The sequence below is a fragment of the Scrofimicrobium canadense genome (genome assembly GCF_009696615.1).
Classification (GTDB): Bacteria; Actinomycetota; Actinomycetes; order Actinomycetales; family Actinomycetaceae; genus Scrofimicrobium; species Scrofimicrobium canadense.
The window spans coordinates 57,672-114,637 of sequence record NZ_VULO01000007.1; the positions used below are offsets into that span (position 1 = coordinate 57,672).

General features: G+C 53.2%; 56 protein-coding genes, 1 tRNA gene and 1 riboswitch (2 of these 58 cut by a window edge). Of the genes, 28 read left to right on the forward strand and 29 right to left on the reverse strand.

Going from position 1 to position 56,966, the window contains the following annotated elements; genetic code table 11:
- Nucleotides 1–289 carry the 3' portion of a low molecular weight protein-tyrosine-phosphatase gene (locus FYJ24_RS06555; protein WP_318656571.1) on the forward strand. Its footprint begins 176 nt before the window's first position, so 289 of the gene's 465 nt are visible here — the last part of the coding sequence; its start codon lies beyond the left edge, outside the window; it ends in the stop codon at nt 287–289.
- Nucleotides 286–1,086 (forward strand): hemagglutinin, encoded by an 801-nt coding sequence (locus tag FYJ24_RS06560; protein WP_154544772.1) that lies wholly within the window; start codon nt 286–288, stop codon nt 1,084–1,086. The genes FYJ24_RS06555 and FYJ24_RS06560 overlap by 4 nt, the downstream gene beginning before the upstream one ends.
- A gap of 109 nt (nt 1,087–1,195) precedes the next feature.
- On the opposite strand, the gene FYJ24_RS06565 is transcribed toward FYJ24_RS06560, so the two are convergent.
- The 10 genes from FYJ24_RS06565 to FYJ24_RS06610 all read right to left on the reverse strand — a co-directional run bounded on the left by FYJ24_RS06565 (nt 1,196) and on the right by FYJ24_RS06610 (nt 12,463).
- Entirely contained in the window at nt 1,196–1,615 is a 420-nt protein-coding gene (locus FYJ24_RS06565) for an aspartate carbamoyltransferase regulatory subunit (RefSeq protein ID WP_154544774.1), read from the reverse strand.
- Nucleotides 1,612–2,547 (reverse strand): aspartate carbamoyltransferase, encoded by a 936-nt coding sequence (gene pyrB, locus FYJ24_RS06570; protein WP_154544776.1) that lies wholly within the window; start codon nt 2,545–2,547, stop codon nt 1,612–1,614. Before pyrB ends, FYJ24_RS06565 begins: the two co-directional genes overlap by 4 nt.
- Nucleotides 2,544–3,164 (reverse strand): orotate phosphoribosyltransferase, encoded by a 621-nt coding sequence (gene pyrE, locus FYJ24_RS06575; RefSeq protein WP_154544778.1) that lies wholly within the window; start codon nt 3,162–3,164, stop codon nt 2,544–2,546. The genes pyrB and pyrE overlap by 4 nt, the downstream gene beginning before the upstream one ends.
- On the reverse strand, nt 3,165–3,866 hold the full coding sequence (gene pyrF / locus FYJ24_RS06580) for an orotidine-5'-phosphate decarboxylase (protein ID WP_154544780.1): 702 nt from the start codon (nt 3,864–3,866) through the stop codon (nt 3,165–3,167).
- Nucleotides 3,856–4,773: a dihydroorotate dehydrogenase gene (locus FYJ24_RS06585; protein ID WP_154544782.1), complete on the reverse strand. Its 918-nt coding sequence runs from the start codon at nt 4,771–4,773 to the stop codon at nt 3,856–3,858. The genes pyrF and FYJ24_RS06585 overlap by 11 nt, the downstream gene beginning before the upstream one ends.
- Nucleotides 4,767–5,495, reverse strand: coding sequence for a dihydroorotate dehydrogenase electron transfer subunit (locus FYJ24_RS06590; RefSeq protein ID WP_154544784.1), 729 nt, complete (start codon nt 5,493–5,495; stop codon nt 4,767–4,769). The genes FYJ24_RS06585 and FYJ24_RS06590 overlap by 7 nt, the downstream gene beginning before the upstream one ends.
- A gap of 167 nt (nt 5,496–5,662) precedes the next feature.
- On the reverse strand, nt 5,663–6,931 hold the full coding sequence (locus tag FYJ24_RS06595; protein ID WP_154544786.1) for a dihydroorotase: 1,269 nt from the start codon (nt 6,929–6,931) through the stop codon (nt 5,663–5,665).
- Between the two features lie 162 nt (nt 6,932–7,093).
- Nucleotides 7,094–7,600: a SprT-like domain-containing protein gene (locus FYJ24_RS06600; protein ID WP_318656572.1), complete on the reverse strand. Its 507-nt coding sequence runs from the start codon at nt 7,598–7,600 to the stop codon at nt 7,094–7,096.
- Nucleotides 7,587–11,696, reverse strand: coding sequence for an ATP-dependent RNA helicase HrpA (gene hrpA / locus FYJ24_RS06605; RefSeq protein WP_154544790.1), 4,110 nt, complete (start codon nt 11,694–11,696; stop codon nt 7,587–7,589). The genes FYJ24_RS06600 and hrpA overlap by 14 nt, the downstream gene beginning before the upstream one ends.
- On the reverse strand, nt 11,696–12,463 hold the full coding sequence (locus FYJ24_RS06610; RefSeq protein WP_318656573.1) for an alpha/beta hydrolase family protein: 768 nt from the start codon (nt 12,461–12,463) through the stop codon (nt 11,696–11,698). Before FYJ24_RS06610 ends, hrpA begins: the two co-directional genes overlap by 1 nt.
- A 42-nt stretch (nt 12,464–12,505) precedes the next feature.
- Between FYJ24_RS06610 and FYJ24_RS06615 the strand changes: the two genes are divergently transcribed.
- From FYJ24_RS06615 to FYJ24_RS06645, 7 genes are all read left to right on the forward strand, one after another.
- A complete protein-coding gene (locus FYJ24_RS06615) occupies nt 12,506–12,937 on the forward strand; it encodes an ASCH domain-containing protein (RefSeq protein ID WP_154544792.1) in 432 nt (143 codons plus the stop codon).
- A gap of 9 nt (nt 12,938–12,946) precedes the next feature.
- Nucleotides 12,947–13,234, forward strand: coding sequence for a YtxH domain-containing protein (locus tag FYJ24_RS06620; RefSeq protein WP_318656574.1), 288 nt, complete (start codon nt 12,947–12,949; stop codon nt 13,232–13,234).
- Entirely contained in the window at nt 13,231–14,325 is a 1,095-nt protein-coding gene (locus FYJ24_RS06625) for a VIT1/CCC1 transporter family protein (protein WP_154544794.1), read from the forward strand. Before FYJ24_RS06620 ends, FYJ24_RS06625 begins: the two co-directional genes overlap by 4 nt.
- Before the next feature lie 9 nt (nt 14,326–14,334).
- Complete coding sequence (locus FYJ24_RS06630) at nt 14,335–15,084, forward strand: trimeric intracellular cation channel family protein (protein ID WP_154544796.1); 750 nt, start codon at nt 14,335–14,337, stop codon at nt 15,082–15,084.
- A 143-nt stretch (nt 15,085–15,227) separates the two neighbouring features.
- Nucleotides 15,228–15,956 carry an HNH endonuclease family protein gene (locus tag FYJ24_RS06635; RefSeq protein ID WP_154544798.1) on the forward strand — a complete coding sequence of 243 codons (729 nt, stop codon included), beginning with the start codon at nt 15,228–15,230 and terminating at the stop codon, nt 15,954–15,956.
- 10 nt (nt 15,957–15,966) lie between these two features.
- Complete coding sequence (locus FYJ24_RS06640; RefSeq protein ID WP_154544800.1) at nt 15,967–16,755, forward strand: sulfite exporter TauE/SafE family protein; 789 nt, start codon at nt 15,967–15,969, stop codon at nt 16,753–16,755.
- 69 nt (nt 16,756–16,824) lie between these two features.
- Nucleotides 16,825–17,712 carry a hypothetical protein gene (locus tag FYJ24_RS06645; RefSeq protein WP_154544802.1) on the forward strand — a complete coding sequence of 296 codons (888 nt, stop codon included), beginning with the start codon at nt 16,825–16,827 and terminating at the stop codon, nt 17,710–17,712.
- Here FYJ24_RS06645 and FYJ24_RS06650 read toward each other — a convergent pair.
- Genes FYJ24_RS06650 through FYJ24_RS06665 form a run of 4 tightly spaced genes read right to left on the reverse strand, consistent with a single transcriptional unit; the run spans nt 17,662 to nt 21,617 of the window.
- On the reverse strand, nt 17,662–18,375 hold the full coding sequence (locus tag FYJ24_RS06650) for a CDP-alcohol phosphatidyltransferase family protein (RefSeq protein WP_154544804.1): 714 nt from the start codon (nt 18,373–18,375) through the stop codon (nt 17,662–17,664). The two genes, FYJ24_RS06645 and FYJ24_RS06650, sit on opposite strands and share 51 nt — an antisense overlap.
- A 7-nt stretch (nt 18,376–18,382) precedes the next feature.
- Entirely contained in the window at nt 18,383–18,847 is a 465-nt protein-coding gene (locus tag FYJ24_RS06655) for an AAA family ATPase (protein WP_154544806.1), read from the reverse strand.
- Between the two features lie 2 nt (nt 18,848–18,849).
- On the reverse strand, nt 18,850–21,018 hold the full coding sequence (locus FYJ24_RS06660; protein ID WP_154544808.1) for an ATP-binding cassette domain-containing protein: 2,169 nt from the start codon (nt 21,016–21,018) through the stop codon (nt 18,850–18,852).
- Complete coding sequence (locus FYJ24_RS06665) at nt 21,015–21,617, reverse strand: ECF transporter S component (RefSeq protein ID WP_154544810.1); 603 nt, start codon at nt 21,615–21,617, stop codon at nt 21,015–21,017. The genes FYJ24_RS06660 and FYJ24_RS06665 overlap by 4 nt, the downstream gene beginning before the upstream one ends.
- Nucleotides 21,618–21,644: 27 nt before the next feature.
- Nucleotides 21,645–21,748, reverse strand: a riboswitch (TPP riboswitch).
- Between the two features lie 225 nt (nt 21,749–21,973).
- Here FYJ24_RS06665 and FYJ24_RS06670 point away from each other — a divergent pair.
- The gene (locus tag FYJ24_RS06670; protein WP_154544812.1) at nt 21,974–23,494 is read left to right on the forward strand and encodes a Re/Si-specific NAD(P)(+) transhydrogenase subunit alpha; all 1,521 of its coding nucleotides are present in this window, start codon (nt 21,974–21,976) and stop codon (nt 23,492–23,494) included.
- A 5-nt stretch (nt 23,495–23,499) separates the two neighbouring features.
- The gene (pntB, locus tag FYJ24_RS06675) at nt 23,500–24,927 is read left to right on the forward strand and encodes a Re/Si-specific NAD(P)(+) transhydrogenase subunit beta (RefSeq protein WP_154545017.1); all 1,428 of its coding nucleotides are present in this window, start codon (nt 23,500–23,502) and stop codon (nt 24,925–24,927) included.
- Nucleotides 24,928–25,257: 330 nt separating this feature from the next.
- Here pntB and FYJ24_RS06680 read toward each other — a convergent pair whose 3' ends face one another.
- The gene (locus FYJ24_RS06680) at nt 25,258–25,680 is read right to left on the reverse strand and encodes a RidA family protein (protein WP_154544814.1); all 423 of its coding nucleotides are present in this window, start codon (nt 25,678–25,680) and stop codon (nt 25,258–25,260) included.
- Nucleotides 25,681–25,795: 115 nt separating this feature from the next.
- Nucleotides 25,796–26,323, reverse strand: coding sequence for a YceI family protein (locus FYJ24_RS06685; protein ID WP_154544816.1), 528 nt, complete (start codon nt 26,321–26,323; stop codon nt 25,796–25,798).
- Nucleotides 26,324–26,434: 111 nt separating this feature from the next.
- Here FYJ24_RS06685 and FYJ24_RS06690 point away from each other — a divergent pair, with 111 nt between their 5' ends.
- The 3 genes from FYJ24_RS06690 (at nt 26,435) to FYJ24_RS06700 (ending at nt 27,944) form a co-directional block, all read left to right on the forward strand.
- Nucleotides 26,435–26,887, forward strand: coding sequence for a MarR family winged helix-turn-helix transcriptional regulator (locus FYJ24_RS06690; RefSeq protein ID WP_154544818.1), 453 nt, complete (start codon nt 26,435–26,437; stop codon nt 26,885–26,887).
- A gap of 119 nt (nt 26,888–27,006) precedes the next feature.
- Entirely contained in the window at nt 27,007–27,213 is a 207-nt protein-coding gene (locus FYJ24_RS06695) for a cold-shock protein (protein WP_154544820.1), read from the forward strand.
- On the forward strand, nt 27,210–27,944 hold the full coding sequence (locus FYJ24_RS06700) for a class I SAM-dependent methyltransferase (protein ID WP_154544822.1): 735 nt from the start codon (nt 27,210–27,212) through the stop codon (nt 27,942–27,944). Before FYJ24_RS06695 ends, FYJ24_RS06700 begins: the two co-directional genes overlap by 4 nt.
- On the opposite strand, the gene FYJ24_RS06705 is transcribed toward FYJ24_RS06700, so the two are convergent.
- Both FYJ24_RS06705 and FYJ24_RS13400 read right to left on the reverse strand, forming a co-directional pair.
- The gene (locus tag FYJ24_RS06705) at nt 27,907–28,944 is read right to left on the reverse strand and encodes a Gfo/Idh/MocA family protein (protein ID WP_154544824.1); all 1,038 of its coding nucleotides are present in this window, start codon (nt 28,942–28,944) and stop codon (nt 27,907–27,909) included. The two genes, FYJ24_RS06700 and FYJ24_RS06705, sit on opposite strands and share 38 nt — an antisense overlap.
- A gap of 12 nt (nt 28,945–28,956) precedes the next feature.
- Nucleotides 28,957–31,533 (reverse strand): lysylphosphatidylglycerol synthase transmembrane domain-containing protein, encoded by a 2,577-nt coding sequence (locus tag FYJ24_RS13400; RefSeq protein ID WP_154544826.1) that lies wholly within the window; start codon nt 31,531–31,533, stop codon nt 28,957–28,959.
- A 73-nt stretch (nt 31,534–31,606) separates the two neighbouring features.
- On the opposite strand from FYJ24_RS13400, the gene FYJ24_RS06715 reads away from it, so the two are divergent.
- From FYJ24_RS06715 to pheA, 3 genes are read left to right on the forward strand one after another with little or no spacing between them, the layout of a single operon-like run.
- Nucleotides 31,607–32,299 (forward strand): DedA family protein, encoded by a 693-nt coding sequence (locus tag FYJ24_RS06715; RefSeq protein ID WP_154544827.1) that lies wholly within the window; start codon nt 31,607–31,609, stop codon nt 32,297–32,299.
- Nucleotides 32,300–34,258: a DUF6541 family protein gene (locus tag FYJ24_RS06720; RefSeq protein ID WP_154544828.1), complete on the forward strand. Its 1,959-nt coding sequence runs from the start codon at nt 32,300–32,302 to the stop codon at nt 34,256–34,258.
- A gap of 52 nt (nt 34,259–34,310) precedes the next feature.
- Nucleotides 34,311–35,282 (forward strand): prephenate dehydratase, encoded by a 972-nt coding sequence (gene pheA / locus FYJ24_RS06725; RefSeq protein ID WP_154544829.1) that lies wholly within the window; start codon nt 34,311–34,313, stop codon nt 35,280–35,282.
- On the opposite strand, the gene FYJ24_RS06730 is transcribed toward pheA, so the two are convergent.
- Together FYJ24_RS06730 and FYJ24_RS06735 are read right to left on the reverse strand one after the other, a co-directional pair.
- Nucleotides 35,279–36,079 carry an ABC transporter permease subunit gene (locus FYJ24_RS06730; protein WP_154544830.1) on the reverse strand — a complete coding sequence of 267 codons (801 nt, stop codon included), beginning with the start codon at nt 36,077–36,079 and terminating at the stop codon, nt 35,279–35,281. The two genes, pheA and FYJ24_RS06730, sit on opposite strands and share 4 nt — an antisense overlap.
- Complete coding sequence (locus FYJ24_RS06735) at nt 36,076–36,972, reverse strand: ABC transporter ATP-binding protein (RefSeq protein WP_154544831.1); 897 nt, start codon at nt 36,970–36,972, stop codon at nt 36,076–36,078. The genes FYJ24_RS06730 and FYJ24_RS06735 overlap by 4 nt, the downstream gene beginning before the upstream one ends.
- 61 nt (nt 36,973–37,033) lie before the next feature.
- On the opposite strand from FYJ24_RS06735, the gene FYJ24_RS06740 reads away from it, so the two are divergent.
- A complete protein-coding gene (locus FYJ24_RS06740; RefSeq protein WP_206192562.1) occupies nt 37,034–37,612 on the forward strand; it encodes a CDP-alcohol phosphatidyltransferase family protein in 579 nt (192 codons plus the stop codon).
- Here FYJ24_RS06740 and FYJ24_RS06745 read toward each other — a convergent pair.
- The gene (locus FYJ24_RS06745) at nt 37,603–38,232 is read right to left on the reverse strand and encodes a LytR C-terminal domain-containing protein (RefSeq protein ID WP_206192563.1); all 630 of its coding nucleotides are present in this window, start codon (nt 38,230–38,232) and stop codon (nt 37,603–37,605) included. The genes FYJ24_RS06740 and FYJ24_RS06745 overlap by 10 nt on opposite strands.
- Nucleotides 38,233–38,439: 207 nt before the next feature.
- Between FYJ24_RS06745 and FYJ24_RS06750 the strand changes: the two genes are divergently transcribed.
- Nucleotides 38,440–38,529: transfer RNA gene (locus FYJ24_RS06750), tRNA-Ser, on the forward strand.
- Nucleotides 38,530–38,670: 141 nt separating this feature from the next.
- On the opposite strand, the gene FYJ24_RS06755 is transcribed toward FYJ24_RS06750, so the two are convergent.
- Nucleotides 38,671–39,885 (reverse strand): hypothetical protein, encoded by a 1,215-nt coding sequence (locus tag FYJ24_RS06755; protein WP_154544834.1) that lies wholly within the window; start codon nt 39,883–39,885, stop codon nt 38,671–38,673.
- Between the two features lie 457 nt (nt 39,886–40,342).
- Between FYJ24_RS06755 and FYJ24_RS06760 the strand changes: the two genes are divergently transcribed.
- On the forward strand, nt 40,343–40,489 hold the full coding sequence (locus FYJ24_RS06760) for an antitoxin (RefSeq protein ID WP_225872050.1): 147 nt from the start codon (nt 40,343–40,345) through the stop codon (nt 40,487–40,489).
- A gap of 88 nt (nt 40,490–40,577) precedes the next feature.
- Here FYJ24_RS06760 and FYJ24_RS06765 read toward each other — a convergent pair whose 3' ends face one another.
- The 3 genes from FYJ24_RS06765 to FYJ24_RS06775 all read right to left on the reverse strand — a co-directional run bounded on the left by FYJ24_RS06765 (nt 40,578) and on the right by FYJ24_RS06775 (nt 42,995).
- Nucleotides 40,578–41,198 carry a superoxide dismutase gene (locus tag FYJ24_RS06765; protein WP_154544837.1) on the reverse strand — a complete coding sequence of 207 codons (621 nt, stop codon included), beginning with the start codon at nt 41,196–41,198 and terminating at the stop codon, nt 40,578–40,580.
- Between the two features lie 102 nt (nt 41,199–41,300).
- The gene (locus tag FYJ24_RS06770; protein ID WP_318656575.1) at nt 41,301–42,086 is read right to left on the reverse strand and encodes a glycosyltransferase family 2 protein; all 786 of its coding nucleotides are present in this window, start codon (nt 42,084–42,086) and stop codon (nt 41,301–41,303) included.
- Nucleotides 42,087–42,113: 27 nt separating this feature from the next.
- Nucleotides 42,114–42,995, reverse strand: a complete 882-nt coding sequence (locus FYJ24_RS06775; protein WP_154544839.1) for a DUF5926 family protein — start codon at nt 42,993–42,995, stop codon at nt 42,114–42,116.
- 90 nt (nt 42,996–43,085) lie between these two features.
- Here FYJ24_RS06775 and pgm point away from each other — a divergent pair, with 90 nt between their 5' ends.
- Nucleotides 43,086–44,747 carry a phosphoglucomutase (alpha-D-glucose-1,6-bisphosphate-dependent) gene (pgm, locus tag FYJ24_RS06780; protein WP_154544841.1) on the forward strand — a complete coding sequence of 554 codons (1,662 nt, stop codon included), beginning with the start codon at nt 43,086–43,088 and terminating at the stop codon, nt 44,745–44,747.
- Between the two features lie 28 nt (nt 44,748–44,775).
- On the opposite strand, the gene FYJ24_RS06785 is transcribed toward pgm, so the two are convergent.
- On the reverse strand, nt 44,776–47,766 hold the full coding sequence (locus tag FYJ24_RS06785; protein WP_154544843.1) for a glycoside hydrolase family 2 TIM barrel-domain containing protein: 2,991 nt from the start codon (nt 47,764–47,766) through the stop codon (nt 44,776–44,778).
- Between the two features lie 197 nt (nt 47,767–47,963).
- Here FYJ24_RS06785 and FYJ24_RS06790 point away from each other — a divergent pair, with 197 nt between their 5' ends.
- The 4 genes from FYJ24_RS06790 to FYJ24_RS06805 all read left to right on the forward strand — a co-directional run bounded on the left by FYJ24_RS06790 (nt 47,964) and on the right by FYJ24_RS06805 (nt 52,632).
- The gene (locus tag FYJ24_RS06790; protein WP_318656576.1) at nt 47,964–49,004 is read left to right on the forward strand and encodes a LacI family DNA-binding transcriptional regulator; all 1,041 of its coding nucleotides are present in this window, start codon (nt 47,964–47,966) and stop codon (nt 49,002–49,004) included.
- A gap of 77 nt (nt 49,005–49,081) precedes the next feature.
- Nucleotides 49,082–50,275 carry an MFS transporter gene (locus FYJ24_RS06795; protein WP_318656577.1) on the forward strand — a complete coding sequence of 398 codons (1,194 nt, stop codon included), beginning with the start codon at nt 49,082–49,084 and terminating at the stop codon, nt 50,273–50,275.
- Nucleotides 50,276–50,313: 38 nt separating this feature from the next.
- Nucleotides 50,314–51,522 carry an App1 family protein gene (locus FYJ24_RS13405; protein ID WP_154544845.1) on the forward strand — a complete coding sequence of 403 codons (1,209 nt, stop codon included), beginning with the start codon at nt 50,314–50,316 and terminating at the stop codon, nt 51,520–51,522.
- A 453-nt stretch (nt 51,523–51,975) separates the two neighbouring features.
- Nucleotides 51,976–52,632 (forward strand): DUF5701 family protein, encoded by a 657-nt coding sequence (locus tag FYJ24_RS06805; RefSeq protein WP_206192564.1) that lies wholly within the window; start codon nt 51,976–51,978, stop codon nt 52,630–52,632.
- A gap of 541 nt (nt 52,633–53,173) precedes the next feature.
- On the opposite strand, the gene FYJ24_RS06810 is transcribed toward FYJ24_RS06805, so the two are convergent.
- Nucleotides 53,174–53,458: a hypothetical protein gene (locus FYJ24_RS06810; protein WP_206192565.1), complete on the reverse strand. Its 285-nt coding sequence runs from the start codon at nt 53,456–53,458 to the stop codon at nt 53,174–53,176.
- 331 nt (nt 53,459–53,789) lie between these two features.
- Between FYJ24_RS06810 and FYJ24_RS06815 the strand changes: the two genes are divergently transcribed.
- From FYJ24_RS06815 to FYJ24_RS06825, 3 genes are all read left to right on the forward strand, one after another.
- On the forward strand, nt 53,790–55,094 hold the full coding sequence (locus FYJ24_RS06815; RefSeq protein ID WP_154544851.1) for a tyrosine-type recombinase/integrase: 1,305 nt from the start codon (nt 53,790–53,792) through the stop codon (nt 55,092–55,094).
- Nucleotides 55,095–55,354: 260 nt separating this feature from the next.
- A complete protein-coding gene (locus FYJ24_RS06820; RefSeq protein ID WP_154544853.1) occupies nt 55,355–55,669 on the forward strand; it encodes a hypothetical protein in 315 nt (104 codons plus the stop codon).
- Entirely contained in the window at nt 55,666–56,172 is a 507-nt protein-coding gene (locus tag FYJ24_RS06825) for a helix-turn-helix domain-containing protein (RefSeq protein ID WP_154544855.1), read from the forward strand. The genes FYJ24_RS06820 and FYJ24_RS06825 overlap by 4 nt, the downstream gene beginning before the upstream one ends.
- Before the next feature lie 334 nt (nt 56,173–56,506).
- Here FYJ24_RS06825 and FYJ24_RS06830 read toward each other — a convergent pair whose 3' ends face one another.
- Both FYJ24_RS06830 and FYJ24_RS06835 read right to left on the reverse strand, forming a co-directional pair.
- A complete protein-coding gene (locus tag FYJ24_RS06830) occupies nt 56,507–56,863 on the reverse strand; it encodes a hypothetical protein (protein ID WP_154544857.1) in 357 nt (118 codons plus the stop codon).
- Nucleotides 56,864–56,872: 9 nt separating this feature from the next.
- On the reverse strand, nt 56,873–56,966 hold the final stretch of the coding sequence (locus FYJ24_RS06835; RefSeq protein ID WP_154544859.1) for a hypothetical protein. 245 nt of this gene lie beyond the right edge of the window; 94 of the gene's 339 nt are visible here — the last part of the coding sequence; its start codon lies beyond the right edge, outside the window; its stop codon occupies nt 56,873–56,875.

Genomic DNA, 56,966 nt, shown 5'->3' on the forward strand with positions numbered 1-56,966 from the left:
AGAAGCTGGTTATGATGTTCCTCCTCACACGGCGCGGAAGATTCGGCAATCAGATCTGCAGAACTTTGACCTGATCTTGGCAATGACAGATGGACACTATCGTGGAGTGCGGCGTCTTGGGGAACCTGCAGGAGAACTGCTGATGTACCGCAGCTTTGAGCCCGGTGCAACCAGTCTCGATGTGCCCGATCCCTGGTACGGAGATATGAGTGACTTTAGAGAAACTCTCAAAACGGTAGAAGCAGCTACTCCCGAGATTCTTCGCTACATCGAGGATTCTGATCGGTGAAGCGGCTTGCGTTGTGCTTGCCGCTGGCACTGGTTTTGGTGGGTTGTAGTCAGTTCCAAGACCCGAATCCTGTAGCTGAAACGGACTCTATGCCAGTGGAGGAATTACCGCCAGAACCTATTACGCCCGCTCTGGACTACTCAGGTTTCAACGCGGGTCGCATCATTGAGGATGAGATTTTCTACGACTCTGCAGCAATGTCTGCTGAGGAAATTACGGCTTTTCTTGCGCAGGTGAATGAAGGCTGCCGGTCTGGAGAAGCCCCTTGTATCACTGAGTATGTTGAAGACACCCAGTCATATTCTGGCGGGGACTATTGTTACGATTTTGAAGGGGCTGAAGGGGACACTCCTGGAACAATCATCGAGAAAGCCAGTAGAGCTTGCGGTATCAACCCTCAGGTTTTGTTGGTGATGTTGCAGAAGGAGCAGGGGCTTTTGACGGCTTCAAGCACCCGGCTAGAACAGAGCCGCTACGACATTGCTATGGGATACGGATGCCCCGACACTTCCAACTGTGATCCCCAGTTCTTCGGATTTGCTAATCAGGTATTCCACGCCGCCAAACAGCTACGACGCTATGCGGCTGAGCCCAGCATGTTCTCAATAGTTCCTGAAGCCGACAACCAGATTCGCTTTCACCCTAATGGTCACTGCGGGGAGTCAACTGTCTATGTCGAGAACTATGCAACCGCAGGCCTCTATAACTACACGCCTTACCAACCCGGGGGGGAAGGCGCCTGCGAGAGCGTGGGAAACCTTAACTTTTATGCATACTTCAAGGCGTGGTTCGGTTAAGGCTCCCTCCCTCTCGCCGCATTACAGAGTAATAAAACAGAACCAAGGTCGATATTTGCCCAGGGGTTGACTTTTATAACTCTGTAATGCGGCGGTGGGGTGGTGGGGGCTAAGACTCTGGGGCAGTCTCGCAGTACACGCACCTATAGAGCTGACGTTCAGGATCGGAGAGCCTGAAGACCTGGTCCACATCGTTCTCAGTGCTGGTAATGCACCTAGGATTCTTGCACACCACAATGTTCACTAGTTCCTGAGGCAAAGAGAGATGTTTCTTCTGAAAAAGCTTGCCATCGCGGACAAGATTCACGGTGATACGTGAATCGATGTACCCCAATGCATCGAGGTCTAGGTCAAGGGGTGCATCAATCTTGATGATGTCCTTACGTCCCATTTTTTGGGAGTACGCGTTCTTGATAATTGCGACCGAACAATCCAACTCATCCAGACCTAGCAGGTAGTACAGTTTCATGCAGTCCCCAGCACGAATATGGTCCAGCACTATCCCATTTTCAACGCCATCGATATTCATTGAGCATCCTCCAAGCTTCCTGCCTCACGCAATAGTTTCAGAATCAGAGCCATGCGCACCAGCATTCCGTTTTTTACTTGCTTCCAATATGCGGCGCGGGGGTCATCGTCAACCTTGATGTGAATCTCGTTGACTCGGGGCAATGGATGCATGATTGTGAGATCGTCGCGACCATAACGTAGCTTGTCCAGGTCCAAAATGAACCGATCCTTCAAACGGACGTAATCTGCCTCATTGAAGAATCGTTCCTTTTGTACTCGAGTCATGTAGAGAACATCCAAGCTGCCCAAGTGGCTCTCTAAGTTGTCGGTTTCTATGTACGGGACGCCACTTCGATCCAAAACATCTTCGCGAACATAGTCAGGAATGCGAAGTTCGTCTGGTGATATGAGCACAAAAGAAATACCAGGATATGGCACAAGAGCACTGATAAGCGAGTGGACTGTCCGCCCAAACTTGAGGTCTCCACATAGTCCAATCACCAGATTGTCGAGGCGTCCCTTTTCTCGATGAATTGTCAGTAAGTCGGTGAGTGTCTGGGTTGGATGTGCGTGGCCGCCATCGCCAGCATTGATGACGGGAACCTGCGAGCGGCGCGCAGCCAAAAGTGGTGCGCCTTCCTTTGGATGGCGCATGGCGATGATGTCCGTATAGCAGGAAACCGTGAGAACCGTATCAGTGACACTCTCCCCCTTGGTGGAAGAAGATGAATCGGCAGAAGAAAAGCCAATGACATTGCCACCTAGAGCCTGCATCGCTGCTTCGAAACTCAAACGTGTACGTGTGGAAGGTTCAAAAAAGAGAGTACCTAGACGTTTATGCGCTGCGGCATCTTGATATTTGACGGGATTGGCAGCAATGTCTTCAGCCACTTCCAGAAGTTCTGCGATTTCCTCTTGGGAAAGGTCGGTAATGTCGATCAGATGTTTCATTTGCTCCACCACTGGCTAGGATTGTCGCGGAAAGAAAGAATGGAATCTGCCTGCTCTTGGGTGACATAACCAGTCTGAGCTGCTTCTTGAACTAGCTCATCAAGATTCGACAGTGCCGAATAGCGAATGTTTGCTTCAGTCATTCTTTCAGCTGCTTTTGCCATGTTGTAGGTGAATAGTGCCGCGATGCCCAACACTTCGGCTCCCGCAACACGTAAAGCTGACACAGCCTCAAGAACAGATCCCCCGGTAGAGACGAGGTCTTCGACGACAACCACCTTGGTTCCTGGCTCTAGGCGTCCTTCGATTTGGTTGCCGCGACCATGAGACTTGTTTCCACCTCGTACATAGCCCATTGGCAGGTCGAGGCGTTCGGCAGCCAAGGCCGCGTGGGCAATACCGGCGGTTGCGGTGCCCATCAGAGACTCAACGCCAGGAAACTCAGTGGTGATCATCTGCGCTAAGGCATCCTCAACCCTTCTGCGCACGACGGGGGCGGAGAGAATCAGACGATTGTCACAGTAAATGGGACTCTTGATTCCAGAAGCCCAGGTGAAAGGGTCATCTGGGCGCAGGAAGACCGCCTCGATTTCTAGTAGGTCAGCGCTGATGGACATTTACTCTCCTAAAAATTCCGTGCGGGCACGAAGATACGCAGCTAGAGGGTCGGGCGAGGCAGTGATGGGACGGCCCACCACGATGAAATCGCTGCCTGAAGCGCGGGCGTTCTCTGGCGTGGCGATGCGCACCTGATCGTCAGCGGCCGAATCTGCGAAGCGAATGCCTGGGGTGACAGTGAGGAACTCTGGCCCACATGCCTCCTTGACAATCTCAACTTCGCGAGGCGAACACACCACCCCGTCGAGGCCCGCATGCTTCGAGAAACTTGCATAGTGTGCGACCACCTCGTCCACAGGTTGATTGATGAGAAGCTCATCTTCTAGCATCTGCTGACTGGTAGAGGTAAGTTGGGTGACAGCAATCAACAAAGGTCGGGTTCCATCGGGCCTGGTGAGGCCTTCAATCGCGTATTTCATCATGTCGGAACCGCCCGCCGCATGCAGGTTGACCATGTCGACCTGCAGGTCGGAAAGCACCGCCATTGCGCGGCCGACGGTATTGGGAATGTCATGTAGTTTCAGATCGAGAAAAACACTGTACCCCTCATCCTTGAGTTCGCGAACCAGACTGGGACCCGCGCCATAGAACAGTTCCATTCCAACTTTGAGGTAGGGACGTTGGCCCGGCAGCTTTTCTAAGAAATCACGCAAAGCATCCGCGTGGGGGAAATCGGCGGCAACGATCACATCATGAGGCAAGAGCTTCTCCAATCACATCAGCTATCTGGTCTATTTCAAGTTCGTCTAGAAGGGCTGGGAGTTCGTCGATGATGCGAGGAATCACCATGGGGTCTCGCAAAGACTCCGCTCCCACCTGTACTGCGGTTGCTCCGGCCATCATCATTTCCAGGGCGTCGCTCGCGCTTGCTACGCCTCCAGAACCCATGATGGGAACATCAATGGCACTTTTTACGGCATGAATCATACGTACGGCGATAGGGAAGATTGCTGGGCCCGAAAATCCTCCGGCTCCCGCAGCAATCACGGGGTGGCGGCGTTTGAGATCAATGCGCATTCCCAACAGCGTATTGATAAGGGTGAGACCGTCAGCGCCGGCATCAACAGCTCCGCGGGCCATTTCCACAATGTCGGTGACATTAGGGGAGAGCTTGATGAAGAGCTGTGACTGTGTCACAACTTCGCGCACAGCACGCACTACTTCTACCAAAAGCGGGCACGAAGAACCGAAGCTAATACCGCCGCCGTGCACGTTGGGGCACGACACATTGAGCTCGATGATCTCGGCTTTGCCGTCAGCCGCCGCGCAAGAGGCAACATAGTCATCAATAGAAAAGCCGGAGATATTGAGAATCACCGGCTGAGAATAGAACGTTGCCAAATGTGGCAACTTCTTAGATAAAACAACATCAATACCTGGGTTTTGTAGGCCAATCGAGTTGATCATTCCCGCGGGAGTCTCTGCTATACGAGGCGTGGCGTTGCCGTCACGGGCATCGCGGGTGGTGCCTTTGAGGGCCACAGCCCCAAGGATATTCGGGTCATAAAAGTCGAGGAATTCGTCTCCGAAACCGAAACATCCCGATGCGGGGATCAGTGGGTTCTGCAAGGTAGTGGTGCCCAACTGAACAGCCAAAGGGTTTACCATGCTAACTCCTCTCGGGAAAATACTGGTCCTTCTTTACAGACACGCTGATTTCCGTCCACAGTATTAGTCACGCAGCCCATACACGCACCAAAACCACATGCCATTCGTTCTTCTAAGGAGAACTGTCCGGGTTGTTCTGTGGCAGAAGCCAGGGCTTTTAGCATAGGTGTGGGCCCGCATGCATAAAAGTAGTCGAATCGTGATGGCAGGGCATCGGTGACAAAACCTGCAGTCCCTTCAGAGCCATCGACCGTTGCGATTGCGACAGAAGCACCAAGTTCGCGGATGCTCTCCGCGGAGAACACCTCATCAGCCGAATTGAAACCTAAAACAACCTGCGGCGACTGTCCCCTCGACAGCAATTCCCGCGCCAGGGCAAAAAGCGGAGCAACACCAACACCGCCTCCGACAATGAGCGGAGCTTCCGCTTCAGTAATCTCGAACCCATTGCCCAGCCCAGAGATGATACGCGTTTGATCACCCGGTGACATTCGAGTCATTGCGGCTGTTCCCTGTCCCAGGACTTTGTAGATTAATTGCAACTCTCCGGCAGACCAGTCGGCAACAGAAAGAGGACGCCGAAGGTAGAAACCAGGTACTTCCACATTGACAAATTGGCCCGGTGTTGTGAGATCCGAGGTGTCGCCGTTGAGAGTGAGCACATAGGTATCCCGAGCAATTGGGTCATTGTGGGCAACTTCAAAAATGCGATCAGCAGACATGGGGACCCATCCAATAGAAAAGCGAGGTGACCGGCAGGTAAAAATCCATAGCTCACGTCCCTCACGCTCGACGCCGCAGATTATTCTAGCTTAGTGTCGCCCTCCATTGGTCAAGAAAGTCCTTTGTGGACCACATGTTAGGTAACCAACAGCGTCACGGTGGAAATCTAGGCTAACCACGAATGCGGATCCCAGGCTGCATGCCCCTTGCACAAAGTCAGCGCTACTTGGCCATGAAGGTCTATCCCATCGAACGGCGTAGCTCGCCCCTTGGATTGGAACTTCGAGGTGTCGAGGGGCTCGTGGAAATTGGGGTCAAAGACGATGAGATCGGCTGGGGACCCCATAGTGATTCGTCCACCACCGGTCTTGAACCGTGTTCTTGGAGCCACGCACATGACCCGAACGAGGTCTTCCATGGTCATGCGGCCTGAGTGGACAAACTCGGTATAGATAACGCTAAGAGAGTTTTCCAGGCCGACGACTCCGTTGGCTGATTTTTCAAGTCCACCAGCTTTTTCCTCAGCTGAGTGAGGTGCGTGATCGGTGGCGATCATGTCGATAGTTCCATCCAGGAGCGCCTCGCACAGAGCCTCACGGTCTTCGCGGCTACGAATCGGAGGATTCATACGGAAGCGCCCATCCTCTTGTAACATATCGTCGGACAGTGCTAGGTAGTGAGGAGCCGTTTCTGCGGTGACTGGGAGGCCCTTAGCTTTGGCTTCTCGGATGAGTTCGACCGATCTGACTGTCGACACATGGCACCCGTGGTAGTTGCATCCGGTTTCTTCAACCAGATGTAAGTCCCTTTCCAGCTGACGCCATTCTGACTCCGCTGACTTGCCCTTGTGTCCGTGTGTCGCAGCGTATTCACCATCATTGATGTAGCCGTCACCAGCGAGCTCAAGGTCCTCAATATGTTGGGCCACAATACTGCCAGCGTCGGCAACACCCCGCATCACCTGGCGCATTGTCTCTTCACTTTGAACTCCGAACCCATCGTCTGAAAATCCGATGACGTGGGGTGCTAATGATGGGTAGTCCACGGGAGCGCCACGGCCATTGCCGCCGGTGGTGAGGCACGAATAGGGAAGGACCTCTACCACGGCGTCGCGTCTATAGGCTTCTATCTGTTTTTCAAGTTCGGCGAGGTTATCTGGGGGAGGCGCAACGTTGGGCATTGCTCCAACTGTCGTGAATCCACCGCGAGCGGCCGCTCTGGTACCGGTGGCGATAGTTTCCTTATATGAGAATCCGGGTTCACGCAGATGCACATGGATGTCAGCTAGGCCGGGAAGAACATAGTGCCCGCGTATGTCGATATCGCGAGATGCATCTGCGTCATCGCGAACTACGCCCTGGTCATCAATCACGATATCAACGTTGCGAAAAATCCCATCCAAGAATACTCTTCCGCCGCGTAGTCGAATGCTCATGATTTCCTCTCTAAGGCACCAGATTTGCTCTACCAGCCTACATCGTGAAGTATCTCAAATATTCCGAGTACTGTGGGGCCTTGGCTGCGGATGCCGGTGACTAAAATAGTGTCCCGGCGACAAATATCTAGCTGCCATGGGATTTATGACACCGTGATGTGCCTAAGGGAGGCGGCTTAGCTCGCGGGCGTACGGACCTTTGGGTGTAGTGGGGGTGCCGTGGAATGTCCACTGCAAGATGAGTTCGGGGCGAAAAGAACGTGAGCAAGTTCCACAGGCGGTTACGCGTCGGGGTTGGCGAAAGAGACGACGCTGTGTGCCGCATCGCGGGCATGTACCAACCCAAGGCGCCTCAGGCGTGGGTAGCGCCGAGTCCAACCGTGCCTTGGGGGGAGTGCCCAGGCGGCGTGCCATTGCTTTCCATGTGGCATCGTGCCCGTGGCCGGGACCGACTAGTGCATGGGCAATTTCGTGCAATATTACGTGGTCAACACCGGTTGCTGGATATTGCGAGAGGAGAACCTTCGACAAAGAGATAGTGCGCTCGTGGCTGCTACACCTGCCAGCTCTGCGGCGAGCATGATCTAACTGGACGGTCCAATCGTCTAGGCCGTGCTTGTCCAGCAGTTCTCTGGCGCGAGAAAGCAACTCGGCGTCAGTCCAGGTCACGAAACACTCCATCAATGTAGCGCAAAAGACGTTCTCTCGACACTTTCTCAGATGTCCCCAGATGTTCCGCAAAGAGGGAGACGCGCAGTTCTTCGATGAGCCATTGGAGACGTTGGAGTCGGTCAGCTACCTTGAGAGAATAGGGACGCCCCTCAGCAGTGCGCCGGACATGTTCCAGTGAGTCTTCGACTTCTTGGACAATCGCCACACGCTTGGGGTCGTTAGCACGAGGACTTTCAGCGGCTTTTAAGTAGCGCGGTACGTGTGGCAACCACATAGCGGGAGTGCGAGAAAGAAAACCTGGGTAGAGCAGCCGCGGTACCGACACGCCAGCTTCTAATGCGCGTATGCAATGGCGCAAGTTCTGATATACCTGTTCTTCAAAGTTGTCGCGGGCCTCGGCGACGAGGTTGTCAAAGTCCTGTGCGGTCCGTACTGGGCGTGCAAGAGCTAGCGCGGCTGCCCATTGAGCGTCTTCAACCAGGTCTTCTGTTGTGGGATAGGGGGAAGCCGCCAGCATGAGAGCTTCTTTGCCAGTCCAACGCGTGGTAATACGGGCCGGTGAGAGCCGTAAGCGACGCAGCAACAGCCGAGCTACCCCACGAAGATGATCGGCCTGTGCCTGATCGGCATTACTTTTGAGAAGGAGGTCAACTTGATCCCCCTGATCAACCAAGGCCGGATAGGCGCGCACGCTCATGCCAGTATTCGTGGCCGATTCCACCGACTGGGGTATTTGTGGAGGAAAGTCAGTAATATTCTTCTTTTCCCACTGCTGGGAAGTCTCTTGTGCAACGGCAGTTTTTACCGCGTGTTTCACAGCACTAGAAACTGCCGAATCCGTCTGCTTAGAAAGCTGCCGCTGCAAAAGACTCAGAGATGGCCCTTGGCCAACGACTTTTCCTGAGGGATCAACTACCTGAAATCTGATGCGCAGGTTTTCAGGAATGGGGGCCTGTTCAACGTGCTGCGCAGATACTTCCACGCCTCGTAGCTGTGTAACGGCTGCAGCGAACGCCTCTGCGAAGCTACGTTCTTTCTTCTCGGGCACAAGTGCGGGTTTTTTGCGACTTCTTTCCTTAGAATCCCGCAAATTTCCAGCACTTGACGAGGTAGGGGGTGTGGAACTACCAGATACACGCCCAGTCTTTTGTCCCCACTGGGCGAGACGCTCCAAAGAAGCAGCCAGCGATGTGGGGGCGTCCTCTTCCGGCTCTTCTTCGGGCACCCAGGAAGAATCGGAACTGCGCAGATAATCGGCGATCTGGGAACCAACCTCTGGGGCAGGAGCCAACTGGCGACGAATTGGCTTGGGAAGTGCGCGGATAGTGGCAGTGCACAATTCGTTGAGTAGTCCGGGGACCTGCCAGTCAAAGCCGTAATCTCTTATTTGCGGCAATAGAGACAGAGGAACTCTCACGGTCACCGGTTCACCAGCAGGGTAGCTCACCTTGAGTGACAGATTTCCTTGCTCCCATGTGGTGGGGAAGTCCGCCTCGTCCATATCAGGATTTTCATGGAATACGTCGGTCCATGAGTATTCGAGAATTTTCTTGTCGGGCTGTTTCTTCCACCAGGCCTCAAAGGATTTGGCCGAGGTGATGAATGGGGGGATCCGGGACCGGAAGAATTCTTCACGCTCCTCTTGAGATGCTGCCAAAGAGGGATCCCGCAGGCGCGCCGCCATTTCCTCGGCCCGTTTGACCAGGGAACGATTGTGCCGAACAAAAGGAAGATAGTCTGCGCGCCATTTTCCTTCCACCAACGCGTGGCGGATGAACATTTCCCATGCCAACTCACGTGCGGTGAGTAAAGACTCGTCCTCAGACAGCAGCTGGGATGCCCACCTACCACCAGACCCTTCAGCAAGGAGCCCTTGCGCTATTGCCGCAATCGTGCCAGGTGCGGCGACACTGGTGCGGCGGGTCCCCTGATTTCCAAGTCGCATGTCTCCCAGCTGGCCGAGAAGAATAGACCGATCTGCGGCCAGAGTCATACCGTAGAGCAATACGCGCTCTTTTATCATGGCAGCACCCTTACCACGACTCCAGTAGGGTTCTGCGTATGAGCGGTTGACGAGGTGTCCACCGGCTGACTCAATCCACTCCACCTTGATGCGGGCAACAGTGCGGGCAAAAAGCCGTGACGTCTCCACAAGCTCAGCAGCCATCACCCAGTCAGATTTACGTCCTGAAAGTCCAGACCCTGGCCAGATGGTAAATCGGGCTCCACGCGCTCCCTGGTAGTTGCTGCGAAGCTCATCCCAATTCCCAATGTTCGAGAGCAAACCAACCAAGAGGGAACGGTGTACTTGGTCGAAGTCGACTGAGCGAACCCCAGTACCAAAGTCCACGATTGCAGAGGCCGTATCCGGATACGCTCGAATGTCGTGACAGTCAGGAATACCCACTGGTTGGACAGAAATACCGATTTGCTTACACATCTGTCGCAGCTGGGTGACAACATCACGCCACTCGCGAAAACGCAGATAGTGCAAAAATTCTGACCTGCACAGGCGTCGAAACGCTGAATGAGACATGTCGCGTGACTGTACGGTCAAATACCGCCACAAATTCAGATAGGTGAGGAAATCAGAGTCTGGATTGTTGAAGCGCGCATGGGCAGTGTCAGCAGCTGCTTGGTTATCCAAGGGGCGTTCGCGTACGTCTTGGATCGATAGTGCAGCCACGATAACAAGCACTTCCGAGGCGCACCCTTCTTTCTCGGCTGCAAGGAGCATCCTGCCCAGACGGGGATCAATGGGAAGGCGTGAGAGCTTTCGACCAATCCCTGTCAGATCGCCTTCATCGGTGAGTGCCCCAAGCTCAACCAGTAACTGCACGCCGTCACGAATAGCCTGTCGTGAAGGAGCATCAATGAAGGGAAACTCTGCAACCTCCCCCAAAGTGAGAGCCTTCATTTGCAGAATGACTGAAGCCAAGGACGTGCGAAGAATCTCCGGTTCTGTGTATTCGGCGCGGCCAAGAAAGTCCTCTTCGGAGTAGAGGCGGATCGCGATGCCCGGGGCAACACGTCCGGCTCGGCCAGACCGCTGATTGGCGCTGGCTTGGGATACACGTTCGATGGGAAGCCGCTGCACCTTCGTTTTGTTTGAAAAACGGCTGATGCGCGCAAGGCCTGGGTCAATGACATAGCGGATACCCGGCACGGTCAACGACGTTTCGGCGATGTTAGTGGCAAGAATAATGCGGCGTGTTGGACCGGGGTGGAAAATGCGCTGTTGTTCTGCTGCGGAGAGCCTGGCGAAGAGAGGAACAATATCGATTCGGCGATTGCCCATATGCTCAGACAAGGTCTGTTGAGCCTCACGAATATCGCGTTCTCCAGGGAGGAAAACCAGAATATCCCCGTCGGGTTCGCGCAGCAGTTCATCGACTGCGTCCGTGAGCAGAACGTCAAGGTCTTCATCGCCGGCATCGTCGCGATAGCGGATTTCCACCGGATATGTGCGGCCACTCACCTCAATGACTGGGACATCGGAGCCGGTGGCAGCAGAAAAATGGTCCGCAAAACGCTGTGAATCTATGGTGGCAGAGGTGATGATGAGCTTCAGGTCTGGGCGCCGGGGCAGCAGCCGGGCAAGATAGCCCAAGATGAAGTCAATGTTGAGGGACCGCTCGTGAGCCTCATCGACAATGATGGTGTCATACCTTGTCAGATCAGGGTCGACCTGAATTTCGTTGAGGAGAATCCCGTCAGTCATTAGTTTGACCAGAGTGGTTGGTCCAACTTCGTCAGTAAAACGCACCTGATAGCCAATAACTTGACCTGGTTCGCGCCCAATAGTCTGCCCGACTTCAAAAGCTATTCTTTCGGCAACAGAGCGAGCGGCAATACGTCGCGGTTGGGTATGTCCAATCATGCCCGCAATCCCGCGTCCTAGTTGCAGACAAATCTTTGGTATTTGCGTGGTTTTACCGGATCCGGTTTCACCTGCGACGACGGTAACTTGATGATGTTGGATCGCCTCGGCGATTTCGTCCCGATGCGCAGATACAGGAAGATCCGGGTAGGTGATGACCGGCAATGCTGCTGCTCGGGCGGCCAGCTGCGCCGGAGAATAACGCGACTCCATCAGCGCACCGGAAGGTGGGACTCCGCCCAGGAGGAAGCGAGATCAGACAGAATGTCGAGTCGTTGCCCTTGCCCAAAACTGGCGTCCGAGACTGTCTCAATTCGTGAGCCTTCAGGAAGAAGAGGCAGCGCTTCCTTGGTGAGGTCTAAAAACCCACGTTGGATATCGTCCGAGTCGTGAATAAGGAGAATCGGTACTTCAAGGTTCCTGAAGAGATCTTCAGGGTTGTTAAGGGACAGTTCTTTGAGAGAATCCCTACCGATCAAAAACTCTTCGCGCGGACTATCGGAGTCGTCATGGATGGTTGTGTAGCCCACCTGTTCAAGCTCATCCAACTGTGCTGAGGAAAAAACATCTTCCCAGTCATAGTCCAAAGGCCCTGTGATCGCGGCAGAAAGAACCATTGTCTCAACGTGCTTTGGGGCAGCCTGGAGCGCGGGTAGCGTTCCAAATGAATGTGCGTGCACCAGCTGTCGGGTGAAGCCTTGGTCGGCAAGCCAGCCTGATGCAGCTCTGAGATCTTCGACCTGGTGGGTCACAGAAATCATGTCGTTTCCTGATGCGCCGTGTCCCGAATAATCGAATTTTAACGTGGCGTATCCCATGGACCGATAGATGGCGGCCAAGCGTGGAAAATGTAGCCCTGACATTCGGTCATCAAGCACTGAATGGGAAAAAAGGACCGCTGCATCGGTGGAATCAACCGGGTCAACGAAGGTTCCAGACAGCATCGTGCCACGCGGGGTGCCAATCCAAACCTCACTCACCCCTCCACGCTACCGCAGCTGTCCCGATTCGTGGAGGTAGTAATGATCACTGTTGCATTTTCGCACACCTGGCATGATGGGAATATGGAGAATACCGGTTTGAGTGAACCTGTTGAAGAAGCAGTCATGGCATTTTGGGCTATTTCACGCGAAAGCGTGGGGATGACCCGCATAGAAAATCTGGTAGGGCCGCAGCAACGCGCTGCCCTGCGACCCCCCGCGGTGCATCTATCGGAAGACCCCGCAGAGGCCACTGACTTGGCCGTTAAAATCGCTGAGGGTGAACTGACCGAGTTGGTCAGCGAGGAAGAACATTTTGATGAACTGCCCCGTGTGGGCGATCTTATGATCGTCTGTGATGGTGAGGGTATTCCTCGCTCACTTGTGCAGACGACGGAAGTATCCACTCGCGATAAACTCGTCACGGAAAGACTTGTATCGCTCTACCCCAAGCAACTGAGCAAGAAAAAGTGAGGCAGGCCCGTGGGAACTAAAACTACTCTGTTGGTTGGCTTGGCTGTTGGCTACGTTTTAGGTACTCGCGCAGGCCGTGAACGCTACGAACAGATAAAAGAGTGGGGGCGCAAACTTCGAGATACACCAATCGTGGCGCGTCCTCTTGATGCGGCAGGTGAAAAGACTGCCAATGCCATTCGCAATAAGGGCAATCAGATTTCTGATGCAGTTGCTGACAGCGTTAAAGAAAAAATGTTTGGCGTGAAGTCAGCTGAAATCGTTGTGGTGGAACGTCCTGATTCGCTTGAGCGATGACCCCCACGAAAGCACAAATTCGCAAGTGGAGGCGCTATTTAGCGGACGAACGTGTCGAGGCGCAGACCTACCGCAACCTAGCTGAACGACGTAGTGGTCCTACCCGAGAAATTATGTTGGAGTTGGCGGCTGCGGAAAGTCGCCACGAAAAGCATTGGTTGGATCTTCTTGGCGATAAGGCATACCCACCTCCTAAGCCGCGCCTTTTTTCCCGCATGCTTCCGGCTTTGGCCACAGTATTCGGATCGGTCTTTGTCTTGGCTTTGGCACAACGCTCGGAACAACGAACCGCCTATGACGCGGATACAGATGCTTCACGGCAGATGGCGGCTGACGAACATATACATGGTGAGGTGATCCGGTCGCTTGCGGCTGAGTCGCGAGCGCAAATGGCGGGTTCTTTCCGGGCAGCTGTCTTTGGTGCCAACGATGGATTGATCTCTAACCTTGCGCTTATTCTTGGCGTAGCTGCAGCCGGAATGGACAGTGCACTGGTGTTAACCACGGGATTTGCGGGACTTCTCGCAGGTGCATTATCTATGGCGGCCGGTGAGTGGATCAGTGTCACATCCCAACGAGAGCTCCTTGACGCTTCCACTCCAGACCCAGAAGCTCACCGATCGGTTCCTGCCCTTGATGTTGATGCTAACGAGTTGGCGCTTCTCTTTAGGGCTCGGGGTGAATCACCAGAACGTGCCTCGGAACATGCTCGCGAGGTATTCAATACGTTGGGGCAACCGACCATCACCTCATCGGGGTCTATTCCCTTGCGCAGTTCTATAGCTGAGGGGGCGACTGGGGCGTCTGAAGAAGTCGGTAAACCGTGGCAAGCAGGTTTATCTTCTTTCGTCTTCTTTGCTGTAGGCGCCTTTATTCCTCTGGTCCCCCACCTTTTGGGCATGCAAGGACTATTGGCGATTGTCACCTCGGCAGCAATTGTCGGAATAGTTTTACTCTTCACGGGAGGCTTGGTTGGTATTCTGTCGGGTCGAGCAGCTTGGAGAGGAGCGCTGCGCCAGCTAGCGATTGGTTATGCGGCTGCTGCTGTCACCTATTCTTTAGGGCTGCTATTTGGCGTGGCTACGGCATAAGGTTTCACCATGGACGGTGCGTCTCTTGAGATAGTATTTCGAGTTATCGACCTTACAGGCGTTGGCCTCAATGGGGTCCTTGGCGGGAAACTTGCGCGCGAAAAACGGTTCGATGCCGTGGGCTTTGTCGTCTTAGCAATCATGTCTGCAATGGGCGGCGGCATCATTCGCGATGTGATGTTGCAGGCAGGTCCCCCGGTTGCACTCACAGACCCCCTCTACATTGGTACGGCTCTTGTCGGTGCGTCAGTTGCGTTCTTGTGGCGACTTAACAACCGGTTTTGGCGGGTTGCGTTAGTCATCATGGACGGGACAGTGTTGGGCTGTTGGGCGGCAACGGGAGCCATGAAGACTCTGTCGTTGGGTTTCGGAGTCATGCCTGCTTTGCTTCTGGGCATCACAACGGCAGTTGGTGGCGGAATGATTAGGGACGTTTCAGCGGGAAATGTCCCTACGGTATTTGGGGGTAATAACCTTTACGCTACGCCCGCATTTGTGTCTGCAGGGATAATGGTTGCTTTGTTCTATACAGGTCATCCAATGTGGGGGATGGTAGCTGCAACACTGGTGGGATCAGCTTTTACTGTGGTAGCGCATTGGCGTCGTTGGCAGTTGCCCGTTCATAACGATTGGAGTCTGTCGTTGACACCGGCCCAGTTGAAACGTCTTTTGTCAATGCGGACGGGGGCGGCGCGGGGTTCACATGCCGATCGCGATGAGGAACTGCGGAAGCTCCGGGAAGAACTGGACGACTGCTAATTCAATTTCAATCATTGCATCACAGTGTCCTAATTCCCGTGGCAGTTTGATATTTGTCGCCGGGACACTGTTTTATTCAACGGGATAGCCACAACTGAGGACAAGGAATTGGTTCAGCCGGCACCATAGGACACAATTGGTCCATGTCTGACGATCACAAGAATCCGGGGTTCTTGCAGCAACCCCGCAACCTCCTGCTGTTGGTGGCGGGTGCCTTCGGACTCTATATGTTGGTCAGTGGCATTATCGGCATGGTTACGGGCACCGATGATGCTGATTCTCTCTTGCAAGATGTGCCGCAATCAAAAGCTAAGACGGCTCTCCTTGCTTTGCCGCAGCCAGATGATGAAAAATATCCAGGCTACATACGTTCTGAATTCGGTGACGGGTGGGCTGATCTGGATGGGGATGGCTGCAATACACGTAACGAGATCCTTGCGCGTGACCTTGAGGAAGTTGAATATCGCAACGGTGATTGCGTTGTGGCCGCGGGCGTCTTAGAGGATCCGTATACCGGCAAGACTCTCGATTTTGTTCGAGGTGAAGGTACTTCCGAAGCCGTGCAAATCGATCACGTTGTTCCACTTGCGAATGCTTGGATTTCTGGTGCGTGGAAATGGGATCTCCTTACTCGCGAAGAATTTGCCAATGACCCGCTGAATCTTCTTGCGGTTGAGGGGCAGGCAAACCAAGATAAGGCCGCGATGACGGCTGATTTATGGCTGCCAGCTAATGAGCAATACCATTGTGACTACGTATTGCGCCAGATTGCAGTGAAGGATAAATGGAAGCTTTCTGTTACCGATACTGAGCGCGTTGCCCTGGCGAAAGTTCTACGGACATGCCCAGATACCAATCTTCCCACCAACTAGGCTTAGGACAATGACAGATCAAAAAATGCCGCAACTCAATGCACGCACAGTTGTCATTCTGATTATTGTCGGTCTTGCGGCGGGCTTCCTTTCAGGCATGTTCGGGGTAGGGGGCGGAATTATCATCATTCCCGCACTCATTACCTTTGCAGGATTCGAACCGCGCCTTGCCTCAGGAACTTCGCTCACCACCATTGTTCCGTTGGCTTTGGTGGGGGTGGTGTCCTATGCCATCGAGGGGCACGTGTCCTGGGTTGCCGCGGGCCTGCTGGCATTGGGGGCACTGGGCGGATCGCAAGTGGGTACGTGGCTCTTATCCAAAGTTCGACAAAAGTGGTTGCAGCTGGGGTTTGCCGGATTCATGCTGGTATCGGTAGTGATGCTTTTTGTTGTGATCCCCTCACGCGATTCTCACATTGAGATTACGTGGGGAACCGCTCTGGCACTGGTCGTTACGGGATTCCTCACCGGTGTGCTTTCAGGTCTCTTAGGTGTTGGAGGCGGCATTATCGTAGTCCCAGCATTGATGTTGGGCTTTGGCGCATCTGATTTGGTGGCAAAGGGGACGTCTCTCCTCATGATGATCCCCACCGCATTGTCAGGGACAATACCTAACCTGATGCGCAAGAACCTTCACGTTCCCACAGCAATTATCGTGGGACTTTCTGCTTGCTGTACCACATTTCTGGGATCCTTCGTTGCGCATAAAGTATCGCCGCTGGCTGCTAATGTCTGTTTTGCCGTCTTCTTAGTCGCGGTAGCAACGAATTTAATCATTCGTGCATTGCGCAGTAAGTGAAGCTGCTCCAGTGTGTGAATTAGGTAGGCTAAAGCATCGTATGCAAAAGATGGGACGGGAGAAGATTACGTGACGAGGTCTTGGATACGGGACTATTTTGAGTCGTTAGTTCCTCGACCTGGGAAATTTGCCGCCCAGGATGTCGTTGCGCGATCAACCCTAGACCCTCGTCGAGTTCGAGCTGTCGCCCATGTGCAGAAGCTGGCGGAATTGTCTGGACAAAACTCTCGAGTAGTCTCTTTCGATCAACTTGAAGACCTGCATTTGCTTCGGAAAGACTGCGAAAAAGGTGCGCGCCTGTGGATTGTAGAAGCAACATTTGACCAAGTTGAAGATGCTTATCCGGGCATTGCCAGAGACTTAGGTGGGGATGTGGTGGGGATACATCCTCCCAACCTATTGCGATGGATGGTGGCAAATCATTCCGAGGCGACCGAGGTACTTGATGGTATTGACACCGTACGCATTCCCCAAGACATTGTTGTTGCCCTGGAGGATAAAAAAGTCTATACGCGGCGAGCGTCCGCGCTATCTCGACTACTTAAAAATCCACAGACTTTGGTGTATTTGGTTGTTTTCGTGTATTCCTCACTGAGAGCACTGCCGGTGGTGTTCGTCAAAGAGTTCTACGGTTCGGTGATACTGCTGTGGTCAATTGATGTCACCACCGCGATTCCTTACACGTGGGGTGTCCTTGCGATGGTGTTAGCAGCGAAGCGATGGGTGCGCGTTGCGGGAGCTCTTACAACCGTCATCACTTTTATGGCCCCCTACATCTACTTTTGGATGCACGGAAGCTCATACCCTTGGTATGTCACGGTTATTGTCGCATTTCTAATCTCCACTGGGGTCGGTATCGAAATTGCGAAATACGTCCAAGAAAAAAGTCTTGAAAAGAAATACTCGTCAGCTATTGTCGGCTCGGCCCCGCAGAGTTCTCCAAAATCCCACGCCTAGGAACCACAAACCAGAAATCCACCACAATAACTCAACCCACCACAATCGCACGGGATGCATAGCTAGCAGAGTGGTGGTGGTGACTAGCCAGATGGTGGTCACTGCAATGGTGAGCGGCATCATTTTCCGAACCCTGAATGGGTGAACGAATTTCACGGGAAGCACTGTGAGAACAGCCAAAGTCACGATGATGAGGGCATTCCAGTAGACCGGGAGATCAAGTATCCACATATATGCGGCTACGATGTTCCACGCGGCTGGGAAGCCAACGAAGTAGTAGTCAGTCGATTTCATGCCGGTATTGGCGTAGCAGAACATGGAACTGACACAAATGATCGTGATCATGATTGCAGCTGACGGAGGAGGCCCCAGCAAACCTGCTTTCATGAGGAAGAAAGCAGGAATAAAGGTCCATGTCAGATAGTCGATGATGAGATCAAGTGCAGACCCATCAAAACGCGGAGTGTATTTCTTGACGTCTACCTTGCGCGCCAGGGTACCGTCGAATCCATCGACCAGCAGAGCGATACCAAGGTAGAGCCACATCATCTTTGGTTGGCCGATAAAAACCGAGTGCAACGCCAGCGTTGCCCAAATGATGCCGGTCATTGTGAAGGCATGCACAGCCCAGGCGGCAATTACGTGCTTCGTGTGTGTGGTCATTGCACTATTATGCTCCCACTGTGATGATCTGATGAGCTAATTGCCTAGGGTGATTGATTTCCCAGTGTATTTTCTCTTGCCGATGCCACCCCTCCCACCACGCCATGTGATCTTTTCCTTCGCGGGCTGCAGCGCGCTGCCACGCAAGCTCAGGGTCAGCATCTAGCCAGATAGCAAGGTTTGCGTGCCCGACAGACTCGGGCGTGATCGCACCACAGCCTTCAATAATCAGACCCTGCGACGAATCAATATGAACCTTTGGTCCCAGGTTATTTCGTGCCCAATCCCACTCTTCGTAATAGCTGCGTCTACCTGCTGCGATCTCCGCAGCAATCATTGAGCCCGCTGCAAGACCGTTCCACCCCGGATACCAGTTATCCATGTGAAGCACCGGTACTTGCAGCAGAGCGCCAAGCTGGTTCGCCAAGGTGGTCTTACCTGATCCGGAGATTCCGTCGATGACAATGAGCATTACTACACTCCAAACCAGCGAAAATGCCCGGAGGCTATTGAAGCGAGGAGAGCTGTTGTCACAAATGCAAGCGCGACAAGAACCATCACGGCATCGCTCCTTGTCACAGTCGATTCCCTTGCATAGCTGCGACGAATAGGCGCTCCGAATCCCCGAGCCTCCATGGTTGCTGACAATGTGCCCGCCCGGCGAAGGGCAAATGCAAAAAGTGAGAAGGCGCCTAGAAAGAAACCTCGAAGGCGACTCTTCTCCGTAACCCCTCGTGAGCGTCGGGCGCGTTTGAGAGCGTCCCAATCAGAAAGCATGAGGCTTACCAAACGAATCCCCGCCAAAGTTGCCAAAACAAGTGCAGCAGGCAGGTGTCCGATTTGCATAAGAGAATCCGCGGTTTCAGTGGCATCGAGATCGGAAAGAAGACACAGAGCAGGGATCCCCACAGCTAAGACGCGCAGCGCGATCGCTGTTGCCAACTCGATGGAGTTTTCGGAAACTACCATCGGTCCCCAACTCCATATGATTGCCCCTGAAGCCTTGGCATATAGCAGCATCGAAAATGCGGCTAAGGGCGCCGCCGTAAGAAGGGGCCAGACTCTACGGATGAGACGCGTTGGACCCCAACCAAGCAATGGCAAAATAAGAAGTTCCAATCCGAGAGCCACTGCTGCACTCACGATATCGATGGTGAAAAGCAGCGGAACAGTGAGGACGGCCAAGGCGACTATTTGGACCAGGGGATTGAAACCTCGTAAAGGACTGTAGTGCACCTTCCTTTCAGGGATAGTGTGCGCAGGACGTGGGCCCAGTTCGACGATGCTCTCTCCAATAGCAGCGATAAAGGATTCATCATGCGTTACGCAAATGACCGTTGTGCCTTCAGAGGCAATCGTGCGGATCAAAGCCACCAAAGCAATCCAGGTATTGCGGTCTTGGCCAAAAGTAGGTTCGTCCAAAATCACAATGCGAGGTGACCGAATGAGTGCGGTGGCAACTGATAGACGTCGCTTTTCACCTCCAGAAAGACTGAGAGGGTGAGCCTGCTGAAGATGAGAAAGTCGCAGCACTTCTAAGAAGTGATCCACGCGATCGGCCGCAGCGCCACCTAATTCGAGTTCGGCCCGTACGGTTTGAGTAAGAAACTGATACGACGGTTCTTGAAATACCATCCCAATGGTTCTTGCGAGACGAGGTGCGTCCCACGAAGCAGGGTCACTTCCATCGAGATCAATAGCCCCAGCTTTTGTTGGTAATAACCCAGCAAGAGTCAATGCAAGAGTGGTTTTTCCAGTTCCATTTGCTCCAGTAATGCAGGTGGAGACTCCTTCGGATAGATCCAGCGTTACATTACTTCGCACAACAGTGTCATAGCCGATACTCACCCCATGAGCCCTCAGGACTATTGGCCCAGAACGGGGTGAGCAGGTAGAAAAAGGTAAAGGAACTCCAGGTACCCATACTCCGGCTTCCGCCAATACCTCCCGACGTGCACTGAGCACCTGGTGCGTGGGTCCATCGGCGACAATTTTTCCCTCTTCCATCACGATCATGCGATCCATCAAATCCGACCAGGCTTCGACCCGATGCTCGACCATGATGACAGTGATACCTGTAGCAGCTATGCGGGAAATCGCTTCGCGAACCAAAAATACGCCGTCGGGATCGAGATTTGCAGTGGGTTCGTCGAGCAGTAGCACTTGCGGGTGCATGGCCAACGCTGCTGCCAAAGCAAGACGTTGTTTTTGTCCTCCTGAGAGCTTGTCAGTGGGGTGATCGAGGGGAAGAAGTAGACCGACTTGATTGAGCGCACTCTCAACGCGAGACCATATTTCCTCTGTTGGTACCCCAAGATTTTCACATCCAAAAGCAACTTCGTCTCCGATAGTTGCCATGACAATTTGGGAGTCGGGGTCCTGTTGTACCAGTCCAACCAGACCGCGTGGAGAACCCTGGTCTCCGACCTTGAGACTGCCCGCAGCCTCGCCCTCTTCTTCGCCCAATAGTCCCGCTAGTCCTGACAGGAGAGTTGACTTGCCAGACCCTGAAGGGCCCACTATAAGGATGCGTTCACCGGGAGCAACCTGGAAGTTGGCGTCACGGACCGCCCATGCGGTGCGTCCCGCATGACGCCAACCCCAGTCTTCAGCTACCACGGTTGTGGTTGCCGTTATCGTCATATTCGGGCGCGCAACTCTCGTCCAGAAGCGAATCTATCGAGGACCCCAGTTTTTGCAAGAGCCCGGGTGAGTGCCCACGATAGGAGTCCCGCCAAGACGATGCCTGAAATGATCGAGCAGCTCCAGTAAATACCGTTGAAAAGAAAACCTTTGGCCAGGTTTCCTGAAGTAAATAGCTCTAACACCATTGCTGCCAGTCCAGCTCCAGCTCCCGAAAGAGCTGCTGTGAGTACTCCGAAACTGCGATAGAGGAAGAGGGCAAAAATAAGCTCAGCTCCTAATCCTTGGATAAAACCAGAAAGTACAGTCTCTAATCCCCACTGAGAGCCAATCGCCATTGATACGATTGCGGCAACCGTTTCCACGAAGATCGCGGCCCCAGGTTTGCGAATAATGAGCATTCCTAGCGGTCCACCCATAAACCATATGCCGGATACTAGACCGCCTACTCCTGGTGTGAGCGCGTCAAGGGCAGAAAAAGCGGCGTATCCAATCTGATTCCAGATCACGAAAATTACGCCGCATGCTACGCCCAGGACCGCTGCAGTGACCATGTCTACGACACGCCACTTGAGTGTGAATTGTGTGGCTTTCGCCATGTTGATCTCCTCTGCGATACCTAGTGCGCACAGGAAAGTGGCCGTTCCTCCGCCGGTATTGACCGGATCAGGTTCTACGGTTGGGACGAATGTCCCCTCTCAGCCCCGTGCGGGGCCCCCGTGGCACATCGAGAGTCTACCAAATGTGCATCACAGAGTCATAAAACCAAACCAAGGATGATATTTCGTAAGGTCTTTATGACTATTTCCGGGGTTTTGCCAAGCAACATCCTTGCGGTCTTCTTTTGTTATCTCCGATCAATGCGCAGATAGGACCTCAGACCCGATGGACCGCGGCAAATTTGTTCTCAACAGTGCTCTAAGATAGTGGAGGCAGTCGCAACGAAGGAGTTTCTATGCGAATTGGTGTTCCCCTAGAACGCCCTAATCAGCCCTTGGTGGCGGCAACCCCTGACACTGTTCGAAAGCTCATAAAGCTTGGCTATGAAGTGTGTGTTGAGGTTGGCGCAGGGGCGAAGGCGTCTTTTCCTGACAGTCATTACGAAGATGCACAAGCACAGCTCGTTGACCATGAGCAAGTATGGAAAGCGGATGTAGTTCTTTCTTTAGACGCACCTTCAACTCGGGACTTGGACGTGATGCGTGAGGGGGCGACGCTGATTGCTCGTTTGGCGCCGGCTCGTCATCCAGAGCTTCTTGACGATCTGGCGCAGCGCAAGATTACTGCGCTGGCCATGGACACGGTTCCACGTATTTCTCGTGCGCAGGCGATGGATGTTCTCTCGTCTCAGGCAAATGTTGCGGGTAACCGCGCGATTATCGAGGCGGCCCACGATTTTGGCAGGTTGTTTACTGGTCAGGTAACCGCTGCGGGGAAGATGCCGCCAGCTAGGGTCTACGTGATCGGTGCGGGCGTTGCCGGCTTGGCGGCAATCGGTGCTGCCAGCGCAATGGGCGCAGAAGTGTATGCCTCGGATGTCCGCCCAGAAGTAGCTGAACAAGTGGAGTCGATGGGAGCACGTTTTGTTCCCCTTCCTGGGCGCACAGAGGTGTCAAAAGACGGATATGCACGCGCTCTGACAGCTGAGGAAGCTGCAGCCGCCAACGCGCTCTATGCCGAACAGGCCGCGCAAGCCGATATCGTTGTGACAACCGCCAACGTGCCGGGTAGAAAGTCTCCGATTCTTCTGGATGAGGCGGCTATTGCCGCGATGAAACCCGGGTCGGTCATTGTCGATATGGCTGCGGCCAATGGCGGAAACACGACGGAGACGAAGCCAGGGGAAAAATATGTGACCCCCAATGGAGTTCTTATCAACGGACCGTTGGACCTGGCGGGACAGCTTCCCGCGCAATCATCCCAACTTTATGCGCAAAATATTGTCAATCTTCTGAAATTGATGACCCCACAGAAGAATGGTGATCTGGTTCTTGATCTTGATGACGAGATCGTTCGGGGGATCACAGTGACAACGGATGGCGGAATCTTGTGGCCGCCTCCTCCAGTACAGGTTTCGGCCGCACCGGTACAAGCCCCCGCAGAAACTCAAGACGCCCCAGAAGAACAGAATACTGGCAGCAAGCGCCTGTGGTGGATGGGACTGGCGGCAGTTGTTCTAGGTGCGTTGGTGATGGTCACACCCACCCAGGCCATTTCTCACTACATGGTGTTGGCCTTAGCGATCATCGTCGGGTTCTATGTCATTACCAATGTGACACATTCATTGCACACCCCACTTATGTCGGTGACTAATGCGATCTCCGGCATTATCCTGGTCGGGGCAATCTTGCAGATAGGCTCAGATAATATCTGGGTGACAATACTGAGCTTTATCGCAATTGTTGTCGCATCCATCAATATCTTCGGCGGGTTTAGAGTCACTGCCCGCATGCTCAGTATGTTCCAGAAAGCGTGATCGATATGCAATGGATAGAACATGGTGTCTTGCTCGCCTACTTGGTGGCAGCTGTCCTTTTCGTACTAGCGCTTTCGGGTCTGTCTTCGCACACAACGGCGCGCCGCGGCAATCTCTTCGGAATCGTCGGTATGGGACTGGCGCTCGTCGCGACTTTAGTTCTCACATTGGTGGGAAGTCCTGACCGCGGAGCACTAGTGACCTTGCTACTCATAGCAGTGGCGATGCTTATTGGCGCCGCAATTGGACTGTGGCGGGCGGGCAAGGTTGAAATGACCGGAATGCCGCAGCTCATTGCGTTGTTACACAGTTTCGTTGGCTTGGCAGCGGTGCTGGTGGGATTCAACTCTTTTCTCGCTCCCGATGAGCAAGCACATCTCCTGGGTGGATTTCATTTGGGCGAGGTGTATCTAGGGATTTTCATTGGCGCAGTTACCTTCACCGGGTCAATTGTCGCCTACCTGAAACTATCAGCCAGGATCTCTGGGGCCCCCCTCACGCTTCCAGGAAGAAACTGGATTAATTTGGGCGCAATCCTTGTCTCACTTGCTTGTATGGTGTGGTTTATCCTTGCAGGTGAAAGCAGTAGCGCATGGATACCTTTGATTATCATGACTGTTGTCGCGCTGCTCCTTGGGTGGCATTTGGTGGCGGCAATTGGCGGTGGCGACATGCCTGTCGTCGTGTCTATGCTCAACAGCTACTCTGGCTGGGCAGCAGCCGCAGCCGGCTTCATGCTCAACAACGATCTACTCATCATCACTGGTGCTCTTGTGGGTTCCTCTGGCGCGTATCTGTCATACATTATGTGTAAGGCAATGAACCGCTCATTTATTTCAGTTATTTTGGGTGGGTTTGGTTCCGATTCTGCAGTAGTTGCTAGTGACGGTGAACAGGGAGAGCACCAAGAAATTGATGCCGCAGGAGTTGCTGACTTACTGGCCAATGCGCGCAAAGTGATGATTACTCCCGGATACGGTATGGCCGTCGCGCAGGCCCAATATCCGGTCGCTGAGCTGACTCAAGCATTGCGCGATCGTGGGGTAGATGTGGAATTTGGTATCCACCCAGTAGCTGGCCGTCTTCCAGGCCATATGAATGTTCTTCTGGCCGAGGCGAAGGTCCCTTATGACATCGTCAAGGAGATGGACGAGGTCAACGACGATATGGCTGACTACGATGCCGTACTGGTCATTGGGGCCAACGATACGGTGAATCCTGCAGCAGAAGAACCGGGATCGCCTATTGCAGGTATGCCGGTGCTGAAAGTGTGGGAAGCTGGCAGCGTTATTGTCTTCAAACGATCAATGGCGACCGGATATGCTGGAGTACAAAACCCCCTCTTTTTCAAAGAGAATACCAAGATGCTTTTTGGTGACGCTAAAGAATCTGTGAATAGTATTCTCAGCTCGTTGCCGACCCGGGTGGGATAACCCCCTATTCCCACGTACGGGGTCATAAAACTGTACACCGGGCCGCATACCGCACAGGCACTTACCACAACGCCCCGGCTGCTGCACTGATAAGGAGAATCCTCAACTGATGTTTCGTGTGATGCTCACGTAATCAACATTGGAAGAGTGATGGTTCCTTCGAGTGTCTGGTTTTTACCATTGTTCGCCTCGTAAACCGGTAAAAACCCGACACTCGCCCGTGCGAATGAGAGAGTAACTACAAGGAGATAGCCGTAGTCCTACAAAATCAGAAGAGGGGGAATTTCCACTCAGAGTTCGGACTAGCTCACGCCCAGGCAATGCCAGAATTCAGAGTGCGAACTCAACTTCGATTTCAACGCTGGCTTCCAGCGGCAATGCTGCAACGCCAACGGCGGAACGAATGTGTTTCCCACCGAAGACCTTTTCTAAGAATTCAGAAGCGCCGTTGATGACCGCGGGATGATCTGTGAAGTCCGGAGTGGAGGCGACAAATCCGGTGACCTTGATGACGCTCTTTAGGTTTTCGAGGCCGCCCGCCACTTCTGCGGCCGCGGCGACTGCGTTGAGTGCTGCTACTTGAGCTGCCTCTTTTCCCTGTTCAATGGATACTGTGTCTCCCAAGTGTCCCCGGGATACCAGTTCACCTTCGTGAAAAGGGAGTTGGCCGGAGGTGCGAACGGTGTTGCCGATCACGAGGGCTGGTGTATATGCCGCGACAGGCTTGGGTACGGGAGGTAAATGTAAATCCATACCTCATATCCTAAAACTCACCAAAGCCCCCTACTGGCAGGTGCGTGTTATGTGTCCGTTATCGGATACCAAAACAGACGAATAACACGCACCTGACGGGGGTGGATGAAAGAACTTAAGCTTGTTTGACGGCTTCGATCTCCAAAGTGATTGCCACTTTGTCGCCCACCAAAACGCCACCAGCTTCTAGGGCTGCGTTCCATGTGAGACCGTATGACTTGCGGCTAATGGTGGTGGTTGCTTCGAAAGCGATGCGTTCTGCACCGAAGGGGTCGGTTGCTTCTCCCTCGAAAGAAACATCCAGAGAAACAGGTTGGGTTACGCCATGAATCGTCAGATTTCCCTCTAGGGTGAACTGCTCGCGGCCACCCTTAACTGCGGTGCTCTCGAATGTCCACTCTGGGAACTGTTCGACATCGAAGAAATCAGCGCTTCGCAGGTGATTGTCGCGATCGACGTTCTTGGTGTCGACTGAGGTTGCATCGATGGTGCCTTTTGCGGATGCCCCTTCCCACGTGTCGGCTTGGGGAACATCGATGGTGCCTTCGAAGACATTGAAGTGTCCGCGAGTTTTGCCGATGCCTGCATGGCGAACGGTGAATCCTACGGTTGAATGCGATTGATCTACTACGTAAACTGCCATTATTACTCCAGTGATTGAAACCTAAACTAACTAATTGACGGTTCAACTATAAACATGGGACTATAGTCGTGCAAGTCGAAGTGAAGACTTGACATATGAGAGGGGACACAGATGCCAGAGACAACATGCGGGACACGTGACGCACAGCCAACATTGCGTTTGTGGTTTTATCTCCACACTCTTGACCTAGAAATACAGGCGGAACTAGGACCATCAATTACTGAAAGTACTGACCTTTCACTTCCAGAGTTTGAGATTCTTCTAAAGCTGTTTGACGCACCAGATAATCGCCTGAGAATGTCGGCATTAGCGCATAGTGCAGCCCTGTCTAGATCACGTTTGACACACATGGTAAACCGCCTGGAAGACAGAGGGTTTGTTACCCGTTTCACCTGCGATTCTGACCGTCGAGGTGTCCATTGCCGACTAACAGAAAATGGGGCACAAGTAGTTGAAGAGTTTGCCCCTCAACATCAAGAAGAAGTCCATCGGCAATTGCAAAAACCAGAAATACAGGAGCAATTGCGGCAGATGCAGAAATTGATTGGCGAGATTCTGAGCTAATATAGCCATGTAGTTTTCAGGTCAGTTGCCAACTCGGGTGGTTATCATTCGGGCGCAAGAGACAAGAATACTGCTCGGCATTGCCGAATGATTTGCAATAACCACCCAAGGAAACACACATGGCAACAGGCGTAGTCAAATGGTTCAACGACGAAAAAGGTTACGGCTTCATCACCCCAGACGATGGTGGGGATGACCTTTTTGCTCACTTCTCAAACATTCAGGGTTCAGGACGTCGAACCCTTGTTGAGGATCAGCGTGTTGAATTTACCGTTCAAGAAGGACCTAAAGGTCTGCAGGCTGCTGAAATCGTCAAGATTTCTTGAGAGATCTAAACCCTTACGCTGCGCCGGGTGCAGCGCAGGGGTATGAAGCAATTAGGCCCCCTTATCCAGCGCAGGCTGTGAGTCTGGCGCTGGAGGGGGATCCTCGTGTCATCGCTGACGTAGGTGCTGGCACAGGACGTTTTTCTATAGCAGCTGCGCAAGCTCTGCCGCACTCTCAGATTATTGCGATAGAGCCCTCCGAAGAAATGCGCAGTAGCTGGCCTGAGATTCCACAACAAGTAGTAGTTTCAGGCGCAACAGCTGAGGATACACAGTTGCCTCGGCAATCATGTGATCGCGTTGTCTGGGCACAATCCTTCCACTGGATCGATCCTCATGCGGCTTCGGTTGAGACGAACCGAATCCTCCGAGATGGCGGGTATGGAATCGTTATCGCCAATCAGATGGATGTATCCCAAGCGTGGGTGCACAGGCTGACGCGGATTATGCGATCAGGTGATGTGTACCGGCCTGACCGTCCACCACAGTTACCGAGGTTTGTATCAACCTTCTTGCAACCAGTTGCATGGGTGCAAAATCTTCGTGTCGATGAAGTGCTGCTCTTGGCGCGCACTCGCGCATCGTACCTACGCGCCAAAGATGCTACCCGCGCCAAAATGCAAGAGAACCTCAGGTGGTATTTGCTTGAGCACCTTGGCTATGGGCCAGAAGACATCGTTGAAATCCCCTATTTCACCTATGTGTGGAGACTTGATCCATCATCCACATGACGTCCAGTGTTGCTTGCCAAGGAACGACAGGAGATTCCGTCATACCTGCGCGTATGCATCGCGCGGCTTCAGCAACTTGATATTGGAAGCCTCCCGGCACAGTTGCATCCCAACGGTGAACCTCTCCATGGAAGTGGTCGGCTCCCTCAGGGTAGGTACGTAGAACTACTTCTGTGGGCCTGTAAAACTGGGTAGGCATCTCAATGGAGAAGTTCTCAAAGGTGATCGATCCTGAAGTAGCACTACGCCCATCGAGGTTTGACGAGGCCAGACTGAGTGCCGTGGGGTATTTACCTACGACCATCTCTGCCGCAGTTACTCCCGTGGATGTAGGCCGGGTAAGGGCCTGAATCTCTTGGGGACGCCCCAAAACAAATTGGGAAAAATGGAGGGAGTAGACGCCAAGATCATGGAGAGATCCTCCGCCCAGTGAGGCTTCCATGAGCCTGGGGACATGGCGGAGAGACTGTCCATGGTCCGCATGAACGGAGACGACATCGCCGCCAATCCCAGCTGCTACAGCCGCGGCAATAAAACGATAGTGTGGCAGATGACGACTCCACATAGCTTCCATAGCAAAGAGTCCCTGTGTCTGCGCCTCAGTGAAGACTTCTTCCGCCTCTTTCAGTGTCATTGCGAAGGCTTTTTCAACCAAGACCGGCTTCCCAGCACGCAAAGCTAACAGTGCATCATCGCGGTGACGTATGTGGGGTGTTGCGATATAGATGGCGTCGACCAGATCACTGGCAACAAGGTCTTCATAGGATCCAAACGCATGTTCAACACCCATTTCTGCAGCGAATTGTTCAGCACGTGAGAGATCGCGTGACCCAACAGCAGAAATAATCTGTGAGCTGTGTGCAGGAACGTCGCGGGCAAAAGTCCGCGCAATACCACCAGCACCAAGAATTCCCCAACGCAGCTGAGGGGCGTCGAAGGGGTCAAGGATAGTGGTGTGAGGGGCAACCTGAGCGAAAGCCGAGGGAAGTTCAATACTCATGTTCTGATTGTCTCAGACATAGCCCTTCTTTTGAACAAAATGGAGGGCAATCCATGCGAATGGAACGCGACCGTAGAAAGTGAGAAGCCGGTAGAGCAGTACGGTTGGGACCGCTATGGCGGGTGGAACTCCGGCCACCTGGAGACCCGCAGTGAGGGCAGCTTCGGTGGTTCCGATGCCGCCCGGAGAGGGAATGGCAGAGCCCACGGTGTTGGAAAGCAAGAAGGTGATTGTCACCGTGAGAATACTGAGGTCATAATCAAAAGCTGCCAAGGACGCAGCAAACGCTCCTATAAAGCCTACGTTCATCAAGACGTTCCCGAAGAAGGCTTTGGCTAAGTCTTGAGGGTGTCCAATCAGCCACAAGAGTTGGGGGCGGATTTGTTCCCAAATATCGCGGGCTTTTGTCCATAGCGAGGTTCGAATCTTCGTGATTGCCAGCAAGCCAGCTAGACCAGCTCCGACAGCGGCTACGATCCATACAGTCATGATGGAGGGAATCGGCAGATTTACCGAAGTGCCCGTAGATGCAGCTATGACGACTAGTAGGAATACCGAGGTGATGACCTGCGAGATTTGTACTAAGGTGACGGAGGCAACAGCTACCGGGAGCTTCACCTTTTCTTTGGTTAAGTAGCGCAGGTTCATAGCGGCGGGGCCTATTCCGGCAGGTGCAACCAAACTGACGATGGATGCGGCAATCTGAACAAGCGTAGTTCGCCAGAATGGAAGTTTGACGGGCGCAAAAGCCACCAGAGGTATGGCTGATCCCAGCCATATGAGAGTGCTGAGGAGAAATGCCACAAGGATCCACCACGGATTAGCTCCCTTGACTGCTTCTATTATTTCTGTGAAATTCAAAGAGCCGACCACCGCGAAGAGGGCAAAGGCTCCCACAGCAAAGAGAATCAGTGTACGAGGTGCAAACCGTACAAGCTTTGCAGGTGCCATGTCTTCTGCAGAGACATCGGCTTCCTGAGCCACAGATGAACGTAGGTTGTCGAGTATGTCTGTTTTTCGTAATCGACGGCGAATCTCTGGTGGCATAATTGCTGACTGCATGACAACAGCAATAGCCGTGAGTTCTGAAGCAGAGAAAAAATCCATTGCTGAGGCTAATGCACGTTCAGTTCCCACCGCCAATGAAAGATGTGCCAGCATCTGAGCACAATCGATTTGTCTACTCAGATCAGTGGAGGCTACTTCTCCCTCATGCCAATCTAATATCCATAGGCGGCCTTGTGCGTCGACACCTAGTGAATGGACATCAAGATTTCTATGTGCGACACCGCGTGAGTGAGCATCGAGTAGCTGGAGCCACGCTTGTGCCAGGAAGTGGTCGGGTATATGAGCTTGCGCATCGTGTAATGCTAAGAGGTCGGCGAGGAGGGGAGTCGACTCCCATGCGACTACTACCGAGTCTCCGGCACGTGCGATTCCTAAAGGCCGGGGTGTTTTCACCTCTGCTTCCGCTGCTGTTTTCGCAGCTAAAACGGCTCTTTCTGCACTAGCGAGAATCGCTGGAGAAATCCAACGGGTAAAGCCCCTGAGCCTTATGTTATTCCACAGATCTCCCAAGGTAGATGTGAGGGCACTACCGGGATCCATTACGTGCAGCTCTAATTCACGACCGTCAGTCGTCCACAGGCGATAGTTGCGGTCAATGCGGTGGCCCCATGGCGGTGCCATTTCGTAACTGTCGATCGCGCTTGTCTCTATTGGTCGGGTCAGCAGGCGAGGTGCAACCCGGCTTGCGGGCGCTGAAGTAGCATCGTCATTTTCAAACACTTCCCATGATTCAAGTGGCTCAACGTCGGTAGCGACATCCGCACGAATTATTTGCGAAGGGGAAAGGCCCATATCGAGGATTCCCTGCACCAGGTCAGCTGGCAGTGCCCGGCGATCGTCAAAGCCGAAACCCCAGCGGGCAAGACAGCCAATCATCCGGCCCAGTAACACTGTGACGACCATTCCCGGCACAGTTGCAGTACCCCAAATGAGGCTCACAATGAGGAGAAACCATATTCCCACCCAAGAAAATCGCACTGCGCTACTTTGGCTTGCATCGGCAGCTACGGTGAGCGCGGCCGCTAAAACGGTGATGACAACATCAAGGGATATAACCCCACCAGTAGGGGTACGAACTAGCAGTGAATCCACCAACACGCTTGGCAGATGAGGAATTGCCATAACTAAAATCCACCCAGTGATGGCAGCGATAGCTCCCGTGGTGATGGCATTGACCATTGAGCGGTAGCGTCCTTTACGCGCCAAAGAAATCAGTACCGCAGCAGGAGAGACGATAACGAAGAAGCTTTCAATGACGGTGACCGGCATTCGCAGAATTTGGCGGACGATGCCCCCCAACGCCTCGCGCACATCCTCTGCCACACCTTGTGTTGTGGAATGTGCGTAGAGCCCAACCAGTATGACCAAAAGTATGCCGCATAGCGCGAAAAGGGCTTCCAAGAGGTCTTCTGGCCGCCTCAGGCGGGTAGGGAGATGATCGGCGACTAAAACGGGACCTTTCAGACGGTGTTTTCGTAACACCTCAACTTCTCGATCTTCCCGTGCCGGATCACTTTCCACACGCTCATTCTATCGGTGCACTCACAAGTACGAGGTTTCTTGCGCTAGGCTTCCAGGGGTACCAGAGGAGAAAATGAACGCGATATTCACTGAAGGCGGCTTTGGTCAACTGATCGAATGGTTCCGTGATCCTGAACAACTACTGATCGCCATGGGCCCATGGGTTCTTGTGGGAGTGGCAATCATTGTATTCGTCGAATCCGGAGTTCTCTTTCCGGTACTTCCGGGTGACTCTCTGATCTTCGCGGCCGGGTTATTGCATACCCAACTGGGAATCAACATGTGGGTGCTCATCATCACTATTTTAGTGACGGCGTTCCTCGGTGCTCAAGTGGGGTACTGGATCGGGAGGCGATGGGGAAGGCGACTCTTTAAACCTGATGCGCGAATACTCAAAACTCAATACTTAGACCAGGCCGAGAAATTCTTTGCGCGGTATGGCGGTCGAGCACTCGTCTTAGGACGATTTGTGCCTTTCGTTCGCACCTTTGTTCCCCTGGCTGCGGGAGCCGCACGCCTCCCCTATGGAAAATTCCTTTTTTTTAACACTTTGGGGGCCCTAGTGTGGGGAGCAGGCATCACATGGGCTGGCGCGGCTTTGGGTGGAATCGACTTCGTCCATGACAACCTGGAAATCATTGTTATCCTCATCGTGCTGGTTTCCGTAATTCCGATGGTGGTGGAATATGTACTACACAAACGTCGGAAAGCGCGGGAACCTCAGGAAGAAACAGTTGATGTGGATGTAGTTGTCGAGGAAGACTGAGTGGACTGGCTACTTCTTTTCCTTTTAGCCAGTGCAATGGCACTGGCCGCGTGGGCACCTGCGTATTTTTGGTTGCGTGCCGTACGCATTCCGCCTGGAATCGCCACTGCTCTTTCACCAGCCTTGGTGATAATTTTCCTCAGTGTTCTGGGCGAGGTGTATCACCTCCTAGGGATAGCTTGGTCGGGTCTTAGTGTCCTACCGCTTCTTGCTATTTCAACGGTGGCGGCACTATGGGTGTTTCGACGGCAAAAGCGACATGCCGAGCGTGCTATGGGATGGCAATTCTGGTGCGTCGTCGCATTAGCGTGGCTCATAGCGGCCCTACCGTGGATAAGTGTTGCGCCTGCGGATAATCCGATTCAACAATGGGACCCGTCTTTTCACATGAATGGCGTGTGGTCCATCATCGGCACTGGAGATGCGGGTTGGGACACGGCCTTAGCTCCTAACTATGCTGCCAGGGCAGCTAGCGAGTACCCTCCAGGGTGGCACATTTTTGTCGCACTCTTTGCCACGCAGAAGACCGTCCTTTTCGCCGCTAATGCGTCTACACTGGCGTTGATGCTGCTGTGGGTTGTGGGAGCCGGTGTGTATACCCGGGTACTCTTCAGCTCCCGGATAGCCTGGACGATAGCGCCTCTTCTTGCTGCGGGGATGCTCAGTATGCCAGCTGACGCGCTTGGCGCATACAGTCAGTGGCCCAACGCAACCTCTGTCGCACTGATGCCAGGAATTGCCGCATATCTTGTCTGGCTTGGTCGGAAAGCTGTCCGTGTGTGGGGAGGACGCAAAGTCCTCTCCGCAACAGAGTGGATAGCATGGCCGTCAGTTCTCCTTCTTGGATGTCTCGGGGGTATTCGAGCCCACCCAGTCATCGGATTCAACCTCCTCTTCCTATTAGCGCCGGCAATCATTGCTGGACTCATCCAACTGACCCGGATTGATTATCGGCGGAAGAGATGGTGGGCAGTACCTATATGGCCTGCCACTTTTGCGCTCGGTGTAGCTGCGGTGTTGTTCCTCTTCAACACCGCAGAAGTGCGGAACATGGGGGACTATCCGCGTCCAGGCCAATCGTGGGCAGTCGCGTTAGGTACGTTCCTCACCCCCACTCCGCCCTATGGGCGCAGCATCTCACTGACACTGTGGTTGGCGACCGTTGCTATTCTCATGATTTTGGCGCTCTTCTACTACGCCTCTGCCTACGGTCGCAATAAGTCGATACGGCTATGGCCGCTCATGTCTTTCCTGGTTTTTGCGGGCTTGGTTCTTATCGCATATGGACCGGACTCCGCCTTTAGAGAGTTCATTGTTGCGCCATGGTTCCTTGACGCCCGTCGCATCATGGAACCGCAGAATCTCTCGATGGTTCCTCTAGCGGCTTTAGGATTTGCCTGGGTTGTCGATAACGTTGCGAGCATTTCTCAAAGGGTAACGCGTCCTATAGTGGGCGCCGTAACCGCTGTGGTTGTTGTTGCGGTTTCAGGTGGTTTGGGCCTTTCAGCGCGGGCACACGCTTTTGCTAGTGTGTATGATCCACAGCGTTTGGGTAAGCCCGGTATGGCAACGCAAGGTGAACTCGACATGTTGCGTTCGCTGGATGAGATCCTTCCAGCCGATGCCGTCATATTAGGAGACCCGCAAAATGGGTCAGTTTATGCGCAGGTGATAGGACAAAGAAAGGTTGTCTTCCCACAGCTGACACTCAGTGGACTTACAGATGACCAGACCCTGCTGCGTCAGTCTTTCAAAGATCTGGCGACAAACCCACAAGTTTGCGAAGCAGTCAAGAGGCTTGGTGTCACTCATTTCTATTCTGACGAAGACGGATACTACTACCAGACTCTCCGGTCTGAGCGCACCCCCGGCTTGTACAACGTCAACCCTGCCGATGGGTTAGAGCTTGTCGCCGAGGGCGATACTGCCCGCCTGTATCGCATCACGGCTTGCAATTAGACGAATCGCAGGCAGCGGTGATAATAATACGACCTGAGACAAAGGAATGAATATGGTTGATCGAGCGGTTCCCACTAACCTTCCCGGACCTGCACCTGCAGGTGAACGGATGAAGATTGCGTTTTTGGGACCGTTTGGAACGTTTTGTGAACAAGCTGTCTGGCAAGTTGCCCCTACTCGCAGTGACCTACTTCCTATGCCGTCAGTCGGACAAGCATTAGCTGCCGTTCGACGAGGTGAAGCCGACAGAGCAGTGGTTCCTATCGAAAACTCGGTCGAAGGTGGGGTCAATGCCACTATTGACGAGCTTTCACATGGAAGTTCCTTGGTTATTGTTGCTGAAATGCTGGTTCCTGTTGCCTTTGCTTTTGGGGTGTTGCCAGGGACGAAACAGGAAGATATTCACGCAGTGGGCACGCACCCACACGCGTGGGCTCAGTGTCGCCACTGGGTTGAAGCACACTATCCCAATGTTATCCATGTGCCAACTGCCTCGACGGCAGCAGCTCCCGAAATATTAACATCGGTTGAGGACGTTCCCTTTCAAGCAGTTCTCTGTTCAAAACCATCAGCAAAGCTTTTCGAGCTGGAAGTGCTGGCAGATGACGTGGCAGATAATCCCGGAGCTGTCACCCGTTTCGTTATGGTCTCCCGTGAAGGGGACATTCCCCCTGCAACGGGCGCTGACAAGACAACTGTGCAAGTACGCTTACCCGACAACGAAGCTGGCGCACTGCTGACGATGTTGGAACAATTCAGTGCCCGAGGCGTGAACCTGTCTCGCATTGAGTCTAGGCCCAGTGGGAATGGACTCGGTTCCTACTCTTTCTCTATAGACATTGAGGGACACGTGCGTGAAGAACGGATTCAGGCCGCGCTGGTTGGGCTTCACCGGACCTGTCCGGAAGTAAAGTTCTTGGGATCCTATCCGAGAGTGGACGGAGTACGGCCAAATATCCGTCCAGGAACCACAGATGAGGATTTTGCTAGCGCCCGCGCATGGATAGAGAAGATACTGGGCTAGTCCACATCGCGGCGCCACCGCAGCAGGTAGCCAAGAGCTGCAAATACACCGGCGTAGGCCAGTAACACCAAGCAACCTGCCCACCATTGCAAAGACGATGAGCCCATTTGCATTACCGAAAAAGCGGAACTTCCGCAGAACGCATCAGAGGCGGCGCCAGGTAAGAAAGAACCGATCTTTGCCGAAACGGGGGAGAACATTGCTACCATCCGCAGTATTGGTTCAAGGAACTGCGTGAAAGCGATGGCAATCACCAGAACTGCTGCTTGGTTAGGAACCAGGCTACCCAGTCCGACTCCTATCATTGCCCATATTCCCATAGCCACCACACCCCGGAGGATCATTAACCATGTTTCCACTTCGCCCAAACCTGTAGTGTGTCCATTCGCAGTCAGGATGATAAGTGCCGCGATGATCGTGCTGCCGAATGCAATCAATCCGAATAAGAACCCAATGATGCACTGGGAAATCAGTTTGGCGCCTAGAGCAGTTCCTCGTCGTGCAATGGTGAGGAAAGTGGGAACAATAGTATGGTGCCTAAACTCGCCCGTCACGGCCAGAGCTCCGACTAACAGCGGAAAAACGTATCCTACGGATAGGGCCGTAGAGTAGACTGAACGGGCTGTATCTGAAGAGTCTAAGAAAACTAGTTCTTCGCTGGCAAGACCGGCGATTCCAGAGAACGCAAAAGCCAAAATTGTAGCCGTAAAAGCCACGTAGAGGGCCATGAGGAGTGCTAAAATCCACCACGTTCGTGTGGTAAAAGTCTTGAGAAACTCGGAGCGTAGTGCCTTCATCGTCGCCCTCCAACTAGACCTAGGAATACATCTTCTAGTCCGTCTTCATCGGCACTGAGGTGGGACAGAGGCAGCCCAGCTTGGAATGCTATCGTCCCCACAGTAGTGGGATCTGAATTTGACACTTCTAATCCATCCGGCGTTTCACGAACATCTAGTTGCGCATTTCGCAACGCTACATGTAGATCAGTGCGATGAGGGGAATCAACTGACACATGCTTACTTCCCATCGCCTCAATCTCACTGAGGCTTCCCGCGGCTACTAGTTGTCCGTGGTTAATGATGACAATGTGATCTGCTATCTGTTGAATCTCAGATAATAGGTGTGAGCTGAGAAGAACGGTTGCCCCCTGGCCTGCTAAAAAGTTCAAGAGATCTCGCATCCATCGTATTCCTTCTGGATCCAACCCATTTGCTGGCTCGTCCAGTACCAAAACGGACGGGTCAGATAGAAGAGCTCCGGCGAGGCCCAGTCGCTGTCGCATGCCTAACGAGTAGGTTCCTACCCGTCGATCTGCGAAATCGCGTAGCCCCACCTTGTCCAGAACTTCGTCGATGCGGGAGTACGACGTTCCTTCCGCGGCCGCAAGAATCCGAAGGTGGTTGCGGGCAGTGCGGCCCGGATGAAAAGAATGCGAGTCGAGGCTTGCTCCAACGACATGTCCTGGGGAAAGAAAATCGGCATAGCGTTTCCCTCCGATCAATGCCTGGCCATGCGTGGGGGCTGCCAGGCCAAGCAGTATACGAAGCGTCGTCGTTTTACCGGCCCCGTTAGGCCCCAAGAAGCCCGTAATGCGACCGGGAAGGGCCTCGAACGAGAAGTTATTTACAGCCGCAAACGAGCCATACTTCTTCGTGAGGTTGTGGACTGAGATTGTCAAGCCATTGTCCATGTGGCTCCTTTTTCTCCGAGGGCTTTCGTCTTGTCAGCTTGAGGTAGATAGAATCGATGGCATGACTCAGATGCAGGTGAAAGACAATGTCTTCACCATTCCTAATGTCCTTTCAGTAAGCCGATTAGTAATTCTACTTCCACTTTCACTGTATTTGCTTGCAACGCATCGCTACGCATGGACATTGGTAGCTTTGTTCTTTTTGGGAGCGACAGACTGGTTGGATGGCTATCTTGCTCGCGCTCTCAACCAGCAATCTGAACTTGGTAAATACATGGATGTTGTCGCTGATCGCATATCCGTTGTGTTCATTGCTCTTGGTCTAGTCTTTGCCGGGCTAGTACCGTGGTGGGTTGTTTGTGTCATTGCTGGTGTTGATGCGATTGTTGCGGCAACCACGTGGTTCTTATTCCATGGACCCCCCAATATCGCCGTATCCTTCGTAGGAAAGGTACGGACAGCGCTGCTTCTTTTCGCATTACCGGGGATGATTCTAGCGGCGGCACTTGATTCCCCTTCAGTGAGAGAAGCCAGCTATGTAGTTTTGGCGATTGGCTTGGTGTTTCACATCGTTGCCGCAGTGGGGTACATACGTGCCATGGTGCGTAACAGGCCTGGCAAGAATGTGCGTCAGGACTGACTACCTTCACCAGACTGCCCGTCAGACTGAGGTGAACCAGATTGCTCTGTATTTGTAGTGAGTGCTTTTTCCAGAGCTTCAGGACTCACATCGACGCATTCGGGTAGTGAAGTGAGTTGAGAACTAGTCGCGGCAATTTCTGCTATCTCTTCGGCAGTGGGAATTTTTTCAGCGCTTTCACCAATAGTAATTGTGATTGTGCGTCCCGGTATATCCGTGAATTTGATTCGAGTTTTTTCATCGAAATAGCGAGCCAAAGTATACGCATCGTCTACACCCGCGGGTCCTGCCTCAATCATGAATGTGCCCCTAAAAGGCGCTGCGTTATCCACGGGGCCTTTCTCATATCCCAAGGTAGCAAGACTGTCAGACAACGTTGCTGCTGCTCCTGATAGAGAAGAAGCATTAAGAATCTGTAGCTTGGCACCTTCTGGATCAACAGGCGTGGTTGCAGCAACTAGACAAGGAGTATCGCCCGCCTCAGCATACGTGGTCTTCTTGGAGAACTCTTCAGAAAACGGCATCGGAAGTATTCCCGTGAGCCCCAAGAGTGCCAAGGCTAAGGCAATAATCATCGCTAGGATGACGAAACCGTAAATAATGCTCTGCCTACGCGCCATGATGGAACGATACTTTTGACGAGGCGATTTTGACGGTATCGGATCCTGCGGTACTGGCGATGGAAAGCTCACATTACTAACCTAGTGGAGGTTGCGGTCAGAATGCGAACGGATCCCGCAATTTTTGCCAAGCCGTATCAGTGGGAGCAACACCATACCTGCTCGTCTTGGAGGTATCTAGTATCCCCGTGTAGCATGACTGCGTTAGGTAGCGTGTCCGAGCGGCCGAAGGTGCAGCACTCGAAATGCTGTGTGGTGTCACAGCCACCGTGGGTTCAAATCCCACCGCTACCGCCAAATAGTTGGCTAAATACCAACGAAAAGTCGGAATGTGAGTCCAACCTGTCCCACGTACGGGGTCATAAAACTGTACACCGGGCCGTATACCGCCCAGGCATTTGCTACAACGCCCAGGCAGCGGTTTTCTTATCCCATTAGCTACGGACCGGCCACGCGCTGCAGCGAACCATCAGGAGCGAACTCTACATACCCGCTGATTCCATCGGGACTGTCGACATAGATCCGCACTAGGAGAGCTAGCGGCTCGTCAATGCCTACCATTGATCGCTCGATGATGATGCGTGAGACGGAAGGCTCAGAAGCTCCCAATGCTGCGAATTCTTGCGTTGCACATTCAATGTTCGCATCGGCTGTTGACCAGGTGACCTCGTCGAGAGTGAAAATTGCATCTGGTGTAGTCTGAGCTCCGCCGTCGAGAACGCGAGAGTCTTCGATGCGTCCGCCTCGGAAATCGACCTCTGTGAGAGACGGTCCAGAATCCCCTGAAGGGATATACGAGTTCACCAGGAGCCGGTCACCATAATTGATGACCCGTGTTGACAGATCACTTCCAGTAGTTTCGACAATTTGAGATAGTGCATTTTCGAATTGTTCCTGCGAATAGCGCAATGTCTGATGATCTGTTTCTGGGAGTTGCTCGAAATACTCTATAGGCAAAAGTTCTCCGTTGGCATCCAACCGAACATTGACGTTTCCATAGGGATTATCGAAGGTAAGGGTAATCTGGATGCGGGCGAATGAAGTAGAATCACGCTGAACTCGAATAGCTGTAAGTATGGGTTCTGATAGGCCCTTTGCTGTGGCAACATTCTGAGCTTCTGGGATATGCGCAATCACCGATCCCCAATCAACTTCGTTGAAACTGAACCTATCTCTGGACGGATCGCTGGGTTGAATCAAAGCCGGTTGCCTGTCGTTAACCCGTTGATCTTCTACGGAGATTACATCCGCAGTGTCCGCGTCGGCCGAAGTAGGAATAGTCGCTCGCATCCATATTTGCGAGATGTGGAGGTCGAATACTTGGCTGTTGCCAAGCTGTTCTTCTATCGATGCGAATGTATCGAGGAGAGGCTCCGCCTCGAAAAGATAGTCGTGATCGAGGGTGATTGCTTCGTTGGATCGCCCCTCGATGATGAGTTTTACGTGCTCCAGCGCATGAGGGCTGACAAGGAATGGTGCACCCAGGCCTCCTATCAGAAACGCCGCAACCATCAAGATAACTGCCAATGTTGGGCGCATGTGGTGTCTGGCAAAAAAGCCATGAGACCGTTCAGGTAATTCTTTAGCCGACGATACGTCAGAGCTAGTGAGAGAGCCTTGCGGATGGGGCGGGGTCGAGTCTAATAGATACACATTTCGGAACTCAGCATCCTGATGCGAGACCGCGATGATACTGCCCGGATTGAAGAAGCCTGCATCAATGAGGGGGATAATTTCTTCGTACTAGTTTTGAAGGGGATCCCGTTGTCGCCGTCCACCAAAAGATTGAAAAGTACTTCAGGTTGTTCATTAATGTATGTACCTGTTTGGTGCCGTTCGAGTATCAATGCAGCACGAACCTGCCCAGCTGACACCCCCGCTCAGCTTCTTGCTGCTGATGAGCAGACTTACCGATTGTTCCAGCCGCTATGACAAGCACCAGCAAAATGCCAGCAGCGATCGTGAAACCAGTTGCCCATGGAAAAAATGTCCGAGGACAGTCTTGCCAATATGTTAAGAGAGATTGCACCGCCGAGAACGGCAAAGAACAGCAAACGCATCATAGATAGTCATTCTTGCATGTCTAGGTTAATGGGAGATGAAATTCCGTATGGGTGAGTGCAAGGCGCGAATAGCTTATTCCGACGGCTTTCTTGATAAGGCATCGGAAGCGGCAAAGAAGGTAACTGGTGGGCGCTTTGATGAGCACATTGATTCGGCCCGCGATGCCGCTGATAAGAAGTTGGGTACCGAGTAGCACTTAGTTAATGTATAAAATGTCCAGTTTGCGTGCGGTCTATAAAGACGTTTGCACGCAAACTGGACATTCTGCGTTCTAGGAGAAACTAGCTAAGGAGCGAACCGAAATTGGCAGTAGCCCGGTCATAGCGAGCTTCAACGTCATCCCAGTTAACGACATTCCACCATGCTTCAACGTACTTGGCTTTTACGTTCTTGTAGTCGAGGTAGAAGGCGTGCTCCCACATGTCCAACATCAGTAGTGGCACGGTACCGACAGGAACATTCCCCTGCTGGTCATAAAGTTGGAAGGTTACTAGGCCGCCACTAATGGTGTCATAGGCAAGAACCGCCCATCCTGAGCCTTGCAGACCCATGGCGGCGGCAGTGAACTGTTTCTTGAAGTTATCCAGTGAACCGAAAGACTTGTCAATAGCATCCTTCAATGCTCCTTCAGGGCCTGCCTTGGCCTCAGGAGTCATGTTCTTCCAGAAGACGGAGTGGTTTGAATGCCCTCCTAGGTGGAATGCAAGATTCTTCTCATGCAAGTTGATTGCGGCAAGATCGCCAGCTTCGCGGGCAGCTTCGAGAGCTGCAAGGGCGGCGTTGGCTCCATCAACATATGCCTGATGATGCTTGGAGTGGTGGAGTTCCATAATCTCCGCAGAAATGTGCGGTTCTAGCGCATCGTATGCGTAGGGGAGATCGGGAAGAACGTAGACAGCCATTTAATGATCCTCTCATGAGCAAAATAGGTCTGACTCATCCAACCTATCGCCCTTTGGTCCTAGGTGCGAGGTGGATTCGCGCAGGGCGTAGGCGACTTAGCTTTAACGCGGCATCGTGTATGGAATTCCGGGCCCTTGGTCTTCAATGGGCGTGCGAAGGGGGCGCGGTAGGCGAGTCCCGGCAAGCCTGCGCATGTTGACCGTCAGCCACACGTCACCGTATCGAGTACCTTTTCGGCCATCGTGGCGGTGTACGGGATCCATCATATGTTGGAAGTCGCAGGGGATCTCGACCAACGTGAACCCCTTGGCAAGGAGATCGATAGTCATTCCAATATCAACACCCCAGCCAGAAGAGAAAGGCATCACTGCATTGACTGCTGCACGGGTGAGGCAGCGTTGTGTAGAGAGGGGTAGGGTTGAATACCAGCCGGTAGTTCTGCGAAGTCCCTTGCGTGCCACCTGGTTGGGGGTATCCAGTTTGCCCGGAGTAACTGGGACACCAATCGCACAATCAGCTAATCCGGATATTACTGCCTCTACCAGTGCACTAGCTTCAACAGCTGACTCACCGATATCAGGGTCAAGGAAAAGAAGAAGGCGCGGCGGCCAGTCGGCGCGATCCCTCATAGCTGCAACCTTGATGCCTGTTTCTAGTGCGGATGCGCGACCGCGAGAAACAGAATGTCTTACAGCAACTGCACCAGCTGACCTGGCAATTTGTGCGGTATTGTCTTCAGAACCATCGTCAACAACGACTACTAAATCGACAGCGGGAATGGCACGACATGCACGAATAGTTGAGGCGATGCACGTGCGAGCATCACGGCACGCGATGATGACCGCAACTCGCTGTGGGCCCTTTACGGACTCATCGTCTCCGCTCACCGCATCTCCCTTTTGCCACTGCTTAGTCTAGCGAATGGTGACCTGCCGCGAGACCATGCCAGCCCTGGCGCGCCGTTCGTCTTCGTTCAGTGAATCGGTACTGGTCAAAGCCTTATTCAGGGCATCTCTGAGTTGCTTCGCTGGTTCGGCGAGATCGTCTACCGTGAGTTCAGCGGGAACTTGAAAGACGGGAATGCCTATTCCACATGCGCGGAAGGCTCCGACAAACCGCGACCCTTCTCCCAGTGAAGCGTGTCCAGCTACCTGCAACCGGGCAAGTGCAGTATAGAGAGAATCTTCATCGGCCTCGACAACATAGCGGACGAAGTTATTGTTCATAGAACACCAATACATGTGCTTGACACCCGGGATGTTCTGTGTCGGAACGATATCTTCGCGGTTTTGAGCGAGAGCATTCTCAATGTCGGCATCGCGTTCTTCTGTGGGGTCGAACCAGTAAGAGAAGTCCTCGACCAGTTCCATGCCAGGTTCGCTGTTCTCATTAACTAATACGTCCTGGAGGCGCGGTCCCGCGTCGCGCACATCGAACTGTGGCACGCCGTCCTCTCCCTGTTGCTTCATGGCTACGGCGGCGGCAATTGCTGTTCCCGCGTCGTGAGAAAGGTCGCCAGAGTGGAAGCGAGTCTGCAGTCCGATCAAAATGGCACCATCGGCTCTCACCATCGCGCCAGCACCATCGGGCAGCAACGTCACAAAAGTGATTTCTTCCGATCCATAGTCCCCATTGGTGTGAGCAATCATGGTGGCGGCTGGGATGATTTCACGCATGGCAACCAGCTCTGGCTCACGGACCAGGCCCTCAAAAGGGCGGGATACAAAGGGAATCGGGGCTTTGGTGGTCTTTTTCTTAGCCGGATTCATTTTCTTGCGACGATTAGCTTTACCCATGAGTAAAAGGGTAGCTCACCAAATGACTTCACCCCTCGTGTACACACGAAAAGCCATAAGATATGACCAAAGCCCCAAGGAGGTACCCTCATGCATGATCGTGCTGGAAAACTTGCCAAAGAAAGCGACCTCATCGACGTTGATGCGTTGCTTGCAGCATATTATGACGTAATTCCCGATGTGAATGATCCAGTCCAACGCATCGTCTTTGGAACGTCCGGGCATCGTGGCACCTCGACCAACGGTAGCTTCAATGAGGCCCATATTGTCTCGACTACTGCCGCGATTGTCGAATACCGGCGCATGCAGGGATACGACGGGCCCCTCTTTGTCGGGGCCGACCCTCATGCGCTTTCAGAGCCAGCATGGCGCAGCGCTATCGAGGTTTTGGAAGAAGCTGGCGTGTTCACGATGATTGACTCGCGGCGGTCATGGACACCCACGCCAGCGGTTTCCCACGCGATATTGCGGGCAAACGGGGCGCCCAATAATTTGCGTACCAGCGGACCGGGCTTAGCCGACGGAATCATCATCACTCCCAGTCATAACCCTCCCACCGATGGTGGATTCAAATATAACCCCCCAACGGGAGGGCCAGCCGATTCCGAAGCAACAACGTGGATTGCGCGGAGGGCAAATGAAATCATGGCAGGGGATTGGCGCTCTGTTCCACGTGCAACAACGTCTGAACCCAGCGGCCTAGCAAATATTCATTTTTATGATTTCCTCAGTGCTTATGTCAACGACCTCGAGTCTGTCATCAACTTTGATGCGATCCGTGAGGCTGGTGTACGTATTGCTGCCGATCCTCTGGGGGGCGCAGCAGTGGACTATTGGGGTGCTATCGCGGAGCGGTATGGACTGGATCTTGCAGTAGTGAATCCAAAAGTGGATCCCACATGGTCATTCATGACACTCGATTGGGATGGCAAGATTCGCATGGATTGTTCGTCTCCCTATGCTATGGCTTCACTGGTCCAGCAAATGAAAGACAACGATGAAGGATTCGTCATAGCAACTGGCAATGACGCTGATGCGGATCGACATGGAATCGTTACAGCTGATGGACTGATGAATCCGAATCACTATCTTGCAGTTGCGATCGAATACTTGTTTCAGAACAGACCTGGATGGGGAGAAACCGCACGGGTAGGCAAGACCTTGGTGTCCTCCTCCCTAATTGACCGGGTTTCGGCAGCAATTGGACGTGAGGTATACGAGGTGCCTGTCGGGTTCAAGTACTTTGTCTCAGGATTGTTGGATTCTTCCCTTGGATTTGGTGGGGAAGAATCTGCCGGGGCTTCCTTCCTACGTCACGATGGGACTGTTTGGACAACCGATAAAGACGGTATTTTGTTGGCGCTTTTAGCCGCCGAAATCACCGCTGTCACGGGCAAAACTCCTTCACAGCTTCATGCCGAACAAACTGAGCGTTTCGGCCAATCGTGGTATGCGCGGGTGGATCAGGTAGCTACGCGAGAAGAGAAAACAAAGCTGGCTGCTCTATCAGCAGATGACGTCACCGCAACCACTCTTGCAGGCGAGGAGATTACCGCCAAATTAGTCAACGCACCTGGCGATGGAGCACCCATTGGGGGGTTGAAGGTGACAACTAAGAACGCATGGTTTGCCGCGCGCCCGTCTGGTACTGAAGACGTTTACAAGATTTATGCAGAGTCTTTTATTAGCGAAGAACACTTGCACGAGGTACAAAATGCGGCTCGCGAAGTAGTGGCTCGCGCTATCGGATAAGAGCTGCCGATAACACGAGCCACCGTGGTTACCCGATACCTTGGAACGCGAATGTAAAACTGAGCTTTCCCGTGGGTAGCAGGAATTCTGGATGGGGGCGTGCCCCCCACGTGTCATCCCCTGCTACGCCACGCCGCATGAGGGCTGGTCGCATATAGGTGTGGTGAATCGGTGGCAGCTTGTGAGCGTGGGTAGAGTTTTCGATTTCAAAAGGACTCCAAGGAAGCGCCGAAAACTCCATGGTGGGGTGTCCTTCAAAACGTATGCCGATACCGTTTGTGTCGGTCACTTCAGCCCAACGAACCCCGGTGTGATTCCCGCATTCTTGAGGAACCAAATATGGGGTGAACTGTTCTGCAACTGTGCTTTGATAGATGCCTAGGCGTGCTCCGCCTCGACGGTCAACATAGCATTCATCAGGTCCCTCACCGTACCAACGGAACTGGTCAAGATCGGCCGACGAGGTGAAAAGCATTCCGAATTCCGGCATGTCACCTAGCCCCTCACCGGGTATCACGTCGATGGTTGCTTCTACACGCCCATCTCCGTCGACCCTGTATTCCGTTGTGCAACTACTGGGTGGCGTGGTTGGAAGGTCGTAAGTGAAGGCAATGCATACTTTGTTGTCTTCTTGAGATACCCGGGGGTTATCCAGTGACGGCGTATGCATCGCGTATCGACTGGCTAAGAGCCACTGTCCGTCTTCGGCCGGTGCCTTCCATGCAGTTTCGTTCGAGGTAGGGGCATGCCAGAAATTAGGGACAGGAGGTGAATTGAAAAGTTCTTTACCAGCCCATTTATACGAGGCTAATCCGCCGTGCAGGCGTGAGAACAGAATATGAAAATGCTTTCCACGTACGCCGATATTGTGGGTTCCAACAATGATTTCTGGCGAACCTGTCGCCTTGACCGGCTGACGATCTCCCACCTCGAACACTGCCTGTTCTGCAGCAATTTCATAGCCCGTATCAGCCCAAGGTGTTCCTTGGCGAAGGTGAAAAGACACCGTGATGGTGTATTCGCCTGCGTTTGAGGGAATGCTGAGTGGAAGCGCATATGTGTGTGTCTGCCCCGGGCCAACGTCTGTTGGAATGATTGCATCGCCAACGACGACACCTTCGCGCGCAAGCGTGACACGACATTCAAAATCCCGCGAGGACGTGAAGAGGAAACGGTTCTCGACTGTGAAAGAATCGCTGCCGATAGCGATGTTGAAACCCTGGTATAAATATTTCACTTCTTGAATTCGTGGAGTGGGTGAGTGATCCGCGAAGAAAATACCATTACCGCAAAAATCTGCGTCGTGTGGTGATTCCCCACAGTCTCCTCCATATCCGAAGAACTCTTGACCATAGCGATCTTTGAGCTTGATTGCCTGGTCAGCAAAGTCCCAAATAAAACCACCTTGGAAAAGAGGCTCTCTGTAGGCAAGGTCGACATAGCGGTCAACAGCGCCGAAAGAGTTGCCCATTGCATGAGCGTATTCGCACAGAATCATTGGTTTGTTCCGATGAGTCTTAAGGAACTCTTCAACCTCTGCAGCTGGCGTATACATTTGACTAAACACGTCAGTTGTCTCCGGGTAACGGGGATCCCAGTGGACACCTTCGTAATGTACCGGGCGATTATCGACTTCCCGGAAGTAATCGGCGACCGCTAGAATATCGGTTCCACCAAAAGACTCATTTCCGCACGACCACATAACTATGCTGGGATGGTTTTTGTCGCGTTCGAACATATTGGCGGCCCGATCCATGAGAGTTGGCAGCCAGCGGGGATCATCCCCGGGTACCGCCTCTTCGACTGGACGTTGGAAGAATCGCACTTGGTCCCATAGTCCATGTGATTCGAGGTTCATTTCGTCTATCACATAGAAGCCGTACTGGTCGGCTAGCTCGTAAAAGAATGAACTATTGGGGTAGTGGCTGGTTCTGATGGCGTTGATGTTCGTTTTCTTCAAAGCACGCAAATCAGCTTCGGTTTGCTCTCGCGTCATCACTCTGCCGTTAAGGCCGAACTCGTGTCTGTTCACTCCGTTGAACACCACACGTTTGCCGTTGAGCTTGAGTAGTCCGTCTTCTATTCCAAAACGGCGTATTCCCACACTCTGAGGGATGAATTCTGTGATTTCGCCGGCTTCGTCGCGCACTGTGAAGAGGAGACGGTAGAGATAGGGGTCTTCAGGACTCCACAGGTGCGGTTGCGGAATCGTGATTGTGAAACATCTTGGCGAAACTTGTTCTAGTTTACCAATTCCTTCTAACGTTACTGAGACAGAACCTCGTCCGTGAAGAGTGGTAGCAACGTTGATATGCGCAGAAGAGAAGTCTTCTGCGCAGTCTGTGCGGACGTGGATATCCTGCACATGCGCCGATGGAATTACCTTAAGAGTGACGTCACGGAACAGTCCAGAAAATCGGCAAAAATCCTGATCCTCAAGCCATGATCCGGCCCACCATTTAAACACCTGAACAGCCAGCTTGTTCTCACCTGGCACAAGAGCGTCAGTGAGATCGAAACGGGAAGGCGTAAATGTGTCAGTTGCGTACCCGATGTATGTTCCATTGAGCCACACCGCAAGCGCGCTTTCAGCACCAGCAAATTCAACGACGAGGCGCTCTCCCTCGCCCAGTGAGGGGGGCATGAAAGTCTTCACGTAGCATGCGACAGGATTGAACGAGGTGGGGGCCTGCCCCTCGTGAACATCTTGGTTGCCGTCCCACGGATACTGTGTGTTGACGTATTGGGGAATGTCATATCCTTGCAGCTGGATGTGACCTGGAACCCGCATGTCGTCCCACCCCGCGCAGTCGAAGGTGGGGGATTCAAAACCCGGTATCACCTGAGAAGGGTTGTGTGCGTAAGAGAATTTCCACAACCCATTGAGGGACCACTCGTAGCTGCTGTTTCTACCTTCCCATTCTTGCGGGGTTTTATACCAGTGATGATCTGAACATGCAGGCAGCCGGTTTTCTTCCACAAGTTCAGCGTTGGATAGCTGGGCAGGTGAGAAAGGCATGAGTCCACTCCCTTGTGTTGTATTTGGGCGAATCGATTAGCGTGATGCGTAGGTGCCTTGACGGAATACAATCATCGCACCCTAATGTTTACGTTACCAAAAGTATAGAACTTCTATTGCCTGATGAAACGAGTCAACTGTTAGAGAAAAATGCCGAAAAAAGTTACGTTACCATTCTTGCTTGATACGATGGTGAAGTGACGCAACCAGGCATGCATGAGACCGGTGAGAAAATGCGACGACCGTCAATTAGAGACGTTGCAGCACTGGCTGGTGTATCAGCACAAACTGTCTCTCGGGTCTCTAATGGGGCTGACGTAGTTCGCCCTCAAACTAGGCGACGTGTGGAAGAAGCAATGCTCCGGTTGGGATATGTTCCCAATCGTGCGGCGCGTTCCCTGCGGCGCGGATCTTTCCTTTCTATCGGCGTGGTTGTTGCACAACTTGATCAAACTGGTGAGGCACTGGTGACTGCTGGAATAGTCGACGCAGCTGAAAAGTTCGGCTATACCGTATCCTTGGTGCAGGTAAGTACTCCTGGTGGAAATGCTGTTGTGGGGGCAATTGACCGGCTCGTTGCTAGCGGAGTCGATGGTCTTATCATTGTTCAGGCAGGACCGGCAGATAGTGATATTGGGGCACTGCCACTTGACTTGCCTGTGGTTGTTTCTAACACAAAACTCATGGACCGCTATTCTGCGGTGGTTTCGGATCAGGTGCAAGGAAGTAGGTTGGCAACAACATATCTTCTGGGGCTCGGGCATCAGACTGTCTATCATGTATCGGGACCAATTGAATCGATGTCGGCTGCACCTCGTACGGGTGCGTGGCGCAGGGTTCTACTGGAACAAGGAGCTGTTGTCCCCGATCCAATAGTTGGCGATTGGAGCGCCGAATCGGGATATATTGCCGGGAAAAAATTGGCTACTGAACGGAACATCACTGCGGTCTATTGCGCGAATGATGAGATGGCCTTTGGTGTGATCCGGGCATTCTCTGAGGAGGGTATTTCCGTACCAAATAAAGTATCGGTGGTTGGTTTTGACGACATCTCTCTCAGCAAGTATTTTCTTCCCGCACTCACAACAGTGCGGCAGGATTTTCGACGTATTGGGCATGAACTAGTTGAGGTCATCGTGGACCAAATCCAAGGGCAAAACAGAGGAGCTCACATTCAGAGGCTCATCCCCTGTGAGCTGAAGCCTCGGGGGAGTGCGGCACCTCCGCAGACCTCATAAATGGAATCGTTGTTTATGTGACTAAACGCAATCTGATTACCAGCTTTTTTACGCTGATAGGGCCATAGGATACATTTGTGTTCAAACGCTATGTAGAAATCCTTTCTTTGCCGGGAGCTTTAGCCTTTTCCCTGGCTGGAGTTGTCGCGCGTTTTCCTATGGCACTGGTGGGAATCTCTACAATTTTAATGATTGAACAGCTGTACGGAAACTATGCCTCGGCAGGTGTGGTTTCTGGGGCAAGCGTCATATCTTTTGCTGTTGGAGCGCCGATTTTGGCCCGGTTGGTAGATTCCTACGGCCAAGCACGTGTCATGATTCCGTCTATTACCATCTCTGCTCTAGCGATGAGTGGTGTCATCTATGCAGCTATTATGCGGGCACCCCTTGTGGTTCTTATCGTGTTGGCTATTGTGACGGGATTGACCACGGGGTCAATTGGTTCTCTTGTGCGCTCTCGGTGGGCCAAGGTTGCCACCGAGGGGTGGCAAATCCAGGCTGCTTACTCCATGGAGTCGGCCTTTGACGAGTTAGTCTTCGTTGTCGGCCCGATCCTCGCTACCTTTCTGGCGACTTCGGTCCATCCCACAGCTGGTTTGGCGTTAACTATAGTGCTTACCCTCGCCGGAGGCTATTGGTTTTTGCTGCAGAAGAAGACAGAACCGGTACCTACTCCGCGCCCTAAAGACACGCACGAACGTAGCGTGATGTTGAATCCAACTATGATTGTCTTGGCAATTACGTACATGGGAGCCGGAGCGCTTTTTGGCGCAAATGACCTCGCGGTTGTGGCTTTCACAAAAGAACATGGTGCGGCATCCTTGGCAGGAGCGATGTTGGCGATCTTTGCTTTGGGATCACTGTGCGGAGCGCTTGTCTATGGAGCCCGCACCTGGAAGATGCCATTGTGGAAGCTATTTGGAATCGGAATTCTTGCATTGGCGATCGGCGCGTCGACGTTCGTATTCGCCTCTTCTTTGCCAATCCTTGGCGTCGTCATGCTCGTTACGGGCTTGGTGATTGCTCCAACAATGACAAACGTTAATACGATTGTCCAAAGAATTATGCCCTCTGGTCGTTTGACAGAAGGACTGACGTGGATGTCGACGGCGATGAATATCGGCGTATCCATCGGCGCAGCCCTTTCGGGTCCGCTCGTGGATTCCCAAGGATCCCATGGAGGTTTTCTGGTCGTTATCGCTTCGGGATGGTGTATGGCTGCTGCAGCGTTTCTTGGAATGCGAGTGCTTAAGAAATCCACGACTCAGTGAGTTAAGCTAAACCTTTCCTGAACGGCTATCATCAGAATGTGTTCGTAGGCACGTTCGAAATTGGAGCGGAACTCTTTTCCTTTGGAGCTTCGCGGTACCTAGAGTTGGCGCGTTGGTTTCCGAGTGTGTTGGCTTTTGGAGGATACGGCAATGAACGCGAAGCGCGCGTCATGTGTCGCACGCTCATGGCAAAGACCTCTGACGAACGTGACTGGCTTGAGGACCGCCGAGGTTGGCGGCAATACTTTGACATTGAGGTGCCTCGGAACCCCGTTCTCATAGAACTCGGTGGAGCAATAACGATACTTGACAGCGACGGTGGCGGGTACATTGACGCTACCATTCGCGACCACGGATTGGCTCCTGGATGGCATGCAGCCCACGTTCACGTAATCGATAAGAAAGACCTTATTCGTCACAAGCGGGCACTCCTGCAAGAGAGTTCCTGGACAATGGCGGGGCGTGCACGTCTAGCACGAAGGGCAAAACGTCTTGGCATTCGTTTAGGTCCTCCGGTCAGGGTGCCAGTGCGTATTATCGGAGATAGCGAGAAAGTCGGTATCATCTCTGACGTTGATGACACAATTGTTGTCACTGACGTACCACGTCCTCTTTTGGCTGCCCGTAATGCTTTTGTCACGCGCCCTTCGGATCGCAAGCCGGTCCCAGGAATGGCACATTTTCTCCAATCCTTGCGTGTAGTTGCTTTGCGAGCAGCAGGTACACGAACTCCTGGATGGTTATCGACACGTGCTGACGAACCTGTTGCCTCGATTCCCCCGCCTGCAATATATCTTTCGACTGGTGCGTGGAATACCGCTCCGATGCTACGCAAGTTTCTGCGGCACATGGGGTTCCCACTCGGAACTGTTTTGCTGAGGCCATGGGGAATCACCGACACAGGTTTTCCTCCCAGTGGTATCGAACATAAGCTGGGGCAATTTGCGCGCCTTACGGAAATGGTTCCCCACGTCAAGTGGTTGCTCTTAGGTGACGACGGTCAACATGACCCGCTCATCTTCACTAAAATTGGCGAACAGTATCCAGATCGCGTGGCGGGAGTGTTTCTTCATTGCCTGTCAAAGCGCGAGCACGTCTTAGCGCACGGAAGTCTGCAACCTATGGAGCAGACTCCACAAATGCCTCCGGGTATTCCGGTTGTACTTGGTGACGATGGTTTTACTCTTACGGAGAAAATCCACTCTGAACAGTTCGAGGCGGTGCTGAGCAACCTGCTGCGCAGCTAGGTTTCCTCTTGTTAGTCGCAACTCCCCCCAGACTATCGCCTATACCCTGCTGGCATTTTTCGGGGTGTTTACTCCCTCGTTTCCACGTACGGGGTCATAAAACTGTACACCGGGCGGTATGCGGCCCCGGCACCTACCACATCGCCCAGGCTGTTGTCAGCGAGAGTTGCAGGTTCTTCGATCCGCAGTAAATAGAAACACCTCCCCACCAAACCTGCTCGGCGCCGCGGGTTTCGTTGCAATCCCGAGGAGCCGCATTTCTCGACTAAAGGCACTGATGGCGTATTGAACTTCCTCACCTTCCAAGCCAGTATTCAACCCAAAGGACGAATCAGGTTTGGGTGCGCGTCTCGTACTTTCTTGGTGACAAATCAGTTCTTGACCGTCTAGTCCTGTGGTGGTAGCCTCGCTGGTCGTTCTTGCGAATGTAGATGCATAGGAGTAAACACATTGTTGCCGTCAGTCACCAATCAGGCACAGCGCCTTATCGAGTTAGGTGTGCCAGGGCTGCTGGGGCAGGACCCAGGACAAGTCATGAGTGTGGCCCTAGCGCTTGAAGAGAAAATCGGCAAGGAAAGCACCGAGGCCTTGTTGGTGCCAACCCGAATTATGTGTTCTTACGCGGACCTTATGAGGTTGGTGACTCACCAAGGACACCCAGGTTTTGTTGTTGAGGACTTCACCGATGCTGCAGACTTCATTACTGTCACTGGTCCTGATTCGAAGCCGATCGAACTTCCCGATTCACCCTGGTATCTGTTGACGGACCCACGCCGTGGTGATGAATTTGAGAACTCATCACCAGCGGAAGCACTCGAAACCATCAGCGAGCATGGGCGAATCACAATGACGATTGGCGAGGGAATCTTCTGGCTACTGCAAAACCTCTCCGTCTTGGAACGAAATCACTGTTTCATGACCATTGGATCGAGAAAACTTAAATCCACAGGGGCATTTGATGCGCGCACTCCCGCGTTGTGGATCAGTAACGGTACTGGGAGGGATGGCAAAGAACATCGGGACGCACCCAAACTGGGGTGGTGCTGGTGGAACAACCGCCACACCTGGCTCGGAATCGCGCACGCAGAAAGGCGCGCCGTTGCACCCTAAATCTCTGGCGAGGCGATCCTGCACTGTGCAGCAATCTTCACGTGAGGCTCTCGTAGGACACGAGTAATCGACCTGACTGTACGCCCGTGAATCCTATCCCTGAGAAGCCTCACTTCAGCGGGTTCCTTGCGGGTTTGGCCCTCATGGACACCCGCCTCGATCTTGGCTTGGATCATCCTAGACAACATGATTCCATACCAACATTTTCTTACCGGATCACGATCTCAATAGCTCGCTCGTTCGACGGGTACTTACAACCATGCTCGCGAAGCGTGGGGTCAGTCTTCTTAGGCATAACCCTCTCTCTACTCAAAAAGAAATGGCACAAGACCTAGGACGGTTTAGAGATCGTCGGCGATGACAGTGCGTTCTGTGCGGACAAGTGGCTCCATAACCTCGACTCAACCAGCGCTCCGGCAAATTCAGTTAAGTAATGTGTACCCAGTACTATCTGCATTTATACGCTTTCGACGCGGACCTAGCTACATACCAATTAAGTAAACTCCTAGTCGAAACCGATAGCGGATACGGTCATATGCTTCTAAACCGGTGCAAAGTGAGCGGGCACAACTTTTTCGGCATCGCGCAGCAATCGGATAGCGAACAGTCCGTTCCTGCCGCGCACTGCGTCCTGTCCGCCCTTGTTATATTCGCGGAGCATTTCGCGGGCTTTAGCTCTGGCGGCAGCTTCGGTTTTGCGCACGATCGATGGTCGGTACCGAGTGCCTTTGGATGTCCACCCAGCCTCGATACGAGCAACCCAATATCCGTCCTTACGCTTGTAGGTTTGGATGCCGGTATTCACCCCGTTACGCCTCCCGCTCATGGGCGTCTCCAGCTGCCAATATTGTCAGCTTTTTTGTAGCCCTTTTCTAGCCCCAACGAGCGTATCTTTAGGGTCCGACAAGTCGATGCCAAGTAGCCAAGTAGGGTGCAGTAAACATAGTTCAATCTGGGGAAACAGTGGAGAAATAAAAGTGGAAGTGTGGAGCGGGCGACGGGAATCGAACCCGCGCTGTCAGCTTGGGAAGCTGAAGTTCTGTAGTAGTATAGGGCTATAAACCGTTGATATTGCAACAATCAGCGTTGTGATGATACCGTGTGGATACCGTCCCAATGTGTAGACTAATGTGTAGACCTAGAGAGTAGGCTGAAAAATGCGAGAGCCGAAAAAATCCCACCGCCCCAGATACGGCGAAGGCTCATTCAAATGGAATGAAAAACGAGGCCTCTGGGTCGGACGCTGGGACACCGGCACCTACAACGCCAACGGCAAACGCCATTTCATCACAGCCAGCGGACGCGACGAGGACAAAGCCTGGCAATCATTCGTAGCGAAAAAAAAGGATTTTTTGGTAAACGGACCAAAACTCCCCACAGTCAAAGCCGGTCAAACCGTGGAGGGCTGGTGCAAAGTCTGGCTAGAAATCCAAGAAAAACGTGTCAGGTCTGGACCATTCAAAAACGACCGAAGCCACGTCCAAAAATGGATCATACCCACCATCGGTAAAGCCCGCCTCGAAGAACTCACCGCAGCCCACATGCGTAAACTCGGTGCAGCAGTAAGAGCAAAACGGTCCCCCACAACCGCTGCCAACGTACAGCGCACATTCTCCAAAATTCTCACAGCCGCAAAAGCAGATGGCTACAAAATCCCAGATGCCGTCTACGCTGCAGAAAGAGTCCCCAACGCAAAAAGCGAACGCGCCGCCATGAGCAAAGACGAAGTGCAAAAGGTCTTTGATCTGGCATATGCCACCTATGACGACGCGGTCAGGTTTTTCATGTCAGTGCTCTACGGATCTCGTAAAAGTGAGGTGCTAGGCCTCACCTGGGACCGCATCACCATTTACGACAATGTGCCCGCAGATGCGCAAATTGTCGGAGAAATAGACCTCTCCTGGCAGGTGCAAGCCCTCGCATACAAAGACAAAGCCCGCAAAATTTTTCACATCAAAGACGACGAAGAGGTTATTCATATTGTTGACGCGTGGCATTTCACACGACCCAAAACAGCGGCAGGCGTGCGCAAACTCCCACTCATTGCCCCGATAGCGGCAGAACTCGACGCCTGGCGCGACGAATGCCCGACCGGAAAGCTAAACCCCTGGAATCTCGTTTTTCCACGTGTGCGAGGCAAGGCCGAATACCTGGGGTATCCGCGCAATAAAAAAATAGACCTCGCCGAATGGAAACAGCTACAGGCAGATGCGGGCGTATATAAGGTGCCGCCAAGCGGGGAAGATGATCCGGGAGAGTTCTATGTGCTTCACGAGGCGCGCCACTCGATGATTTCGATGCTCGCGGACGCAAAGGTGCCAAAACATATCATCGAGGCGCTGGTGGGGCAGGTGGAGCTGGTGGACGACTATGTGCATGGTAATGACCAGCTGGCAGGTGAGGCGGTAGGGCTACTGGCTGGGATGTTACCTAGTGTGAGGCGAAAGGCCATTTCCGCTTGAGTTCACAGTGTTTTCCACAGCCTAACGGTGTTATGCCGGCAGTGGCTCGCGCGCATCTAGTGTGGGTGTATGACTGATGATGAGTGGCGGGAGTGGGTGGGAGAGCGCATCGATGCGCTACAGGCTGAGTTGGAGTGGTGGTGGGATGAGTGGGAGCGCATGGACTGGTGAGTGTGGTGGAGGTCACAGTCTCCCATGTGGTAACCCAGGTATACACAGTGTAGACTAGAGTTACACGAGGAGATAAGAAAGGAACTCCAATGAACACCGAAATCACCACCACAGCCCGACAGATTCAGCGCGACGCCAAGGACGGCACGCCTGACACCAACCGCTGGTACAGCCGCGACGGCCAACTACTCGAGGTCACCGAGGCGGACATGTTCCACGCAGAGGGAACCCCCGCGCACCTGACTGACGCGATCGTGATTGCTGCCGGTGCGCACACCCAGCGGGCCATTCAAGACCGCCTCGACGCATACGATGCGGGCTACAGGGGCCTAGAAATCGCCCTCCAGGCCGGGCTCGCCCAGCAGGAACGCGACGCCGAGGCAGAAATGGCGGCCCAACGGTGAGCACCTCAGAACCCACCAGCTTTCCCCAAGTCTCCCAGGCCCGCCAAGCCTGGGAGGCCGCGAAAGCGGATCAGACCATGGCCCGCGACAGGTTGAGAGATGCTGTTCTAGCCGAGGTAGACGCGGGGGCAGAAATCGCCAAAATCGCAGAAGCCGCCGGGATCACCCGCAAAACCGTGTACGCGTGGATCGACACTCACGACGACCGCGCCAATGTCGCACGCACCATCAGTGATGCAATGGCCTGGCTAGCCAGTATGGGAGTGAGACAGGCAGCATCATACACGGCGCTGAGTGACGATGATCCGCTCCTCAACTCCGCGATCACCGTCCTACGAGGCTCACTTAAAACCATTCCCACCTCCAAATATTCCACCCCTGACGACAAGGCCAGAGTATGGTTGTGGGGTGAGGTTGCTGGACGAGCCTTGCAGTACTGGCAGAAACATCGCCGCTGGCCTCGCACAGTCTCTGTGGACGACGTGTCAGAATACGCCAACTAGGCCCCTGATGGAGGTTGACTGGTAGGCATGAGGAACATAATATGAAACCTATCCGGGCAACCGGACTCCCCGCTGATGCGGGGTTGAGCCACTGCTTGTTATCAGTCGCAAAGCGGCCAACGACCGCGTTTCCCTGCGTATGCGGGAGTGAACCGACTTGGTTATTGATGCAGAGTCTGTTGCACAACACGGTCCCGCGTATGCGGGAGTAGCCGGAACACAAAACACCCCCCACCCAGCGTGATGCCGGGCGGGGGGCGGTGTGTTTGTGTTCGATTATCGAACATGTCACGTGGACGTGTTCGTTTTAGTGGGCCAAATCGAACACATAAGGTTATTCGGGTAGGGGTGTCATGTCCTCAGCGATCAGATCAGGCGCAGGAGGATACTCACCCAGGCGCACCCAAAGGATCTGAATATACGCGATCGCTGCCGAGTACTTTTCTGATAGTTTCCTGTACCGTTTGCGTTCGCCCTCCATTTGAAGGCGCAGCTCTTTCACCTCATCGTTCAGCCTGGAATACTCAGCCCGCAACACCTCGACGCTGGCTTTCAACCCTGCTAGCTCGTTTTCCTCATGGCTTGAGCTGCGCGCCTGCCAATGACCAGCGAGCACACCTAGTAATGCCATGACAGCCCCCCAAAATACGGGGGATTCTAGGACAGCCCCCCAGTCAATCGGATCAGACACGCCCGCCTCCTAGTTGTCTGTCAGCTTGCCAGTCGGGTCAGTGTCATGACCTGCGAAAAGTGCTTCGAGGTGCTTGAAAATCCCGGTTGGCTTGAGTGCGGTG

What these genes read in the sequence shown, in the direction of transcription:
- FYJ24_RS06565 (WP_154544774.1), bottom strand. Translation starts at nt 1,615, where the DNA reads ATGAATATCGATGGCGTTGAAAATGGGATAGTGCTGGACCATATTCGT.
- pyrB (WP_154544776.1), bottom strand. Translation starts at nt 2,547, where the DNA reads ATGAAACATCTGATCGACATTACCGACCTTTCCCAAGAGGAAATCGCA.
- pyrE (WP_154544778.1), bottom strand. Translation starts at nt 3,164, where the DNA reads ATGTCCATCAGCGCTGACCTACTAGAAATCGAGGCGGTCTTCCTGCGC.
- FYJ24_RS06585 (WP_154544782.1), bottom strand. Translation starts at nt 4,773, where the DNA reads ATGGTAAACCCTTTGGCTGTTCAGTTGGGCACCACTACCTTGCAGAAC.
- FYJ24_RS06590 (WP_154544784.1), bottom strand. Translation starts at nt 5,495, where the DNA reads ATGTCTGCTGATCGCATTTTTGAAGTTGCCCACAATGACCCAATTGCT.
- FYJ24_RS06595 (WP_154544786.1), bottom strand. Translation starts at nt 6,931, where the DNA reads ATGAGCATTCGACTACGCGGCGGAAGAGTATTCTTGGATGGGATTTTT.
- hrpA (WP_154544790.1), bottom strand. Translation starts at nt 11,696, where the DNA reads ATGGAGTCGCGTTATTCTCCGGCGCAGCTGGCCGCCCGAGCAGCAGCA.
- FYJ24_RS06615 (WP_154544792.1), top strand. Translation starts at nt 12,506, where the DNA reads ATGATCACTGTTGCATTTTCGCACACCTGGCATGATGGGAATATGGAG.
- FYJ24_RS06625 (WP_154544794.1), top strand. Translation starts at nt 13,231, where the DNA reads ATGACCCCCACGAAAGCACAAATTCGCAAGTGGAGGCGCTATTTAGCG.
- FYJ24_RS06630 (WP_154544796.1), top strand. Translation starts at nt 14,335, where the DNA reads ATGGACGGTGCGTCTCTTGAGATAGTATTTCGAGTTATCGACCTTACA.
- FYJ24_RS06635 (WP_154544798.1), top strand. Translation starts at nt 15,228, where the DNA reads ATGTCTGACGATCACAAGAATCCGGGGTTCTTGCAGCAACCCCGCAAC.
- FYJ24_RS06640 (WP_154544800.1), top strand. Translation starts at nt 15,967, where the DNA reads ATGACAGATCAAAAAATGCCGCAACTCAATGCACGCACAGTTGTCATT.
- FYJ24_RS06650 (WP_154544804.1), bottom strand. Translation starts at nt 18,375, where the DNA reads ATGACCACACACACGAAGCACGTAATTGCCGCCTGGGCTGTGCATGCC.
- FYJ24_RS06655 (WP_154544806.1), bottom strand. Translation starts at nt 18,847, where the DNA reads ATGCTCATTGTCATCGACGGAATCTCCGGATCAGGTAAGACCACCTTG.
- FYJ24_RS06660 (WP_154544808.1), bottom strand. Translation starts at nt 21,018, where the DNA reads ATGACGATAACGGCAACCACAACCGTGGTAGCTGAAGACTGGGGTTGG.
- FYJ24_RS06665 (WP_154544810.1), bottom strand. Translation starts at nt 21,617, where the DNA reads ATGGCGAAAGCCACACAATTCACACTCAAGTGGCGTGTCGTAGACATG.
- FYJ24_RS06670 (WP_154544812.1), top strand. Translation starts at nt 21,974, where the DNA reads ATGCGAATTGGTGTTCCCCTAGAACGCCCTAATCAGCCCTTGGTGGCG.
- pntB (WP_154545017.1), top strand. Translation starts at nt 23,500, where the DNA reads ATGCAATGGATAGAACATGGTGTCTTGCTCGCCTACTTGGTGGCAGCT.
- FYJ24_RS06680 (WP_154544814.1), bottom strand. Translation starts at nt 25,680, where the DNA reads ATGGATTTACATTTACCTCCCGTACCCAAGCCTGTCGCGGCATATACA.
- FYJ24_RS06685 (WP_154544816.1), bottom strand. Translation starts at nt 26,323, where the DNA reads ATGGCAGTTTACGTAGTAGATCAATCGCATTCAACCGTAGGATTCACC.
- FYJ24_RS06690 (WP_154544818.1), top strand. Translation starts at nt 26,435, where the DNA reads ATGCCAGAGACAACATGCGGGACACGTGACGCACAGCCAACATTGCGT.
- FYJ24_RS06695 (WP_154544820.1), top strand. Translation starts at nt 27,007, where the DNA reads ATGGCAACAGGCGTAGTCAAATGGTTCAACGACGAAAAAGGTTACGGC.
- FYJ24_RS06705 (WP_154544824.1), bottom strand. Translation starts at nt 28,944, where the DNA reads ATGAGTATTGAACTTCCCTCGGCTTTCGCTCAGGTTGCCCCTCACACC.
- FYJ24_RS06715 (WP_154544827.1), top strand. Translation starts at nt 31,607, where the DNA reads ATGAACGCGATATTCACTGAAGGCGGCTTTGGTCAACTGATCGAATGG.
- pheA (WP_154544829.1), top strand. Translation starts at nt 34,311, where the DNA reads ATGGTTGATCGAGCGGTTCCCACTAACCTTCCCGGACCTGCACCTGCA.
- FYJ24_RS06730 (WP_154544830.1), bottom strand. Translation starts at nt 36,079, where the DNA reads ATGAAGGCACTACGCTCCGAGTTTCTCAAGACTTTTACCACACGAACG.
- FYJ24_RS06735 (WP_154544831.1), bottom strand. Translation starts at nt 36,972, where the DNA reads ATGGACAATGGCTTGACAATCTCAGTCCACAACCTCACGAAGAAGTAT.
- FYJ24_RS06740 (WP_206192562.1), top strand. Translation starts at nt 37,034, where the DNA reads ATGACTCAGATGCAGGTGAAAGACAATGTCTTCACCATTCCTAATGTC.
- FYJ24_RS06745 (WP_206192563.1), bottom strand. Translation starts at nt 38,232, where the DNA reads ATGGCGCGTAGGCAGAGCATTATTTACGGTTTCGTCATCCTAGCGATG.
- FYJ24_RS06760 (WP_225872050.1), top strand. Translation starts at nt 40,343, where the DNA reads ATGGGTGAGTGCAAGGCGCGAATAGCTTATTCCGACGGCTTTCTTGAT.
- FYJ24_RS06765 (WP_154544837.1), bottom strand. Translation starts at nt 41,198, where the DNA reads ATGGCTGTCTACGTTCTTCCCGATCTCCCCTACGCATACGATGCGCTA.
- FYJ24_RS06775 (WP_154544839.1), bottom strand. Translation starts at nt 42,995, where the DNA reads ATGGGTAAAGCTAATCGTCGCAAGAAAATGAATCCGGCTAAGAAAAAG.
- pgm (WP_154544841.1), top strand. Translation starts at nt 43,086, where the DNA reads ATGCATGATCGTGCTGGAAAACTTGCCAAAGAAAGCGACCTCATCGAC.
- FYJ24_RS06785 (WP_154544843.1), bottom strand. Translation starts at nt 47,766, where the DNA reads ATGCCTTTCTCACCTGCCCAGCTATCCAACGCTGAACTTGTGGAAGAA.
- FYJ24_RS06810 (WP_206192565.1), bottom strand. Translation starts at nt 53,458, where the DNA reads ATGAGCGGGAGGCGTAACGGGGTGAATACCGGCATCCAAACCTACAAG.
- FYJ24_RS06815 (WP_154544851.1), top strand. Translation starts at nt 53,790, where the DNA reads ATGCGAGAGCCGAAAAAATCCCACCGCCCCAGATACGGCGAAGGCTCA.
- FYJ24_RS06820 (WP_154544853.1), top strand. Translation starts at nt 55,355, where the DNA reads ATGAACACCGAAATCACCACCACAGCCCGACAGATTCAGCGCGACGCC.